The following is a 57,224-nucleotide window of genomic DNA, read 5'->3' as shown; positions in this document are numbered from 1 at the left end:
TGGTATTTCCTCTAACTTTTTGTTGTGTCTGTCTTTTTTATCTTGGTTGTGCGACGTTGGCAGGCGATGTTGCATCAACGCTATTTAATCGGGTGTCGCGATTTTGCGTACCAGCAGAGCGGCACGGGCACCGATTTCGACATGGGCGTTGGGAAAAACCACTGCCAATGGCGCATCATCGACGATGAAATCGCCGGCCACGGCGTCGCTCGCCAAGCGCGTGCCAACATCGAACTCGCTGAAATTCGGTGTGTCGTCGGCGAAGTGCAGGGCGAATTGCTCGGATTCACGTATCAACTCATGCTCGACGCGAAAGAACGCCATGCTTGCCGGGTCGCCGCCCTGTGGCTCGCGGCCTTCGATAAGGGCTTCGAGCAGGGCGCGCATCGGGCGCAGCACGGCCAGGTCGTTGTCGCCGAACGGTCGCACCTTGCCCAGTTCCAGGGTGAACGCCTGGGCCTGATGGTAGTGTTTCGAGTAGTGCGAGAAGGTCCAGCTATGCTGGTGTTGATGCAAGACGGCCTGCAACCCGGCGGCCGCCAGCCAGCGCCACTGCTCGGCGTGGATGGCGGTGTCGGCGAATGGCTCGACGGCAAAGCGTGGATAGCGGCTATCGCGGATCGCGGTATGCAGGTCGTAATGGATACGCTCGGCGTCTTCATGACGCGCATAGAAAGCATCCACGGCGTCCATCAGTTCGCGGGCACGCTTTGGTTCATAGCCCGGTGGTTCATCGCCGTGATCCGCCAGATCGCGCCGGAACAGCCGATTGAGATTGGTGACGCAAAAACGCTGGCTGGCGCGCATCGCCGGCAGGTTGCCGAGCAGAATCAAGGTCGGTGCGCCCAAGCGAATCAACCCGGCTTCGAGTCGCGACAGCAGCTCGCCGACGAGTTCGATGGGTGCCGTCTCGTTGCCGTGAATGCCGGCCGAGATCACACAGGCCCTGGCCTGCGTCTGGCGCGCGCTGGGCAACAGTTCGAGAATGCCGGGGCCATGCAGCACATAGCGACCGAACGGCAGGCGCCCTTCACGGGCATCCGGCGTTTCATCGTCCAGCGTCAGGCCGAGCCACTCACTCAGCATGCGCGACGCCACGAATGTCAGTCGATTCGAATATCTTGTCGGCACTGGCGGCGACGAAGCCCTGATAGAGCTTGCCGTTGGCGTCGTCGTAGCGCTTGGCGAACTCGTAGTAGCAGGTGGGGATCTCTTCGACCTGGCCGCCGGCGAAGGTGAAAGGCGCGCGATCGGCGAGTGTAGAGCCCTGCTCCAGCAGGACTTCGGGCGTGCCCTTGATGCGCCCGCCGGAGGCATTGATGCCCAGGCCCAGCGATTCGACCTTGGTCAGCACCTGCTCGACACTGTCATAGGTCTTGAACTGGTTGACGCTGATGGTGAAGTGATTGGCGCGCAGGCCGATGATCGACAGCCAGGCGGCGTATTCGCTCTCTTCCATCAGCGCCTGGTAATCCTCGAAGCTGGGCGCTTGCCACAGCCGACCGGCCCACATCACCTCGGGCGTTTTTACCTCGTCAGCATCGATCTGCGCGACGAGGCCATCGATGATGCGCTGCGCGGCATCGGAGAGGCGGTCGCACATCAGTTCGGAGAGAAACACCCGAGGCTGGTCGTCGGATGGCGGCAAATAGCCGTAGGCGCGCAGTTTCTTGGCCTCGAACTCGTAGGGCTCGAAGCGCGTGTAGCCCAGCGCCAGCAGGTGCGGCTCGAGATCGGAGAGGGTGATCGGGCCGCGATCGAAGGTGCGAAAGGCAACGTGATCGTTGACGATGGCTTCGCCCTCGGCGACGAAGGCATCATGAATTCGCTGGGCCTGCGGGGTCATGGCGATGTAATCGTCCCACAGCTTGGCGAAGAACTGATCGATTGTCATTGGGCGCCTGCCTGTCGTTGAGTCCGGGAAAGTTCGGTAACGAGTCGCGCGGCCGGGTAGCAGCAATAGGAATACTCGATTAGCAACCGCGATAGGTAGCAACCTTCCAGCGACATTCGATCAACGACAAGGGCCCACGTCGGGCTGATGAAAATGGCGGGTGCGATAATGAAAACCGCTCCGCCACCTTAACCGACGGCGCGTTTCGGGCAGACGGCCACGTCCTGTTCCACGCGGATCAACTCATCGACGGGGAAATCCAGCTCGCCGGCGCGCCGGACCAGCGAGCGATAGGTCGTTTCGTCGATGCGCGGCTCGCGGGCAAGAATCCACAGATAGTCGCGATCCGGGCCAGCGACCAGCGCATGGCGATAGTCGTCATCCAGTTCGAGGATGTTGTAGCCACCGTAGAACGGCCCGAAAAAGCTGACCTTGAGCCTGCCGACACTGGGTTCTTCGATGAAGTAGGCCTTGCCCTCGGCGACGTCCCATTCGCCTTCGGACAGGTTGTAGCCGCGATTGACGACTCGCACGCCGCCATCTTCACGCCGGGTATAGGTGGCGGTGACGCACGACAGCCCCTCTTCGAAGCCATGTGGCAGACGCGCGATTTCATACCACTGCCCGAGGTAGGGGTCGAGTTTGAAACCGGTGACCGGTTTGGTGCCCTCGGGGATGCCGGTGCAGCCGGCCAGCAGCGAAAAAGGTGCGAGCCAGGTGAGGCGGGGAAATGTGGGCAGACGCGTGGCGATGATCATTGAGATGTCCTTATCGGGATGACGTACCCTATTTGTGATAGGAGCATCGGAAGAAAGTTGCAAGAAGAAATCGGGATAAAACGAATCACGGAATAAGTGAACGCTGTGCTAAAACATCATCAGAGCATCCTAGGATGCTCTGATGATGTTTTTGAGGCAAAAGACTGTCAGAAAAATGACAATCCAGGGTGGCGATTAGCCGGCGCTGAGCGCTTCGGCAATCGCCTTGCCCAACGCTTGCGTGTCACCCTTGCCTTTTAAATCCGGCGTCAAGGGTGCCTGCTCGGGGCCCTCCTTGAGCACGTTCTCGATCGCTTCGACGATGGCCTTGCCGGCATCCTCGAAGCCGAGATGTTCCAGCATCATCGCGCCGCTCCAGATCTGACCGATCGGATTGGCGATGCCCTTGCCGGCGATGTCCGGGGCGCTGCCATGGACCGGCTCGAACATGCTGGGGAAGCGGCCCTCGGGATTGATATTGGCCGATGGCGCCACGCCGATGGTGCCGGTACACGCCGGCCCCAGGTCGGAAAGAATGTCGCCGAACAGGTTGCTCGCCACCACCACGTCGAACCAGTCGGGGTGCATGACGAAATTGGCGGTCAGGATATCGATATGGTACTGATCGACGGTAACGTCGGGGTAGTTCGTCGCCATCGCCTTCACTCGCTCGTCCCAGTACGGCATGGTGATGGAGATGCCGTTGGACTTGGTGGCCGAGGTTAGCTTGCGACGCGGGCGCTTGGCGGCCAGTTCGAAGGCGTACTTGAGTACCCGGTCGATGCCGGTGCGGGTCATCACGGTATCCTGGATGACCACCTCGCGCTCGGTGCCTTCGAACATCCTGCCGCCGACGCTCGAATACTCGCCCTCGGTATTCTCGCGCACCACGTAGAAATCGATATCGCCGGGCTCGCGGTCGGCCAGTGGGCTCTTGATGCCGGGAATCAGCCGGCACGGGCGCAGATTGATGTACTGGTCGAAGGCCCGCCGGAACTGCAGGATCGAGCCCCACAGCGAGATATGATCCGGCACCTTGTCCGGCCAGCCCACCGCACCGTAATAGATGGCGTCGAACTTCGACAGGATATCGAACCAGTCGTCCGGCAGCATCTGGCCGTGCTCGAGATAGTAATCGCAGCTGGCGAAATCGAAGTGCTCGAAGGACAGCGCGATGTTAAAACGCTCGGCGGCGGCTTCGAGTACGCGCAACCCTTCGGGCATGACTTCCGTGCCGATGCCGTCACCGGCGATGACGGCGATCTTGTGACTCATAAGATTCTCCTGTCGAGAGTGGTTACCTTACCTGCAGTCTAGCCCCTGGGTTGCGTGAGATAATCAGGCTAGAGTGCAAGTTACTATTGCGCATAAGTGGAGAATCGAGTGGCGCAACTTGACGATCTCGCCTTCTTTCAGCGTCTGGCCCAGTGCGGCAACCTGACCGCGACGGCCCGCGAGCTGGGGCTGTCACTGTCGGCAGTGAGCAAGCGGCTGAGCCAGCTCGAGGCGCGCCTGGGCGTGCAACTGGCCAGCCGTACCACGCGGCGGCTGACCCTGACTCCTGAAGGCGAGCTGTATAGTGCGCGTGGCGCGGCGATTCTCGATGAGCTAGGCGATCTCGAAGGCGCATTGGGCGATCGCCAGAGCGAGTTGACCGGGCGACTGCGAATCAACGCCACCTTCGGTTTTGGGCGGCGCCATGTCGCACCACTGATTTCACGCTTCACCGCCGAGCACCCACGTCTCGAACTGCTGCTGGAGTTGACCAACTTCCCTCTCAATCTGGCCGATCATGGCTTTGATGTTGGCATCCGTGTCGGTCGTCCGCCCGATTCACGCCTGGTGGCGCGGCGCATATTGCGCAACCGGCGCGTGCTGTGTGCCGCGCCGGATTACGTAGCAAACATGCCGGCGCTGAAGACGCCTCAGGAACTCGGCGCTTGCCAATGTCTGGTGGTGCGCGAGAATGACAGTGACTACGCTCTATGGCGCTTCGTCAGCGGCTCACGTGAAGTGGCGGTCAAGGTGGGCGGGCGTCTGGCCAGCAATGACGGTGAAGTGATCACCCGCCTGGCGCTGGATGGGCATGGCGTGATGTTACGCTCGTGGTGGGATGTGTACCGTCATCTTCAAAGCGGTGAACTTGTCGCCTTGCTGCCAGAATGGCAAGGCGTGGAAGCGGATTTTTATGCCGTGTATGAGCAGCGCCGACACGTACCGACGCGCCTGCGCGCCTTCATTGCCTATCTTGAGGAGTCATTGCCGGGACGGATATCGCAACCACCGGTATAGTTAGCGATAACCATGGCAGACGCTAGCACGGCTGCTATGATGTGCGGCTTCGAGGGTGGGGTGTTTGATTGCCAAGGGAGGCGATGGCTTGAATATACTCATGTTTACCAATACCTATCGCCCGATAGTCGGCGGGGTCAGCGAATCCGTGCAGCGGCTCAAGTCGCGCCTGCAGGCGGAGGGGCACCGGGTATTGGTCGTGGCGCCAAAGATGAAAGGGCAGCCGCGTCATGAGCCCGATGTGGTTCGCGTGGCCGCGATGCAGCGTTTCAATGGCAGCGATTTCTCCTTGCCGGTGCCGATTCCCGGTCGGCTCTATGAGGTCATCGAGGAGTTCGATCCCGATATCATCCATTCTCACCATCCATTTCTGCTTGGCGACACCGCCGCGCGTGCCGCCGAGACCTACGGTTTGCCGCTGATATTCACGCATCACACGCTGTACGAGCACTATACTCATTACGTGCCTGGCGACTCGCCGCGCATGCAGCGCTTCGCCGTGGCGTTGCCCACCGAATACACCCGCCTTTGCGACGCGGTGATCGCGCCGAGTGAAAGCATTCGCGACCTGATGCGTCAGCGTGGGGCCAACGACTCGGTTCATGTGGTCCCCAGCGGAGTCGATACCCGACGTTTTTCCCGAGGCGATGGCACGCGGCTGCGCGCGCAGTTGGGGATCGCGCGCGGGGACTATGTGGTTGGACATGTCGGACGCTTGGCGCTCGAGAAGAATTTACCGTTTCTGGCCGAGGCGGTGACACGCCTGTTACGCAGGCAGCCCGATGCGCATTTTCTGGTGGTCGGCGATGGCGGTGCCCGTGACGCCATGCAGGCGGTAGCGATACATGCCGGCGTCGCGGAGCGGGTTCACTTCACTGGCAAGCTTCATGAGCAGGCGTTGATCGATGCCTATCACGCCATGGACGTGTTTGCCTTCGCCTCGCATAGCGAGACTCAGGGCATGGTACTGGTCGAAGCGATGGCCACTGGGTTGCCCGTCGTGGCAGTCAATGCCAGCGGGGTGCGCGAAGTGTTGGCGAATGGCAATAACGGCTTGCTGCTGCCCAATGACGACGCCGAGACCTTCGCCGATATGCTGGCTAGTTTGAACGATGCCCAGCGTCGCGCAGTGCTGCGCGATGGGGCGCTGGCCACGGCGGCCAATTTCGATGAAACTCGCTGCACGGCCCGTTGCATAGCGGTTTACCGTCGGGCGATTGCCGCCGGTGGGCCGTTCAGCCACGCCGATGATGGCGCCTGGGAGCGCGTGCGCAGTCGATTGGGAGCGGAGTGGCAGTTATTGCGCCACCGCGGACGTATACTGCGTTGGGTGTTTCAGGACGAGCCAGTGATCAGCTTCGAAACCAACGAGTCCAAGGCTCCCCAGAAGTAGTCGGACCGGTTGAGTACAGCCGGAATCAATGCCGCGAGCGTTGCCGTTGGCGGTGCGTGGCATAGCGCTTTAGCCCCAGCAATATCAGCAAGCCTAGTGCGATCCCGCCCAGCGATACCAGTAGCTCGGTGCGATTCTCGGCGGTCAGCAGTTCCCTGACTTGGCTGCTCAGTAGCGTCAAGCCCATGACCCAGGGGACGATACCCACCAATGATCCTGCCAGATAATCGCGAAAGCGTAGATGAAAGGCGCCGGCCAGCATGTTGGTCAACGTGAAAGGCGCCAGCGGCAGCAGGTTGATGACCGCCATGGTACGAATGCCACGTCCGGCGAGACGCCTTGCCAGGCCGTTCAGGCGCCGCCCCCCGTGGCTCAGTAGTGCCTCACGACCCAGCCGACGGCCAATCCAGTAGGTGATGACCGAAACCAGCAAGGTTCCGGCCATGGCGTAGACGAATCCCCATAGCGGACCGAACACCAGTCCAGTCGCCATGCCCAGAATGCTCATTGGGAAGACCACTAGCGAGGCGCCGGCGTAGATCGCCATGACCGCCACGATCGCCCACGGCGAATTGCGCCAGGCCAGCGTGTACTGAAGCAGATGCCCCGGCGTTAGCGCATCGCTCATGGCCAGCCACTGCCATAGCAGACCGAGCGAAACCAGGGAGACCGCCAGGATGATGACAATACCCAGAGAGCGAGACATACCGTATGTACATCCGGTGACGTGGTAAGTTCGCCATTAGGATACGCGCCCGCCGGGCGGCGGCCAATCTTGAATGCTACCGCCCGATAGCATTGTTCACCGCGGGCGCCTCGCTGCTTACAGTGCCAGTGCTTCGCTTTTTACAGCGCCAGGAATTCGCTAACGACCGGCCACGCAGGTTGACCGCTTTTGGTGGTCACGCCTTCGAGCATGCTCTTGATACGTTCGGGATTGCGTTCGATCCACTCTTTGGCGACGTCGGGGGCCGGGCGCTCATCCAGGGCAAAGCCCTGAATCATCCAACTCTGCTCCTCGGCGCTGAAAATGAATTGCTCGAAGAACGTCACCAGATTGGGGTGTGTCTCGGCATAGTCGCCGCGAATCAGCGTCAGCACTTCGCTCTGGCCGTTATTGTCGCCGAACAGGTTCTTGGGATCTTCCAGATAGCGCATCGGCAGCTCGAGGTTCATCCAATGCGGCGTCCAGCCGACCCAGATGATCGGTTCCTTGCGCTCGATGGCACTCTCAGCGGCGCCGAGCATGCCGACGATGCTGGTGTCGACGATGCTCCAGTCGGCGAGGCCCCAGGCATCCTCTTCCATCGCCTTGATAAGAATCTCACTGGCTGCCGAACCGGCGCCGAAGCCATAGATCTCGCCATTGAACAACCCGCGATTGGGATCCAGGTCGGCAAAGCTCTGTATGCCATTCTCATAAACGTATTCGGGCACCGCCAGGGTCATTTGCGCGCCGTCGACGTTGTTGGCGACGCGCACGACTTCTCCGCTTTCCTCGAGTGGCTCGAGCATCGCCTGCTGAGCCGGCAGCCAGCCACCGAGGAAAACATCGAGATCGTTCGCGCCCAGCGCCTGGTAGATCACCTGCAAGCCAAGTTCGTGGCTTTGCGTCGCATAGCCGAGCGGCTCGAGCAATTGCACGGCGATCTCGTTCTTCACGGTGATGCCCGGCCAGGCGGGGACACCGAAATCGAGCGTGGCATCGTCGGCCTGGGCGGGTAGCACGGCGGCAATGGCCAGCGGCAGGGCGAGGAACGTTCTAGGCAGCGAGTGGGGCATGGGTTGCTTCCTTCTCATGAATAAAGACAAGACGGTACCGGTATTGGTTTTGTCGTTATGGGCACGGGTCGCGTCACCCATACCGCATCCGGCAGGCGTAGCGCGAGCGCGGGTAGGATATCGAGAATGACGCCTGGTCCTCGTCCCGACAAACGATTAATCTGAGGCCTATGGCCAAGTTTAACTTATACCTCGCTTACTCATGACGCCGCTGCCGCCGATTCTCTGGCTGCAGGCCTTCGAAGCCGCGGCCCGCACATTGAGCTTCACCGCAGCCGGCCACGAGCTGGGCGTGACCCAATCGGCGGTCAGTCAGCGCATTCGCCTGCTCGAAGATCGCCTGGGTCAGAAGCTATTCGTGCGTCATCCGCGTAGCCTGACGCTGACACCCGCCGGGCAGGCTTGGTTGCCCAGCATTCGGGAAGCATTCACACGGCTGGCCGAGGGTACTGCCGAGGTGTTCGGCCCGCGCCCGGAGGCACCGGTGACATTGCGTGCCACGCCGGTCATGCAGCAAAGCTGGCTAGCGCCACGCCTGTTGCTCTTCCATCGTACTTACCCGCATGTCGCGGTGCGCCTGGTCAGTGCCATATGGGCGGCGGATTTCGGTCCTGAGGGTGCCGATCTGGAGATACGCTACGGGCGTGGCGACTGGGTGGATGTCGAAGCACTCTCGCTGGGTGACGAAGCGATGCTGCCAGCCTGCACCCCTGAACTGGCCGGCAGGCTGAATCGACCGGCGGACCTGACCGGCGAGACGCTGCTGCATGCGGTGGGGTTTGCCGTTGGCTGGCCAGCCTGGCTGGAGCATGCCGGCGTGGTGGGGCTGGATCGACAGTGCCGAACGCTGTCCTGCGATAACCAGGTGATGACATTGGACCTGGCGGCGCTTGGCTGCGGCGTGGCCTTGACCCATCATGGGCTGCTGGCCCAGCGTGAGGATCTGGTCGCGCCCTTCGCATTGGCGCTGCCCAGCGACGAGGGTTTCTGGCTGGTGCGTCCGGCGCGGCGCCAGCTCCGTGAGCAGGCGGCATTGCTATGGGACTGGCTGGCGCGCGGCCTGGATGCGACGGGCGGTGGCCGTTTCGACTAGGCTGGTGACATAGCGCATTCTAAAGCACGCAGAAAAAGTGAACGTGATGAAAACGATGGTCTGGGTTGGCATGCTGCTAGGATCGGTTGCGATGGGTATCTCGCTGGGCGCCTTGGCCGACGATTACGACTGGCAGGATCAGCACCAACCTTGGCAGGAGCGCCATTGGCCCTCGCCGCAAATCGAAGTGATTGTCGACGGCCTGCATATCGATGAACGGGAACAGTCTGTCGAAAGCGCCGATGATCGCGAGTCGGGCGCGACTATTTGTCATCAGGCCGGCGGCACGACCTGGTCGACGCGTGAGCTACCCTGCGAGGAGCGCATGCCTCCGGAACGCTCCAAGGTCTGGTCAACATCCCCCGATAACTGAGCCGGTCTCCTCACTTTGCCATGACGCCAACTGCCGCGGGCATGCGTTCCAGCGGTGCCTGACGAAAATAGCGACCGAGCAGTGCGTAGAGCTCAGGGTAGGCCGCGTCGAGCACATGGGGTGCGGCGAAAAAGTATTCACAACACACCGCAAAACACTCACCGGGATGGCTGGCTGCATAGTCGTCGATTGGCGTGTCTTCGCCGCGCGTCAGGCGCGCTTGCAGGTCGTCCCATACCGCAGTGAAGATGCGATGCCATTCGCCGGCGGCGATACCGCGCGGCAGCGGCGGGAAGCCGTCGACATCCTGCGAGTTGCCCATGTCGATCTTGTGGGCGAGTTCGTGAATGATCACGTTGAAGCCGGTCCAGTCGCCACTGGCCATGACATCGGTCAGCGACACCACCACCGGCCCCTGGTACCAGGTCTCGCCGGCGCGTTCGTCATGGTATTCATGCACTACGCCGGCCTCGTCCATCTCTTCCACCTTGCGCCGGAAGCTATCCGGCAGCAGCAGGATTTCATGGACGTTGGCGAAAGCATCGCTGGCATCGCCGTCGCTCCAGCCCAGCGTCAGCAGCCCGGCCTGGCCCATCAGGCCCAGCCGCGCGGCAAGATCGAAATCCAGTCCTTCGGGAATCGTCAGCCGCTTGCGGTGGAGTAGTCGCCAGGCGCGCCGGCCGAGACGCTGCGCGTCGTCGTCGCTCAGGGCGGCGAGTAGCGGCACCCGTTTGCGCGCCTCATGCCAGTCATCCTCGGGAAACGGGTGATTCGCGTCGAAGCGTTCGGCCCGCCAGGCGCGCCACCATTTCATCGTCGGCTCCTCTACGTTGGCGTCCGCTCAGCTTTCGCCGGGATGCCGGCCGCCGGCCTTCCACGACCAGTCGCGCAGGCGCAGGTCGAACAGATCCTTGCGGCGATCCTTGAGGTTGGTCACCGAACCCTCGGAGCGCAGCACCTTGAGCCGCGTCAGGTCAAGATCCGAGAACATCACCATCTCGGTATTCGGCGTGGTTTCGGAGAGCACCGCGTCGTGGGGAAAGGCGAAATCCGACGGCGAGAATACCGACGACTGGGCATACTGGATATCCAGATTCTCGATCGACGGCACGTTGCCCACGCTGCCGCACAGCACCACGTAGCACTCGTTCTCGATGGCCCGTGCCTGGGAACAATGGCGCACGCGCAGGTAGCTGTTCTTGGTGTCGGTCCAGAACGGCACGAACAGGATGTCCATGTCCTGATCGGCGAGCAGGCGTGGCAACTCGGGAAACTCGACGTCGTAGCAGACCAGTATGCCGATGCGCCCGGCGTCGGTGTCGAACACGTGCAGTTCGTCACCACCCTCCACGACCCAATCGCGACGCTCCTGGGGTGTGACGTGCAGCTTGGCCTGGCTTTCGATGGAGCCGTCGCGGTGGCACAGATAAGCGACGTTGTAGAGCTTGCCGTCGTCGCCTTCCTCGACCATCGAACCGGCGATGATGTTGATATTGTAGGACACTGCCATGCGTGAAATTTCGGTCTTGAAACGCTCGGTGAAGCCGGCCAGAAAGCGAATCGCCTGTATCTGGTCGGATTGATCGGTCAGACCCATCAGTGGAGTATTGAACAGCTCGGGGAGCACCGCGAAATCGCTCTGGTAATCGGATAGCGCATCGACGAAATACTCGACTTGCTGCAGCACGGCCTCCACTGAGGCGAATTCACGCATCTGCCACTGCACGGCGCCGACGCGCACTTGCGTCTTGCGCGTTTCGATCACCCGCTCCGCGGGCTCGAAGAGAATATTGTTCCACTCCAGCAGCGTCGCGTAGCCCTGCGACTTCTCGTCCTCCGGCAGGTACTTGCGCAGCAGGCGCTTGACCAGGAAGTCGTTGGCCAACTGGAACGACAGGATCGGGTCGTGAACTTCCTTGCGCGCCACTGCGTCGAGATACTCGCTGGGCGACATGTCGTCGGCGTGCTGGTGGTAATTGGGGATACGCCCACCGGCGAGAATCGCCCGCAGGTTCATCGAACGGCACAGCTCCTTGCGCGCCTCGTAAAGGCGGCGCCCCAGGCGGTAGCCACGATAGGCAGGATTGATAAGCACATCCAGTCCGTAAAGCGCATCGCCATTGGCGTCGTTGAGGATGATCTCGCGATGGCCGATCAGGTCGTCGTACTTATGCGGGTTGGAGAACGTGTCGTAATCGACCAGCGCGGAGAGGGCCATGCCAACGATGTGCTCGTCGTCCTCGATGATTATCTGGCCATCGGGAAACTCGTCGATCAGCTTGTCGATGGTTGGCTTGGGCCAGGCGCCGCCGAGGTCGTCGTAGACCGCGTCCATCAGCGTCTTGAGCTGCGGATAATCGTCCGGCGTCAGGTTGCGCAGGTTGAGATGAAGATCGTCGAGGGACATGAGCGTCTCGGATACAAAGCGGTGAACGATGCGCCAATGGTATCATGCGCCATGGCGAGCGCCCGCCCAGCCGGAACGGCCCACCGGCATCGGTCGTGGGTTGCTACCTCGATTCGGCCAGAGCCCTGTGCAAGGCAACGCCTGCTTCAACCGCGCTGTCATTGGTGAGAGTTTTCACCCCGTCTGACCGTCCTAAGTAGACTCCTCCGGCAGCAAAACCGATGTAGACACGGCCAACGACCACCGCCGGCCCGATGATACTCAGTGGCTCGGCCAGGTCGAGCTCTCCCCCCGGGACGACCAGGAGGCCGTTGATATCCGCTGCCCGTTGGTCTTCCACAATCATCCCCAGTTGGCGATAGTCTGCCTCGGTGAGGGGATCTTCTTCCACGATGATTTGCACCGCAACACCGCTGGCCTTGATGGCTTCGAAGGGATTACCGCTGAGCGCCTCTTCGGTCACCCAGGCGCAGGATACGCCGTATTTGAGCGGGCCCTCCCACGGTCCGTCATTTTCATCGTCTCCACCCGGAACTAGCCCAACGGTGAAGTCGCCAAGAATGCTGTAAATCCTCTCGCACGACGGCAGATCTTCCAGCAAGGGTGGCACGTAACCGCCCTCGGATAGCGCCTCTTCACTGTCCTGGTCATCACAGGCGCTCACCGTGAGCATGACGAACAGCGAAAGTGTTAGTGAAAGCCAGCGGTGGGCGGGATGGTGCTTCATCGGCGGGTTCGCTCCAATGCGTTGAGACTAGTCGGGTTGTCGCAAGCATCTCGGCGACCAGCGGTGGGAAAATTCATCATATCCTAAAATAGGCCGGTGCTACTCGCCCACCCATTCCCGGGTCAGGGTTTGCGCCTCAGGGTCGTAGCGATAAACCGTGATGCCGCCATCGTCGCGATGCCCGGTGACCAGCACATTGGCCTGGGGCGCGGTGGCGATACTTAGGCTGCGCAGGTAAGACGAGGTCGATGGCCAGGGATCGTCGCCGAGATCGAAGTATTTCTGCGGCCAGGGATTGCCGGCCTCGAACAGCGCGACCCAGTGGCTATAGGTGCCGAAGCGCAGGAATTCTTCGCTGTCGTTGATAAAGGCCAAGGCGACGGTGGTGTTGGTGACCACGCTGCGATCACCCCAGCGGTCTGGCTCATTGGCTAGAGGTAAAGGGATTAGCTGGCTTTTGTCCCATTGCTGACTGCTATCGGCCCCGGAAGGAGCATCATCCAAAAAAATACCATGGTAGTAACTGGCCATGCGATAACGATCATTGAGGTGGTCGGTATTCCAATACAAGCCGATGGTATTCTCATCGCCACTAACGACCCATTGGCCGTTGGGGCTAATAGCCGCGTCGACTTTGACGTTATTGCCGGGCAATTTGGCAACAGGTTCTAGTGTATTAACATCCCAAAGCACCACGCCGGCATAGTTCGATGAAAAACGCAGATCATCCAGCGGCCTGACTGTTGGGTGACTCGCTATTGGCCGCTGATCGACTTCTCTAAAGCCAGACCCTGCGGAAACAAAGTAGCCGTTCTCGGCCAAGCTGAGTTTGAGCACTTTGCCGCTGCCGATAACGCTGGGGCTATCGCTGTCACGCAACACGGGTTGCATCTCATCGCCGTGCCCATAATAGATATTCCAGGTCGCATTCGCGGAAAGGTAGTGATCCAGGTTTTCACCAACGACATGACCATACGTCGGAAAGTGCGAAAACTGCCTGAGCACCTCGCCATCGACTGTTTGTACTCGCACGGTATCGTTCAGGTCTTGCCATAGAAACGCATTGCGATTACGAATGAAATAAGCGCTGTAGATATTGGCATTGGTGGAGAGAATGTCTCGGCTATGCTCTTGCAGATTCCAGAGCACGAGATGCTTGGATTGATGCGTGCTGATGGCATAGCGACCGTCACTGGAAACGCCGAGTGCCATTACCGGTCCAAGTTGCCCCCCTGGTTGATGGCGACTAACTGCGCAGCCTGTCAGTAACACGATGACGAAAAGCGCCAAACCAAGCTGCACCCAGCGCCCCGAGGCGCGATGCTTGTCACTGTTTCTAATAGCGTCCAAAGCGCGATCTCTCCTTTATTTGGTTGATGATGCCTTCCTTGTAGCTCTTGATAAAGGTTTCCTCGGTGGGGTACTTCATCGCCGAATGGGCGAGTAGCCAGGTCGATTGGTCTACGAAGCCAAAAGTATCTTTAGTTAGTTTTTTGGCAAAAAACTCTACATCCTCCACCTTCTTAAACCCCACCAGTCCCAATGCCGGTCTTACCTGCCGATCGCGGGGCTGCCAGTTGTCGCGCTGGCCGAGCCGGCGCAGACGTTCGGCGAAGCGTTCCGCCATCAACTCACTGATCCGGCCATGATGCGCCAGCGGTTTGAGCAGATCGTACTCTGGCAAGGGAACGTTGGGGTCGAGCGGGCCAGCGGGGGTTGCCGCCGCCGCCCGACGCGCTTCGTCGATGATCGCTTGGGTGAGGGCGTCCCAGGCGCGATCGATAAGGTGCTGGATGTGGGGTTCATGCTGGGCGCGCTGTTGCAGGTGCACCAACATCGCCGCTTCCCAGTCGCCGCCCAGCGCCCGGGCGCGTTCGAAGTAATAGTCGCGGAAATAGCCCAGGCCGCCGGCGACCAGCGGCGGGAAGGTCCACCACTTCTTGGGGTAGGCGCCGCCGAGCTCGCCCAGGCGGTCGTCCTGGGGCGCGTCGACGAAGGCCGCGACGTCGTCCAGCCAGTCGCGGGGATCGTACCACGCGCTGGCGTCCGGCTCGCCGCTGGGGCCGAGGATGCCGTCCTCGCGCGAGTGCAGCACCACGGTATTCTTTATTGAGCGATGCGCTAGCGGGAAGGTGCCCATGCCCAGCGGGTGCGTCTCGCGGCCCGGCGAATTCTGGCCGAAGCTCTCATCGTAGCCGCCCTTCAGCGCGGCCGTGGTAAACGGGCTGTCCGGCGACAGGGCGTTGTCGGCCACCGCCGGTTCCCACAGGAACAGGTTGTCGATGCACGGGCCCGTGATACGCTCGCCGAGGATGTTCAGCGCCGTTAACACCACCCGCGCGCCCAGCGAGTGACTGACGATGTTGATCGACAGTTTGGCGTCGATCAGTTGCCCGAGCACCGTGACCAACCGCCGGCCGCTTTGCATGGCGCTGAACTCGGCCTCGACGAAGGCGGTTGAACCGGTGTCACCGGGCCAGGCGATACCCACCACTCGGCTGTAGGGTCGCCAGTCGGCGTCCGCCATCCCGGCGGCGCGATTGAACTGGTACTCCATGCTGGCCAGCCAACTACAGGCGCCGCTGCCGTTCAGGCCGCGTGCGTCGGCCTCCAAAGCCTGGCTCTGACACAGCGTCGATACCGTGGCCGCGCCACTGGGCCGCAGCAGCGGGGCGCCCAAGCGAAACGGTCCACCGGCGTCGGCAGCCTCGGCCTCGACACTGAAGCGCCCCCAGTCGCCGCGGGCGACGTTGTAGCCGTGCACGAACAGCGTGGCGCTATCGCCATCCCGGCGCAATTGCTCGAGTTGGTCGTCGCTCAAGCGATCCGCGCCGCTACCCGGTGAGGTATGCAGATCGATGAGGATCGGTGGCGGCAGATAGGTCGCGGTCACGGTCGTCTCGTGCATCACCGCGTTGGCTTCCGGCGCACCCAGCCCCGCCGCGACGGGGTGCACCGGCTGGCCATCGACGGCCACCAGATGGCGCCCCGGCGCGGCCAGCAGTTGCCAGGAAAACAGCCCGGCGATCACGCCGGGATGCTGGCTGACGCCCTCGGTATCGGTAACGCCCAGGTAACTTCTCCGACGGCTATCGCGCACCTCGACGCGAATGCCCTCGGGCAGTGGCTGCCCCAGGGTGTCCTTGTGTTCGAGAACCACCAATACCTTGGCGGCGCAATCGGGCAACTGCACCGTACCATCGGTGGACTGGCAACTGGGCAGCGGGGGTGGCACGGCGCTAGTCATGATGGGCCTCCTGAACGGTGCCTCGAGCGTGGATAAGCCGGGCTTCCAGCGCAGCCAGCTTGGTCTGCCAGGGCGCAGCGCCCAGGGCCTGGATAGCCGCACAATGCGAGTCGAGGGGTTGATCGAAACCCAGCGAGGCCAGGCGTTGGCAGCCCTCAAAGCAGGTCTGTTCGTTGTCAAACCCCATGGCTATCATCTGTTGGAACCAGCCCACTAGCCGTTCGATAGGGATGGTGTGTTGGTCCACCAGGGGTTGTAGCAATGCACGTTCACGCCACGTCTGCAGCCCCTGCAAATGCGGCTGAGTCAGCCGGAATGGCGCGTCAGTCAGCACATAACGTTCCGCAGCCAACGGCGGCTGGCGTAGCGTCCACGCCTCGTTGCCCGCCATGCCCGTCATCGCCTCGTTCGGTCCCAACAGGCGGGCGCGCTCATGCTCATCGAGTACCGATTGCAGCCCGGCATACAGTCGCGAGTCCGCGTAACGAAACAGCGCCGGTGGCAATGATTCACGCTCCGTCATCGTCAGGGTGCGCAGATGCGTAGCGGTATCATCAAAGCGCCGCGTGCCCTGCAACTCGATGGCCAGCCCTTGTTCGAGCCATTGCCGACAGGTGGCGCAGGCGCCGGATGAGACGGGTTCGACCAATAGCGGCCCGGCATCGGCCATGCCCTTGTGATCGGTCTGCCAATACAGCAATTCATGGCGAGCGTCCGGCTCGGCCTTGCGCATCTCACGCAACCCATCGCGATGCATGGCCAGGTCGATCAGGAAGCGTGATTTCAAGGGCCGCTGGGGCGGCTCTGGTGTGTTTATCCGCATCGGCATTGTGCTCCCAGGCCACAGTTCTCAGGCCCGGAGGCCCTGGTCGCATCCTGAATCTGGCAGACCTCAATGGTGGTCGCGCCATTCAACGGCGCCGTCAGTAACTGCTCATAGGAAACCGGCGTGATCGTTTGGTGGGTTACGGCTTTGACGTGGCCTGGTAACAGCGGTGTCTGGGCGCCTTGGCCACTGCCCGAGCCTGGGCTGCCACCCGCGTTGACCTTGACGCTGGGGCCGACGAGGGTGACGCCACTCGGGTCGAGCTTGAGGAAGCTGCCGCCGGCTTTCAGGGTGATCTCGGCCCCCGCCTCCAGGGTAGTGCGTTGCCCCGCGCGGTAATGAACCTCGCGCCCGGCCTCGATAAGCGTGGCCCGGCCGATTTTCTCGTGGCGGGTCTGGCCGACGATCAGGCTGTCGTCGCCGTCGATCTTCTCGCGGCGCTCGCCGTGTACGCTGAGGTGTTCGTCGCGGTCGAGCTCGCTGATGCGGTCGCGCTGGATCGCGAGGTGACTGTCGCGACGGATCTCTTCCGTGCGGTCGTTGCGGGTCAGCAGTTCCAAATCCTTCTGCGCATACAGCCAGATCTGTTCGCGGGCGTGCTGGTCCTCGAAGCGCAGTTCGTTGAAGCCCTCGCCCTGATGGGTCTGGGTGCGGATCACGGTGCGTGTCTTGTGCTCGGGTAGCGCATAGGGCGGGGTATTCACCGCGTGATAGGTGCGCCCGGTGATCAGCGGCTGGTCGGGGTCGCCTTCGAGGAAACTGACGATCACCTCGTGACCGATGCGCGGGATCGCCATCGCGCCGTAGCCACCGCCGGCCCAGCCCTGGGATACACGCAGCCAGGCGCTGCTGGTGTCATTGCCTTCGGCATAACGATCCCAGGGGAACAGCACCTTGACCCGGCCGTAGGCGTCGCAGTGGATCTCTTCGCCCTCGGGGCCGACCACCACGGCGACCTGCGGACCGTCGACGCGGGGATGGGGGTTGGGCTTGGGGCGCCAGGTCTGGTCGGCGGGAGTCAGTGTCAGCGTATTGCCGTAGCGGGTCATGTCCTGACTCGAGTCGGCGCCGGCGCGATCGCTGGCGGTAACGCCCACGGCGTCTTCTTCCAGCGCCTGGGGTTGCTGGCCGTCATGCACCACCGTGACCGTCTGCCAGTCGCGATTGAGCGCGGTGTTGTCGTGCCCGGTGAGGCTGAAGCGCGCCCCGGGCAGCAGTTCGGGCAGGTCGCTTTGGGCCGTCACGCCAAGGGCGTCACTTCTCAGATGCTCGAGGCGGGCCTGGGTGAAGGCGCGGCCCGAGGCATCGGCCTTGTATCGCCCGGGATAGTCGTAGTGTTCGTAATGTTGGGGAGAGCCGGGGTGCTGGGCGTGGGCGTCGAGCCCCTCGGCCGGGTGTTCGTGTAGCTGGGCCTGATGTAACTGTGAATAGCCCGGCTGCTTGAAGGAATCGTCCTTGAGGGTCACCGACGCGGAGCGCACCCGCGCGGTCTGGCTCAGGCGGCGGACATGCCGCTTGGGGGCCGTGCCTCCGGCACGGCCGTGATAGGGCCGGGCGCCGAGGCTGGCAAAGGTCCGTGGATCGTCGGCGAACACCAGGCGCTGAGTATCTGTGTCGTTCCCGTCACTCGACGAAGCGCCATCAGCGGCTTCACCCGCTGGCGCGACGCGCTCGTGAAAGTAGCACCAGCCTTCCTCGGCGGCGAGGCGCTCGATAAAGGCCAGGTCGGTCTCGCGGTACTGCACGCAGTACTCGCGCTCGGCCGGCTCGCGGCTGAGCGCAAAGGCCACCTCGCGGATGCCGCGCTCGGCGAGCAGGGTAGCGATGATGGTCTGTGGCGAGACGCGCTGGAAGATGCGTGAGTTGTGCCGCAACGACAGCCGCCACAGCGCCGGGCGCACGAGGATCGAGTAATGCGTGCGGCGATGGCCACGGTCGCCCTGGGCGAACTCGGCGACGATGCCGTGAAAGCGGCGCAGCGCCATGCCGTCCTGCCACACCGTCAGGCCCACCTCGCGGTCGAGCCAGTCGCCCGGCGACAGGTCATGGCGACGGCTGGCGAAGGCCACGCGCAGCTTGAACGGCGCCGACAGGCTCTCCGTGCCCTCGAAGTCGACCACCGCCAGGTCGGCCGCGTCATCGTTGGCTAGTGTTAGCGTGAACTGCAGTCCGGTTGAGTGGGCCAAGGCGGTCTCTCTTGATCATAAAGACAAACCCACCACAACGGGTGTCTTGGCGCCCGTTGTGGTGAGCAGGAAAAGGCGAGTATGGGAAAGCCGCCGTAACAACCCTTGTGATGCTAGGGCTTAGGCTTCGATCGGCGCGCGCCAGTCGTCGGAGCCGGAAGTGCCGGCGACGGTGTGCTCCCAATCGATCTTGCGGTAAGCCAGCGAAACGTCCATGAGCTGGGTGAACTCGGCGCGCGTGGCGTCCTGGGCATGCGGCATGCGCAGGTTGATATCGACGATGGTGGCATCGGTCAGCGAGGTGGTGAAGAAGTGCTCCTGCTTGCCTTCGATGGAGGTGCGGTACCACTTGAGCTCGACGTTGGGCAGCATTTCGCCGGTAGCCAGGGCGTTGTACATCAGCGGCACGGCCTTGTTCAGCGCCACGGTGAAGATGAACGGCTTATGGGCACGCTGGCCGCTGGGCTGGCCGGATTGCGGATCGGTCGGCACGGTGACGACGTGCTTGAATTCCTGAACCAGCATCTGGTCTTCGTGGCCTTCGACATAGATGTTGCCCACGGAATCCGGAGTAAAGGCGCCGGCGGTGATGTTGCCCTGGGTCTGGCCTTCGATACTGATATAGCAAGGTGTTGGCATGATCTGCTCCTGGATGAATAAAGATGCCTCGAGTGCCTCTGAGGACAAGTGTCATAGAGCAGATTTCAGGCCGAGAATCAGTTACTCCTTTAAAAATAGATAGTTATATTTTTCATCATCAAAATTAAAGTTGAATTAGGCAATAAGTTGCCTGAATCGAGCAACTTCTCGCCCGCACGAGCAAGAAGTTGCCGCGCGGGCGAGGTACGGCTCGATTTAGCGAACGAATAGTCTCTGTCGGGTCAGTCAGCCGGCGTGGCGACGCTTCCGACGGCATGGCCGGGTATGGTCTCCAGGCTGCCGTTCTCGCTGGCCTGGGCCAGAAAACGCAGATGCCGTTGGTATTCGTTGAGCACGTCATGAATGACCTGTAGGCGGGTATAGCCGTTGAGGTCCTGGCCCAGCCCGCCCTCGGTCAGGTGCACGTCGAGTCGCAGGTAGTAGTCATCATCGGCGGGCAGGAAGCTGGGTGTTTGCATGCGGTGCGGACGTATCTGGTAAATGAAGCTGGGCGCGCCATCGAAGTCCACCCGTAGCGACGGGCAAAGCATCTCGGAGCCGGTCATTTTCTGCTCGGTAACCGTGGCATGCTGGCCGCGCTGGGCGAGCTCCTCGGCGAGTTGGACCAGTGCGGGTCGAATGGCATGACGCAGCGTCGCCTGCGCGCCGTCGTGTGTCGAACCGTCAAGGGTGCGGTCGAGTCGTTCGCGCCAGTCACTGCCGGCGGCGCCACTGGAGGCCACTTGCCGACGCGCATCGGCCTTGCCGACTTCAACCTTCAGCGAGCGGTACATGCCGATCATGGTCAGGAAAATCACTACCGAGAACGGCAAGGCGGTGATCACCACGGCGCTCTGTAGGGTCTTCAGGCCACCGGCCATTAGCAGGGCGACGGTGATCAGGCCGATGATCGTGGACCAGAACACGCGCAGTCGCACCGGCGCGTCGTGATTTACGTCGCGCAGGATATAAGTGAAGTTGGACAGCACCAGCGCGCCGGAATCGGCCGAGGTAACGAAGAAGACGATACTCAGCAGCGTGACGATGCCGGCCGTCACCCCGACCCAGGGCAACTGCTCGAGAAAGGTGTAGATGGTGGCCTGCGGCATGTCGATGGCCTGCTCGCCCAGCACGACCAGACCCTGGTCGACCATGTCGATGCCGCTGTTGCCGAACACGGACATCATCACCATCACGAAAACCAGCGGGATGAACAGCGCGCCGGCGACGAACTCGCGGATCGTGCGGCCGCGCGAGATGCGCGCCAGGAACAGGCCAACGAACGGCGCCCAGGCGATCCACCAACCCCAGAAGAACACCGTCCAGCCATTGAACCAACTCTGGGCCTGTGGCGCATAGGCGTAGGTATCGAAGCTTTTGCCGATGAGCGCGACCAGGTAGTCGCCGGTGTTCAGTACCAGCGCGTTGAGCAAATGCAGCGTGTCGCCCTGGAAGAGCACGAACAGCACCACGCCCACTACCAGCAATAGGTTGAATTCCGACAGTCGACGGATGCCCTTGTCGACTCCCGTCACCACCGAGAGGGTGGCCATGGTCACTACCAGGACGATCAGCAGAATCTGCGCGGTTAGCCCCTCCGGTACGCCGAACAGATAGGTCAGCCCATAGTTCATCTGGATCACGCCGATGCCGAGTGCGGTGGCGATGCCAAACACGATGGCCAGCACGGCGGTGATGTCGACGACGTCGCCGATCGGCCCGTAGATGCGCTTGCCCAGCAGCGGGTAGAGCGTCGAGCGAATCGCCAGCGGCAGGCGGTGGCGGTAGCTGAAATAGGCCAGTGCCATGCCCATCAGCACATACAGCCCCCACCCCGAAATGCCCCAGTGCATGAAAGTCTGCACGATGGCGCGACGTTGCGCCTGTGGTGCGCCGCCGTCGCCGATAGGTGGGTTGAGGTAGTGCGTCAGCGGTTCGGAGACCACGAAGAACAGGATGGCGCCGCCGAGTCCAGCGGCGAACAGCATAGCCGTCCACGACAGCAGTGAGAATTCCGGTCGCGAATGGTCGGGGCCCAGGCGAATCCTGCCGAATCGCGATACCCCGATCAGCACCACGAATACCAGATAGGCGACGATCGCCAGCATGTAATACCAGCCGAAGGTGCTGCCGACCCAGCTCAGCCCGGCGTTGAAGAACGCCGTGGCATGCTCGGTGAAGACGGTCGCGTAGACCAGAAAGATCACGATACCTGCCACGGAACCGTGAAAAACGGCTGGATTCAGGCGATTGCTCCGCTCGTTCTCGGATGGCTTGTCGGTCATGGGATACCTCTCATATTGTTATTGCCGTGGGCTTGTCCGGGTCATTGCCGAATACGCCGGCTCGCTTCAGGCGGGCGCTGACGTCGGGTTTGGCCCAGGCCAGGTACAGCGTTCCGCCTCGGGCGTGGCAGAGGCGTGCCTGTCGCTTGAGTAGGTGAATACCGCTCAGGTCGATGAAATTGATGCCCGCCGCCAGTACCACCAAGTTCTCCCGCTCGAAGCGGTCGAGGCGCTGGCCGACCGACTCGCAGGCGCCGAAGAACAGCGAGCCGTCGATTCTGACTACCGTGCAGGCGTGTTCCTTCACCACCTGCCGGATCTCTTCGGGGGCCTCCACCAGTGCGCATTCCACCACCGGTGGGCGAGTGGTGCGGCGCAGGTAGAGCACCAGTGAAGCCAGCACGCCGAGATAGATGGCGAATTCCAGCTGTAGCAGTAGCGTGCCGACGAAGGTGAGCAGCATCACCGCCGTTTCCGAGCGGCTGGTGGCCAGTACTTCGTGAATGGCGTGACGGTCGACCAGGTTGAAGGCGACCAGTAGCAGCATGCCGGCCATGGCCGGCATCGGGACGTAGTGCAGCAGCGGCGCCGCCAGCATCAGCATCGGTATCAAAAACAGCGCGGACAGCGCGGCGGCCAGCGGGGAACGAGCCCCGGCGCCGACATTGAGGCCGGAACGCGTGAACGACCCCGACGACAGATAGCCGGAGAAGAAGGCGCCACCGATATTGGAGAGCCCCTGGCCGATGAATTCCTGGTTGCTATCCAGGCGTTGCCCGGCACGTGCCGCGAAGGCACGGGCAATCGCCAGCGCCTCGACCAGCCCCAGCAGCCCCAGGGCGATGGCGCCGGGTGTCAGCATGCGCAGGGTCTCGAGGGAAAAATCCGGCGCCGACAAGGGTGGCAACTGCGTCGGTATCGCTGCGATGCGCAGGATTTCGACATGCCGTGGGTCGAGCAGGTGTGCCAGCAAGGAGGCGGCCACCAGCGTTATCAGCATACCCGGCCAACGTGGCAGCCAGCGCTTGAACGCCAGGCATGACGCGCAAGTGCCTGCGGCGATCAGCAGGGCACTCAGTTGGGTTTCATCGAGATGGGCGAGCAACTGCGAACCGGTAGCGAGAAAGCCGTCGGCCTGTAGCGATTCGAGGCCCAGCGCATACGCCAACTGACTGGTAGCGATGATCAATGCCGCGCCGGCGGTGAATCCCGTTACCACCGAATGCGAGACGAGGTCGATCAGCGCGCCCATCCTGACCAGGCCCAGCAGTAGCTGGAAACAGCCGGCGAGAAAGGTCAGGGTCAGCGCCAGGGAGATGAACTCGCTGGTGCCGGCCCCGGCGAACGGCTGTAGCGTGGCGAACAAGGCGATCGACAGCGCCGCCGTCGGTCCGCTGACCATCTGCCTTGATGAGCCGAACAACGCGGCCAGCATGGCGGGAACGATGGCGGTATAGAGTCCGTACTCGGGCGGTAGCCCGGCGAGCAGCGCATAGGCGACACCCTGCGGCACGACCAGCACCGCGCCGGTCAATGCCGCGACGGCATCGGCTCGCAGCGAGCGCGGCGTCTGGACCGGTAGCCAGCGCAGAAACGGCAGCCAGCGCCGCAGCCCGCCGATATCCGGCCCGGATGCCATCATGGCTGAACGACGGGTACCGCCGGGAAGCGCGAGCGTCGCTCGAGGTCATCGAGATCGACGTTATTGCGCATGTACTGGGTGCTGGCATCGAACGTCGGCTGGTGATCCCAGGGCGTCACCTTGCCCTGCTTGAGCGCCCGCGACACCAGCTTGCGACGGCGCTGGCTGGCGATCACCTCACCGTGCAGCTTGTCGTTGTCCCAACGCCGGGCGGCCTCGTCGCGAAACTGCTTGCGCAGGTCCTGGTGCGCCGGGTCCTCGGCCAGGTTGGTCAGTTCCAGCGGGTCGGCTTCCAGGTCGAACAACTGGTCCGGGTCGGGCGCCGAGCAGACGAACTTGTAGCACCCGCGGCGGATCATCAGCAGCGGCGCGATGGCGCCCTCGCCAAGATACTCGCCGATCACTTCATCGTGACCGCCGCGTCCGGTCAGGTGAGGCAGCAGGCTGCGCCCGTCGATGGGCACGGCGTATTCCGGCGGCGTACCGCCGTGGGCGATTTCGGCGAAGGTCGGCAGCAGATCCATGGTCGACACCGATTCGCTGACTCGTGCCGGCGCGAAGCGGCCGGGGGCGTGGACGATCATCGGCACCCGCGCCGAGCCCTCGAACCAGCTCATCTTGTACCACAGGCCACGCTCGCCGAGCATGTCGCCGTGATCGCCGGAGAACACGATGATGGTGTCCTCCTCCAGCCCGGTCTCTCTGAGCGCCTCGAGCACCGCGCCGATCTGATCGTCGACGTAGCTGATCGCACCGTAGTAGGCGTGGCGCGCGTTGCGGATCTGGGCGTCGCTGAGCGTGTCCTCGTCGAGTTGGTAGACGTGACGCAACCGCTGGGAGTGGGGGTCCAGCAACTCGCGTGAGTAGGGCACGCGAGGCATGTCGATGTCGTCGTGCGCATAACGATCCCAGTACTGCTGGGGAATGGTATAGGGGTCGTGCGGGTGGGTCATCGACACCGTCAGACAGAACGGCCGCTGCTCGCCGTTGCGTGCATAGTCGTAGAGGAAACGCCGGGCGCGGAAGGCGACTTCGTCGTCGAAGTCGAGCTGGTTGGAACGCACGCAAGGCCCGGCCTGGGTCACCGATGACATGTTGTGGTAATAGCTCGGCCGAGACTCGAAGTTTTCCCAGTCGACGAACCAGCCATAATCGGCGGGATAAATATCGGTGGTCAGGCGCTCTTCGAACCCGTGCAACTGATCCGGGCCGCAGAAATGCATCTTGCCGGACAGCGCAGTGTAGTAACCCTCGTCGCGCAGGTAATGGGCGAAGGTCGGCGTGTCCGCCGGAAAGTCGGCGGCGTTGTCGTAGCCGCCGACACGCGACGGCAACTGGCCGGCCATCAAGGTGAAGCGCGAGGGCGCGCATAGCGGGCTATTGCAGTAGGCCGAATCGAACACCACGCCCTCGGCCGCCAGTCGAGAAAGGTGGGGTGTCTTGACCAGTGGATGGCCATGGAAAGGCAGTGATTGCACGGCCATCTGGTCGGCCATCAAGAATAGAATATTGGGCCGCTTGGCGGTCATCTTCGGTTCTCCCATCGTTGCCGGGGTGAGTCGACTATCTGTCATGACAGTCTCCCTGCTAATATCAAAGCCTGTAAACTCGTTAAATTTTTATGTAAGACATTAGGTGAGTTAATGTCATTGACAGGCAGGGTGGTGTCGCCCAATAGTCTGCGAATCTTCGAGGCAGCCGCCCGGCACCTGAGCTTCACCGCTGCGGCGCGGGAGCTGCGTTCGACCCAGTCGGCGGTCAGCCAGCAAATTCGTGGGCTGGAAGAACAACTCGATCTGCGCTTGTTCGAGCGCATTTACCGCGGGGTGAAACTGACCGAGGCGGGCCATGCGCTATTCGGCAGCGTGCAGGAAGGGTTCGCGACCATCGATCGGACAATCGATCAGTTGCAGCGCAAACACCGCCAACCGCGCTTGAATATCCTTACCGACTTCTCGTTCGCCGCTTATTGGCTGCTGCCACGGTTGCCGTTGTTTCGCCGCCAGCACCCGCATATCGACGTGCGCATCATCACCAATCAGGGCGTGCTTGACTGGCGGGATCAGGAAGTCGATGTCGCCATCGTGTTTTGTGACGAGCGCACGCTCGAAGACACGCCGCGGTTGTTCACCGAAGACGTCTTCCCGGTTTGCAGTCCCGGCTTTCTCGCTCAGTACGGGCCGATCGAGGATGTCGTGACATTGAGCGAGATGCCGCTACTGACACTGATGGCGGATCAAGGTCAAAGCTGGCTGGATTGGCCGCGCTATTTCCAGCAACAGGCCGGAATCCGCTATCCGACATCGTCGGAACTGACCTTCAACAACTACACCCTGCTGATCCAGGCGGCGATTGCTGGGCAGGGGATCGGTATGGGCTGGCGCGGGCTGGTCGACGACCTGATCGACAGCGGCATGCTGGTCGGTCTGGATGACCTGCGGCTGAGTTCACGACGAGGCTACGGCCTGATCGACGCCCAGCCGGAATTGCCCAGCGAGGCGAAAGCCGCGCTTCAGGAATGGATTATCGACTGCGCCGGCCAAGCATAGAAAAACACCCCCGCCGCTAAACTGCGCGACGAGGGTGTGGTCCACTCAGCCTTTGGGAAGTGCTGGATAAATCGCCGAGCGAGATGAAGGACAAGGCGCACGGAACACAGAGCACGAGACATAACAAGTCGTTAGTCGAGTGATCGAGTACCGCGCAACGCCGTGATTCGCTCGCGCAGGCATTTAAACAGTGCTCCCCTTCGCCTTGTGTACCGCGCGCCAGTGATGCAACAGCGGCTCGGTATAGCCCGAGGGCTGCTCGATCCCCTTGAAGATCAGGTCGCTGGCGGCCTGGAAGGCGCTCGACTCATCGAGGTGCGGGGTCATCGGCACATAGTTCGGGTCATTCGCGTTCTGCTGGTCGACCACCCCGGCCATGCGTTCCAGCGTCTCGCGCACCTGTGCCTCGCTGACGATGCCATGATACAGCCAGTTGGCGATGTGCTGGCTGGAGATGCGCAGCGTGGCGCGGTCCTCCATCAGTCCGACGTCGTGGATGTCGGGGACCTTGGAGGTGCCCACGCCCTGCTCGACCCAGCGCACCACGTAGCCGAGGATGCCCTGGCAATTGTTGTCGAGCTCTTCCTGGATGGCCTCACGCGGCCAGTCGGCGGCCTCGTCCACCGGCACGCTGAGCAGGTCGTCGAGCAGGTCGGTCTCGCCCTCACGCTCCATGTCTTGTTGCAGCGCGGCGACGTCGACTTGGTGGTAGTGCAGGGCATGCAGCACCGCGGCGGTGGGCGAGGGCACCCAGGCGGTGTTGGCGCCGGCCTGGGGGTGACCGATCTTCTGTTCGAGCATCGCCGCCATCAGGTCGGGCATCGCCCACATGCCCTTGCCGATCTGGGCGCGCCCGCGCAGCCCGCAGGCCAGGCCGGCCTGGACGTTGTTCTTCTCGTAGGCGCCGATCCAGGCTGAACCCTTCATGTCACCCTTGCGCAGCATCGGGCCGGCCTGCATGGCGCTGTGCATCTCGTCGCCGGTGCGGTCGAGGAAGCCGGTGTTGATGAACGCCACCCGCGAGGCGGCCTCATGGATGCATGCCTTGAGGTTGACCGAGGTACGCCGTTCCTCGTCCATGATGCCCATCTTGAGGGTGTCGCGCTTAAGGCTGAGCAGGTCCTCGACGCGCCCGAACAGTTCGTTGGCGAAGGCGACTTCCTTCGGCCCGTGCATCTTGGGCTTGACGATGTAGATCGAGCCGGTGCGGCTGTTGGTCTTCTGGCTGCCGGTCGCGCCGCCCTTGTTGAGGTCGTGCAGGGCGATCAGGCTGGTGACGATGCCGTCGAGGATGCCTTCGGGGATCTCGTCACCGTGCTCGTCGAGGATCGCCGGGGTGGTCATCAGGTGGCCGACGTTGCGCACGAACATCAGCGAGCGCCCTGGCAGGGTGTGCGTGCCGCCGTCGGGCGTGGTGTAGCTGCGGTCGGCGTGGAGGCGACGCATGAAGGTCTCGCCGCCCTTGCTCACCTCCTCCTCGAGGGAGCCCTGCATCAAGCCCAGCCAGTTGCGGTAGACGTGGACCTTGTCCTCGGCATCCACCGCGGCGATCGAGTCCTCGCAGTCCATGATGGTGGAAATCGCGGCCTCGACCACCAGGTCCTTGACGCCGGCGGGGTCGGTCTTGCCGATCGGGTGGGTGGCGTCGAACTGCAGTTCGAGATGCAAGCCGTGGTTGGCCAGCAAGATCGCTTCGGGCGTGCCGGCGTCGCCGCGGTAGCCGACCAATTGGGCGGGATCCTGGAGGCCGGTCTGGTTGCCGCCCTCCAGGGTCACGATGAGTTTGCCGTCACGCAGGACGTAGCCGATGGCATCCTTGTGCGAGCCCTCGGTCAGCGGGGCGGCGGTGTCGAGCACGCCGCGGGCGTAGGCGATGACCTTCTCGCCGCGCTTGGGGTTGTAGTCGCGGTCCTTCTCGGCGCCGTCGCTCTCGGGGATCGCGTCAGTGCCGTAGAGCGCGTCGTAGAGGCTGCCCCAGCGCGCGTTGGCGGCGTTGAGCGCGTAGCGCGCGTTGCTCACCGGCACCACCAGTTGCGGGCCGGCCTGCACACGGACCTCGGGATCGACGTTGGCGGTGGTGGCCTGGACGCTCGTCGGCGCCTCGACCAGATAGCCGATCTCGCGCAGGAAGCTGCGGTAGGCGGCGAGATCGCGCACCGGGCCGGGGTTTTCGCGGTGCCAGGCGTCGAGTTCCTGTTGTAGCCGCTCGCGCTCGGCAAGCAGTTCGCGGTTTTTCGGGGCCAAATCGTGGATCAGTGCGTCGACGCCGGCCCAGAAGGCCTTGGCGTCGATGCCGCTGCCGGGCAGGGCCTCGTCGGTGAGGAAGCGGTCGAGTTCGGGCGCCACCTGAAGGCGGTGGCGGGTGACACGCTCGGACATGGGAAAACCTCCTGGTGCGCTGTTATCTGTCGTCGCGGGTTGCCGCGAACGTAAACGGCACTATTCACGAATCAATCGACATCTCGCCGACGTTCGCCAGCTCTCGTGATGACAGATTTATATTATGAACCGGCCTGCGACAGCCTTTTTGGGCAGGCCGGCTCTTTTCATCGATAATGCTCAGTGATGCGTTGTGGTGCCTGGTCTAGCTGGAGATGGCCTGGATACCTGCCTTGGCGACCTGGGCATCCTGATCGGGTTTGACGCCGGAGACGCCCACGCTGCCGGTGACGTATCCCTCGGCCAGAACCGGCACGCCGCCGGTCAGCATGCCCTGCAGTGCCGGTGCCGACAGAAAGGCGGTGCGGCCGCCGTTGATCATATCCTCGAATACCTGGGTCTCCTTGCGCCCGAGCGCGGCGCTGCGCGCCTTTTCGGTGGCGACATAACTCGACATGGGCGCGGCGCCATCGAGGCGACGCAGGCCCAGCAGATGCCCGCCGTCATCGGCAACGGCGATGGTCACGGCCCAGCCGTTGTCTTCGGCTTCCTGCTGGGCGGCGTCGAGGATGGCATTGACGTCGTCGAGGGTCAGAACGCTACGTTGCTGCATTGAATCTCTCCTTGATGGGAAAACCTGAAAAGGATTTCCAGTAAAACGTTTCCGGCGGCGAAAAGAAACGTCGAACGCCGCCAAGATCGCTACGCGGGCCGCAGCGCCTCGTCGACGATCTCGATCCAGTGCCGCACCGGCGTGCGCCCGGCGCCGTCGAGATGGGTCTGGCAGCCAATGTTGGCGGTGACGATCAACTCCGGGTCGCCGGCCTCCAGCGCATCGAGTTTGTCGTCGCGCAACTGCTTGGCCAGCACCGGCTGAGTCACCGAGTAGGTACCCGCCGAGCCGCAGCACAGATGGGCATCACGCACCGGCGTCAGGCCGAAGCCAAGCCGGGTGAGCACGCCTTCCACCGCGCCGCTGAGCCGCTGTGCGTGTTGCAGGGTGCAAGGGCAGTGAAACGCCAGCTTGCGCGACTGCTTGACCGCCAGTGCATCGAGATCCTCCTCGCGCAGTATCTCGACCAGATCTTTGGCCATGGCGCTGATACGCTCGGCCTTTTCAGCGTAGTCGGGATCGTCGGCGAGCATCTCGGCATATTCCTTGACGAAGGCGCCGCAGCCGCTGGCGGTCTGGACTATTGCTTCGACCCCGGCTTCGCCCGCTTTTTCGATCGCCGGCCACCAGGCGTCGATATTGGAGCGCATACGCTCGCGACCGGCCTCTTGGGCGCTCAAGTGAAAATCGATGGCGCCGCAGCAGCCGGCCTGCGGCGCGGGCGTCAGGCCGATGCCGAGCCTGTCGAGCACGCGCGCGGTGGCGGCGTTGGTATTGGGTGACAGCCCCGGTTGCACGCAGCCTTCGAGTATCAGCATTTGCCGTGCGTGGCGTTTGCCGTCGGGACGCACGCCGGCATCCACCGGTTTGGCCGGCATCTTGTCCTTGAGCGTGCCGGGTACCAGCGGGCGAAAGGTCTGGCCCAACTTGAGCAGCGCCGCAAAGCGCCTAGGCTCGACCAGCGCCTTGCGCAGCCCAAGGTGCAGCACGCGCTCCCTGGGCGTGCGACCGACACGACGGTCGACCTCGGCGCGACCGATGTCGAGCAGCTTGTGATACTCGACGCCGGACGGGCAGGTGGTCTCGCAATTGCGGCAGGTCAGGCAACGATCCAGGTGGAGCTGGGTCTCCTTGGTGACTTGGTCGTCGTCGTCGCGGCTTTCCAGCAGTTCCTTCATCAGGTAGATGCGGCCGCGCGGGCCATCGCGCTCGTCGCCTAGCAATTGGTAGGTGGGGCAGGTGGCGTTGCAGAAGCCGCAATGTACGCAGGTGCGCAGCACGCGATCGGCCTCGCGGATATGCGGCTTTTGCAGATCGGCGTCGGTGAATTGTGTCTGCATGGCTATAACTCCGGATAGAGCCGGCCGGGATTGAAGATGCCGTTGGGGTCGAGCTGGGCCTTGAGCTGGCGATGGTACTTGGCCACCACCGGCGCCAGCGGGGTGAACGGCTCGGCAGCTCCTCCCTTGTCGTGGGGCGTGTAGCAGGTGGCATGGCCGCCGGCGCGTGCCACGCTTTCGCGCAGCTTGTCCGCATCCATATCGCTGCGCAGCCAGCGCTGGGCACCGGCCCAGTCGTAGAGCACATCGCCACTCACCGCCAGCGGCGGGGTATTGGTCGGCAGCGACAGCCGCCACAGCGGGCGCGGGTCGGTGTCGTCGAAGAACGCCAGGCGCTGCTCGCGTAGCTTGTGCCAGAAGCCGGCGTCGAGGGCGTCGCCGCCGAGGCGCTCGACGGTGGCCGCAACCGAACTGGCGCCGCCTTCCAGACGCAGGTGCAGCGCGCCGTCATGATAGGCGGCGGCGGTGATCGGCATCGGTCGGCGGCCCCACTCGGCGAACCGATGCAGGGCGTCGTCGAGCGGCATGTCGAGACGCAGGCCGTGGCTGGCGGTGGGCTTGGGCAGCACCTTGAGCGAGACTTCGGTGACTACGCCGAGGGTGCCCTGGGCGCCAACCATCAGCCGCGACAGATCGTAGCCGGCGACGTTCTTCATCACCTCGCCACCGAAACGCAATTGCTTGCCTTCATGGCTGATCACCCGCGTGCCGAGCACGAAATCGCGCACGCTGCCGGCCCAGGGGCGACGCGGGCCGGACAGGCCGGTGGCGAGCATGCCGCCGACGCTGGCGGCGTCGCCGAAATGCGGCGGCTCGCAACCGAGCTGCTGACCCTCGGCGTCGAGCGCGACCTCGAGTTCGGCCAGCGGCGTGCCGCTGCGCACCGAGATCACCAACTCGACCGGGTCGTAGTGGGTGATGCCGCGATGCTCGGCAAGGCTGAGTGTCTCGCCTGCGACGTTACGACCGTAGAATGCCTTGGTGTCGCCGCCGACGATCCTCAGCGGCGTCTTGTCGGCATCGGCCCGGCGCACGCGCTCGCAGAGCGCCTCGGCTATATCCCGGTCGAGGTCGCGGCCATGCTCGGCATGGCTGGGATGCTTGTCCTGTTCGTGGTGTTCCATCATGAACCTCAAAAACGCGGCAGTTCGGGATGCGGCAACTCGCCCTTGTGCACGTGCATGGCACCGAACTCGGCGCAGCGCTGCAGGGTCGGAATGTTCTTGCCCGGGTTGAGCAGCCGCCGCGCATCGAAGGCGGCCTTCACCGCATGGAAGGCGGTCAGCTCGTCGGGCTGGAACTGGGCGCACATCTGGTTGATCTTCTCGCGGCCGACCCCGTGCTCGCCGGTGATGCTGCCACCGGCCTCGACGCACAGTTCGAGAATCTTGCCGCCGACCGTCTCGGCTTTCTCCAACTCGCCTGGCCGGTTGGCATCGAACAGAATCAGTGGGTGCATGTTGCCGTCGCCGGCGTGAAAGACGTTGGCCACGCGCAGGCCGTGCTGCTCCGATAACTCGGCGATGCCCTTGAGCACACGCGGCAATTCGCGGCGCGGAATGGTGCCGTCCATGCAGTAGTAGTCGGGCGACATGCGGCCCACCGCGGGAAAGGCGTTCTTGCGCCCGGCCCAGAACAGCGCGCGTTCGGCGTCGTCGCGGGCCTGGGCGATATTCGTCGCGCCGGCATTTTCGAGCACCTCGCGCACGGTTGCGCAGTCGTCATCGACGTCGGCCTCCGCGCCGTCGAGCTCGCAGAGCAGGATCGCCTCGGCCTCGACCGGATAGCCGGCGCGAATGAAGTCCTCGGCGGCGCGAATCGCCAGGTTATCCATCATCTCCAGGCCACCGGGGATGATACCGGCGGCGATGATGTCGCCCACCGCCTTACCGGCCTTCTCGACGTCATCGAAGCTAGCCATCAGCACCTTGGCGCTCTCTGGCTTGGGCAGCAGCTTGACGGTGATCTCGGTGATCACGCCGAGCATGCCCTCGGAGCCGGTGAACAGCGCCAGCAGATCGAAGCCCGGCGCGTCGAATGCATCCGAACCCAGCGTCATGCGCTCGCCTTCGATGGTGATCACCTCGATCTTGAGCACGTTATGCACGGTCAAGCCGTACTTCAGGCAATGCACGCCGCCGGCGTTCTCGGCGACGTTGCCGCCGATCGAACAGGCGATCTGCGATGACGGGTCCGGCGCGTAGTAGAGCCCGAACGGCGCGGCGGCTTCGGAGATCGCCAGGTTGCGCACGCCGGGCTGTACCCGTGCGATGCGCGCATCCGGGTCGACATCGAGAATCTGCGCGAAACGTGACATCACCAGCAGCACGCCTTGCTCGAGCGGCAGCGCGCCGCCCGACAAGCCGGTGCCGGCGCCACGGGTAACCACCGGCACGCCCAGCTCAAAGCAGCAGCGCATCAGCGCCTCGACCTGCTCGAGGGTGTGCGGCATGGCGACCAGCATCGGCAGCACGCGATAGGCAGACAGGCCGTCGCATTCGAACGGACGCAGGTCTTCCTCGCGGTGCAGCAGGGTCATGTCGGGCAGCGCCTGCTGCAAATGCGTGAGCACGCTCGATTTGTCCGTCGGCGCCAGGGCGCCGTCGAGGCGCTCGTCGTAGAGGATGTTCATGCTGATTCCTCAATCTTGGATGGCGTCATGATGATTACCCTTAGTCTAGGTACTTGGCGCAAGCCTGCCTAGGCCTGGGTAACTGGTCAGACCACTATGGATTATAATTTATGGAAATTGATTCCATAATTCAAGTGGAAAAGTAAAAAGCGCTTCATGACAAAGCGCCTGGTGTCCATGATGCGGGTAGTCGCCCCGGCAATCGCCGGGGCGGTTCCTTCAAGGCTTATTGCAACCTCAACCGCCCATCAGGTTATCGCTCACTCCGATGCCATAGAACGCGATCAGCGCGATGATGCCGGTGAAGATCACGTAGTACAGCGTCGGCAGTATCGTCTTGCGCAGGGTGGTGCCCTCGCGACCCAGCAGGCCGACCGTGGCCGAGGCCGCGACCACGTTGTGAATGGCGATCATGTTGCCGGCGGCGGCACCCACGGCCTGTACCGCGACCATCATCGCGGTCGATAGCCCGAGTGCCTCGGCGACGCTGAACTGGAAGTCGGCCAGCATCAGGTTGGAGACGGTGTTGGAGCCGGCGATGAAGGCGCCCAGTGCACCCACGGCAGGAGCGAAGAATGGGTAGACGCCGCCTACGCTATCGGCGACGAACTGCGCCATGGCCACCGGCATGGAAACCAGGTCGGCCTGGTTGACGCCGGAGTTGATCAGGATGCGCACCATCGGGATGGTGAACAGCAGCACGAAGCCTGCGCCCAGCAGTGTGCGAGTCGATTCGGAGAATGCCGCCTTGACGTCCTGGCCACGCATGCGATGCAGGCCGATGGTAATCAGCACCACCAGAACCAGGATCCCGCCGGGCAGGTAGAGCGGTTCGAGACTGCCCGAGATGTCGCTCTCACCGAGGATACTGCTCCAACCGAAGCTGATGGAAAGCAGTGCTTCCTTGAGCGGTTCGATGACACGCGAGATCACCAGCAGCGCGGCCAGCAGCACGTACGGTAGCCAACCCATGAAGACCGAGATTTTCGTGCGTCCGACAACGTCTTCGAGATCGATCTTCAGGCTGCCGATCCATTCCGAGGGCCAGGAGGACGATTCGGGGAAATCCCAAGTCTTCTTGGGCAACAAGAAGCCACGACGCGCGGCGGGCACGACGATCGCCAGGCCGACCATGGCACCGATCATCGATGGGAACTCCGGCCCCAGCAGAACCCCTGCCAGCGCATAAGGCACCACGAAGCTGATACCGGCGAATAGCGCAAACGGCGCGACTTCCAGGCCGTCGCGCCAGGAGCGCCTGGCGCCGAAGAAACGCGCCATCACGCTGACCATGATCAGCGGCATGAACACGCCGACGATGGCATGGGTAATCGCCACCTCGGAAGTGATCAACTGGAAATACGCCTCCCAACTGGAGCCGCCGGCGGCCAATGTCTCGCTGATGGTGACCTGATCGAGGCCACCGCTGACACCGACCACGATCGGTGTGCCCACGGCGCCGAACGATACCGGTGTCGACTGGATCATCATGCCGACCACCACGGCGGCGAGTGCCGGGAAGCCGAGTGCGACCATTAGCGGCGCGGCGACCGCGGCGGGTGTGCCGAAACCCGATGCCCCCTCGATGAAGCAGCCGAACAGCCAGGCGACGATGATCGCCTGTATCCGGCGGTCGGGGCTGATACCCGAGAAGCCATTGCGGATCGCGGCGATGCCCCCTGAGTGCTTCAGGGTATTGAGCAGTAAAATGGCGCCGAAGATGATCCACAGGATCGCCACGGTCAGTATCAGACCCTGGAATGTCGATGCCAGTACTCGGGTAAAGGTCATGTCCCAGGCCAGCAGGCCGATCAGTGCGGTGGCAATGAAGACGATGGGCATGGCGGTTCGTGCCGCGATGCGAAAACCGATCAATAGCACTCCCGCCAGTACCAACGGCAGGAAGGCCAATAAAGCGAGCAATGTCTGATCCATGAGGCTTATCCCTCTTTGTTGTGGTCCGGTATGGCATTTGCGCATGTGATGACGATGGCTGATTTTCAGCCGTCACTACTGCCGTTGCCTCGGCAAGTTCGGGCACGATAATCGCAAAAACGAGATTGTGCCATCTTTGGGGAATTGGTATTACCAATCATCACCAATAAGTATTTATACAATTAAACGATTGAATTTATTGTATTAATCGTATTTTTCGTGAAGTGTTTGGTGGGCAGTTTGGTATGACAATGGTCAAATTATTAGACTAATAGATAAGATGTTGTGAGTGTCGTGGTAGTTACTGGTGGCATGTTTTGCTGGATGCTGGCGTCATGACACCCGACCATGGTGACGTTGAGGCCGAGCGTTATTGCTACGAGGAGGAAACATGGCACGACTGCTTTATGACCTATGCGGTATCGACGAAGACCTGCGCTTTTCGCCCTATTGCTGGCGCGTCAAGTACGCCTTGGCGCACAAGGGGCTCGAGGCCGAGACCCGTCCCTGGCATTTCACTGACAAGGAGGCGATTGCGTTCTCCGGCCAGGACAAGGTGCCGGTGCTCGTCGATGGCGACGTGACCGTGAGCGATAGTTACGAAATCTTTCGCCACCTCGATCGCGCGTATCCGGACAAGCCGCTATTGGGCGACGGCGCAGCCGAGGCCCGTGCCCGCTTTTTCAAGTTCTATGCCGAGCGCAGCCTGGCGCCGGGCATGATGCGTAGCATCATCATGGATCTGCACAATGCCATTCACCCCCGGGATCGCGACTATTTTCGCGAAACCCGCGAGAAGCGTTTCGGGCGTAGCCTCGAGGAGTTTCATGCGCCAAACAAGGGGCTGAGCATGCTCGATCAAGCTCTTGAACCGTTGCGGGGACGGCTCGATGAAGCCGACTTCATCGACGGCGATACGCCGGCAGGGGCCGACTACCTATTATTTGGCAATTTCATGTGGGCGCGCTGCGTTTCCTGTGCCGACCTGGTTTCCAACGCCGACCCGGTTTATTCCTGGATCGAACGCATGCTGGATCTCTACGGTGGCCTGGGGCGCAATGCCCTGCGTATCGTCGATATCGAAGGAGCCTATGAGTGAGCGGCTCATGAAAACCGCGAAGACGGTCGCGCCGTGAGGGTGTGGAGCGTTCGGCGTGCCGCGATGTCAGGATGAGGTGGGTGAGTCTCTAGCGCAACGCATGCAACAGGAGGTTTCATGATCGATCTTTATTATTGGACGACTCCGAACGGCCACAAGATTTCCGTCTTTCTCGAGGAGGCGGGCCTCGATTATCAAATTCATCCGATCAATATCGGCAAGGGCGAGCAGTTCTCTTCCGAGTTCCTGGACATCGCGCCCAACAATCGCATTCCGGCGATCGTCGATCGCACGCCGGTCGATGGCGGCCAGCCATTGGCACTGTTCGAATCAGGCGCGATTCTCGAATACCTGGCCGACAAGAGCGGGCAGTTCCTGCCCAAGTCCGGGCGCGAGCGTTATGTGGTATTGCAGTGGTTGTACTGGCAGATGGGTGGGCTCGGTCCGATGGCGGGGCAGAACCATCACTTTCGCAACTATGCGCCGGAGAAGATCGAGTACGCCATAGAGCGCTACATCAGGGAGACCGCGCGGCTTTATGGCGTGCTCGACCAGCGGCTCGACGACCACGACTACGTCGCCGGCAATGAATACAGCATTGCCGACATGGCGATCTGGCCGTGGGTCAGATCGTATGCCAACCAGGGCCAGGACATTGAGGACTTCCCCAACGTCAAGCGCTGGTTCGAGACCATTGCCGCGCGCGGCGCGGTGAAGCGCGCCTACGCCCTCGCCGAGGAAATCAACCCGAGCGATGGCGTGGAGATGGACGACGAAGCCCGCAGGCATCTCTTTGGACAAAAGTGATCTTCTTAAGCACCAGGCGTGATCCCACAACGATGCCGGCCTAGGCCGGCATCGTTGTGAAGCGTATTCCTCAAGCATCGGCGCCTGGTCATGTTGTGCGAAAGGCGCGATAGCGCGGAAACGACGCGCTGACTCGGCGAGCATATCCTCAAGGCTCGCGAAGAACTGCCGGAGTTTATTGCGACGCGTCATGCGTGGGGTTAGTAAAACCTAGGGTGATCTCAGCGTTTAAAAGCACCCATCGTTAAGCTGGCACCAATTTTGTATAAAATATAAATAATGGTCAGGGTTAATTAGCGATTTCTCTTCTTCGCTATAACGATAATCAAAAAGAAAGGGACGTAAACCATGAGAAACATCATCACTACCGTAGCTTCCGCCGTTGCGTTGAACGTTGCCATTGGCAGCGTCGCCATGGCGCAGTCGGATGCCATCACCATTGGTGTTCAGCTACCGACTACCGGCTCGGAAGCGACCTATGGCATCGACATGCTCAACGCGATTCAATTGGCGGCCGATGAAATCAACGCATCAGGTGGCGTGCTGGGTAAGCAGATCGAGTTGAGCCCCGCCGATGCGGCTTGCGACCCGCAGCAATCGGTCAACGCCGCCAGCATGTTGGCCTCGCAAAACGTGGTGGGCGTCGTCGGCGGCTACTGTTCAGGCGCTACCCAGCCGACCTTGAATACATACGGCGATGCCAACATTCCCTTCGTCATCATTGCGGCGAACTCCACCAAGCTGATTCCCGCCAATCCGGGCAACGCCTTCATGATCAACTCGACCGGGGACTATCAGGCCGAGACGGCAGTGGATTTCTTCGAGAGTCAAGGGGTCGAGAGTCTGGCTATCATCAACCAGGGCGATGCCTACTCACAGGATCTGGCCAGTTTGACCCGCGATGAGTGGAAAGCGGCCGGTCATGAAATCGCCTCCTTCGATGTCGTCAACAAGGGCGAGCAGGACTTCTCGGCGGTAGTCTCGAAAATCAAGAACTCCAATGCCGATGCGGTGTTCTGGACCGCCTACTATGCCGATGGCGCGCTGCTGATTCGTCAGCTTCGCCAGCGCGGTTACCAGGGCGTGATCGCCGTCGGTGATGGCTCCACGTCATCGAAACTCTTCGAGATCGCTGGGCGCGCTGCTGAAGGTGTCTATGCCTTCGCTAATCCGATTCCCGCGTTTCTGCCGGGTGCTCAGGATTTCAACATCCAGTATGAAAGTGAGTACGGCCGTGCGCCTGGTCCCTACGCGCCGCTCTCCTACGACGGCCTGCAGCTGATGGCATGGGCGATCGAGAAGGCCGGTTCCACCGATTCCGACGCAATCCAACAGGCGCTGTCTTCGGCCGGTGGCATGGAGTGGCTGACCGGTCCGATCAGCTTCACCGAGGACAATACCCTGGCACGCAGCAACTTCATCGTGCTCGAAGGCAAGGGTGGCGAGTGGACTCGGCACGAGCAGTAATGCCACGTCGGCCGGGGGCATGCTCCCGGCCGGTTTTTCTGTTCATGCCGTCGTAGAGAATCGCACCCATGTCCTTTTTCGACTCCTTTTTCCAGCAGCTCATCAATGGGCTGGTGCTGGGATCCTTTTATGCGCTGGTCGCTCTCGGATACACCATGGTGTTCGGGGTCATCAAGCTGCTTAACTTCGCCCATGGCGATTTCTACATGGCTGGCGCCTTCGTGGGTTTTGGCGCCTTGTCGCTGGTATCTGGCGCGCTGGGCGCTGGCTGGATGGGCATCTTCGTCGCCATGCTATTGGCGATGATGGCCATCGGTTGCCTCGGGGTGGTCATCGAACGTATCGCCTACCATCCGATGCTGAATGCCCCACGGCTATCGATCCTGATCACGGCACTGGCCGTATCGCTGGTATTGCAAAATGCCGCGCTCGCCCTGACCGGCGGACAGTACACCGCATTCAGCACCGATATCGGTTTTGGCGGGTTCGAGGTAGGTAACCTGTTTATCTCACACAACCAGATAATACTGGTGGCCACCGCCGCCGTCTTGATGATCGCTCTCGAGCTTGGCGTTTCGCGCACCATGTACGGGCGCGCCATGCGTGCCGTGTCCATCGACAAGGACATGTGTCGAATGATGGGCATCAATGTGGCCGGTGTCATCGCGGTGACATTCTTCATCGGCTCATCCTTGGCTGCGGCGGCGGGGACCATGGCGGGGGCCTACTACGGTAGCATCTGGTACTTCATGGGCTTTCTGATCGGCTTGAAGGCCTTCACAGCAGCGGTAATCGGCGGGATCGGCAGCATACCCGGCGCCATGCTGGGCGGCTTGATCCTAGGGTTGCTGGAGTCTTTCGGTACCAACATCGAGTTCATCGGCTCCGAATGGAAGGATGTCTTCACCTTCGCGATTCTGATCCTGGTGCTGGTTTTCAAACCCACGGGCCTGCTTGGCAAGTCCGAAGTGGAGAGAATGTGATATGGCTACCGATGAAGCTCGCCGTCCCACGCCTTTCGAGCGCCTTTACGCGTATCTCGATGCGCCGAATCGACGCCATACCGTGCATGTCATCATTATCCTGCTATTGATCGTCACGCCGTTCATCGCCAACCAGTACACCACGGTCATTCTGACCAATGCGTTGCTTTATGTGGTGCTGTGTCTCGGGCTCAATATCGTGGTCGGCTACGCAGGCCTGCTCGATCTGGGCTATGCCGCGTTCTTCGCGGTGGGCGCCTATACGATCGGCATCCTTACCCAACAGTTTGGCGTCAATTTCTGGTTGGCGATTCCTTTTGCGATAGTCGCGGCGGCCGTCGCCGGGGTGGTTATCGGGGCGCCGACATTGCGCCTGCGAAGCGATTATCTGGCCATCGTCACCCTGGGCTTCGGGGAGATCGTACGCTTTACCGCGCGCAATCTGGAGATCACCGGAGGAGCCAGTGGCTTGTTCGCCATTCCCGAGCCGTCGTTGTTCGGCTGGCGGATCGATAGCGCCAGCGATTTCTTCTATGTGTTCGCGGTGCTGGCGGTGTTGGCGTATATCGCCAGCCAGCGGCTCTATCATTCGCGACTGGGCCGCGCTTGGCTGTATGTGCGTCATGACGAGGACGCCGCCGAGGCGATGGGTATCGATCGGGTCAGGACCAAGCTGTCAGCCTATATCATCGGTGCCATCTTCGGTGCGATGGGTGGCATTTTCTTCAGTGTCAATTTGGGCGCAATCTCGCCGGAGAGTTTCAGCTTCGAGCAGTCGGTGATGATCCTGCTGGCGGTGGTGCTGGGCGGCATGGGCAAGATACCCGGCGTCATTCTCGGCGCTTTCATCATCGTGCTGGGCCCGGAGTTGCTGCGCGATCTCGACTCGCTGCGCCTGCTGGTCTTCGCGGTACTCCTTCTGCTGATCATGCTCTTTCGGCCAAGCGGCATCTGGCCCGACAAACGTTCCTGACGCGAGGGGATCACCATGTTGTTACAGCTAGAGCGGATCACCCTGAGCTTCGCTGGCAATACCGTGCTGGACGCTGTCGACTTCGGCGTGGCCGAGGGCAGTATCGCCACGCTCATCGGGCCCAACGGGGCCGGCAAGACCTCGTTGTTCAATACCATCACCGGTTTCTATCGTCCCCAGCAGGGCAGTATCCATTTCGATGGAGCACCGATCGTCAAGCAGAAGCCCCATCGGGTCACTCGGATGGGCATCGCGAGAACGTTCCAGAACGTGCGCCTGTTCCGCGAGATGTCGGTGCTCGAAAACGTCATGGCGGGCATGCATTGTCGCACGCGCTCTGGGGCCATCGGCGCGATCCTGCGCCTGCCCAGCCAACGTGCGGAGGAACGCGAGATTCTCGAAACCAGCGAGGAGTGCCTGCGCTTCGTCGGTATTCACGACGAGCGCGAACGTCTCGCCACCAACCTGGCGTATGGCCACCAGCGCCGTGTCGAAATCGCCCGCGCCTTGGCGACCCGGCCCAAACTCTTGCTGCTCGATGAACCGGCGGCGGGCCTCAACGCCAGCGAGAAAATCGCGCTGATCGAGTTGATTCGGCGCATTCGCGACGAACGCGGTGTCTCGGTGCTGTTGATAGAGCACGACATGAGTCTGGTGATGAAAGTCTCCGAGCGGATCAGCGTGCTCGATCACGGCAGCATGATCACCGAGGGTTCCCCTCACGACATTCAGAATGACCCGAGGGTCATCGAGGCCTATCTCGGCCAGGACGACGAGGAGTTGGCCCTATCATGAGCGAGACGATACTCACCGTCGATCGGGTGACGGCCTTCTATGGCCAGATCCAGGCCCTGCGAGGCGTCAGCCTCGAGGTGCGCAAGGGCCAGATCGTGACACTGCTGGGCAGCAACGGGGCGGGTAAATCCACGACCTTGAAGACCATTTCCGGGCTGGTGCGCGCCCAGAGTGGCGACGTCAGCCTGGCAGGCGATTCGATCAAGAGCCTGCCGGCGCACGATATCGCGCGACTGGGCGTCGTGCACGTACCGGAGGGGCGGTGTATCCTGCGCGGCCTCAGCGTCAAGGAGAACCTGGAACTCGGCGCCTTCACCGTCAAGGATGCCGCTACGCGGCGCCGGCGCATCGAGGAGGTCTACGCGCTATTCCCGATTCTCGCCGAGCGCCGCCATCAGGATGCCTCGCTGCTCTCCGGCGGCCAGCAGCAAATGCTGGCCATGGGCCGGGGGTTGATGCACGGTCCGCGCGTGATGTTGCTTGACGAACCATCGATGGGCTTGGCGCCCAAGCTGGTCACCGAGATCATGCGCATTATCAAGCGTCTCAACGAGGCCGGAACCACGATTCTGCTGGTCGAGCAGAACGCGCGACTGGCCCTGCGCCTGGCGCACTACGCTTACGTGATCGAAAACGGCGAGATTTGCAGCCAGGGCGACGCCGCTACGTTACGTGAGGACGAGTCGATCGTTCAGGCCTATCTTGGCGTCGCCTGAAGCCATGATGCCGGCCTTGCCGGCTAGCTGAACTTACGGGATAGCGCGGGTTGGAGCGAAGCGATCCGCGCGCATTCGTCCTGGTAGCTGTGGCTGCCGCTCTGCGAACAGGCCCCGCCCGGTCTATGTGCCGTGGTGGGGTGTTTAAAAAGGACGTTAAAAAGTCGAGTAAGAGGTGCATGGTTTACCCTCACCGAGGCTGTCCTTACAACATAGGCAGCGGCAGGGCGGACTTCAAAGCCGCCAATAGACATGGCCAATAAAATCACGTTGCCTCGTTTGGGGTAGGGGGCTCAGTCTCGGCCCTGGCCGGCGAAGGCGCCAATGCGCCGGCCATCATCCGCGCCTGGCGCTGCAAAGTCAGGTCGAGGCGCTCGATCAGGCCATCGAGCAGGGCTCGACGTTCGGCCGATATCTCGGTCGTTTGCGCTGCGGCATCGCGGAGTGCTGTTCCCGCCGCTTGCATGCCCTGGGGCGGGTGCCCATGTGCGCTGTCGGCATAAGCTTGAGCGAGAGTGGCGAGCATGTGCCGATGCGCTTGGCGCACCTCGCTCGAGGCGACATCATCGAGGCGGTGACGCAAACGCAGGCAGGCGCGTCCGACGTCGAGACCCGTCAGGCCGAGGCTGAACAGGTGGCGTTGTTCTTCGGGTAGCATCTGATCGTGGCGGGCGAGTTGCAGCAGGCGATCGGCCATGCGCCCACTGAACCAGGTGTCCGTCTCGCGCGGTGGTCGGCGTGCCAGTTGTTTCAGGTCGCGCGTGGTGGCGTTGATGAGTCGTCGGCGCAGCACTCGCGGGCCGATTTCGGGCATCAAGCGGAACCCCAACACCACCACACTGACGCCGACGATCACCGCCAGTGTGCGGTTGAGAAAGCCGTCGATACTGAAATCCATGCCATTGCCGGGCATGGTCAGCAGAATATTGAAGATGGTGAAGGCCAGGCTATAGCCCATCGTCGCCGGATGCCCGGCGCCGAGCAGACCCAAAAACAACGGCGTGCCGAACAGCATGGCGAGCATGACGAAGCCGCTGGCCTGCGACAGCAGCACATGGCCGAACAGGAAGGCACTGGGAATCGCCAGGAGCATGCCCTTGAAGAACATCACGCTAATGCGCGCAGGGTTGTCGCGACTGGCGAAGAATGCCGAGAACAGTGTCGCCAGTAGCATGGCGACCGGGCCATTGCTCCAGGCGGTAGACAGCCATAACAGCGCCATGAGCGTGAAAACTACTCCGGCGCGACCGGCATTGGCGGCGGCCACCAGATGATCGCGATGCCACGACAGCGACGGGCTGCGTAGCCGACGATGCCCCGGCCGGGTAATGGCCTCGCGGGCATCGAGCATGATCATGGCATGGCCGAGCGCCTCGCGCAGCCCCAGCAGCACGCGTAGCGACAGCGGTGAGAGAGCTTCGCTATCCTGTCGATACGCCGCGTGGCGGCACTCTTGCAAGAGTTCACGCGCCTCACCAACACCCTGCGCCCGTTCGGCCCGGCGGAAACCCTCGGCGGTAGCATTGGCCAGGCAGCGGATATCGGCGTCTAGCGGCCCAGGATACTCATGCAGTAACTGACCGAGCGCGGCGACTGTCGCGCACAGGCGTAGCGTACGCCGAGTCAACAGGTGGCTGGCACGTACGCGGCCGGGCCCCGCCGGTCCCTCGTAACGAGCGGCCTGGCTATCCATTTCCAGCGTCATCAACGGGCCGAGGCTGGCGGTCAGCGACTGTTGCAGAGTGCCGGGTTCGCTACCGCCCTCGAGGCGCTGGGCCGCGTGTATGAAGGCGTGGTTGACCGCACCATCGGCCTGTTCGGCGAGGTGGTGTCGAACTCGCGTCGGCCACAGCAGCGCGCTGACCAAGGTGGCGCAGATGGCTCCGAGGCCGAGCTCGGAAAGCCGCGCCACGGCGATACTGAACACCCGCGAGGCATCGCTGCCGGAAATGACCACAATCAGGAGTGCGGTCACCGCCGCCATGATGCAGCCGTAAGAGAGGTTATTGCGGGTCAGCGCGGAGCCGTAGACGCAGAGCATGATCCATAGCGTCAGCGATACCAGCGCCGGCACGCGAGCCTGGGCGAACAGCGCCATGACTATGATGCCGGCGACAGCGCCGACCAGCGTGCCGCCGAGTTGGCAAAGCCCTTTCTCGATGACCATGCCGCTCATCGGGCGGATCTGCAGGAAAGCCGCGGAAATCAAGGCCCAATAGGGGCGCTCCAGGTCCGCCCATAACGCGATATACAGCGCCAGAAACATCGCCAGGGTGCCCTTGATGGCGAACTTCACCGCGCTGGAAGAGGGCGTCAGGTAGGCTTGGAGATAGGGCGACATGAGCGTGGTGTCAGTCCGCCGCCTGGGCGTCGTCGAGAATGCGCACTGTGGCGCTCATGCCCGCGCTGAGCAGGGTGCCTTCGGGTATCTCGTCGAGCGCAATCCGTACGGGAATGCGTTGGGCCAGGCGTACCCAACTGAAGGTCGGCTCGACTTGAGGCAGCAATTGCTCATTGAGGCGGGTATTGGTGTTGGCGATAGCCCGGGCGATGCCAGTCACGTGGCCGGCCAGGCGAGTATCGCCGCTCATCAGCCAGATCACCGCGCGATCGCCGACCTGAATATGCGGCATCTTGGTTTCCTCGAAGTAGCCGGTGACGTAGAACGAACCCGCCTTGACTAGTGCCATCACGGCTTCGCCTCTGTCGACATAGTTGCCCTCGGCGAGTTGCAGGTTGAGCACCGTCCCCGCCGCTGGCGCGGTCACCACGCTGCGTTCGAGGTCCAGTTGCGCGCTGTGCAGTTCGGCCTGGGCCTGGGCCAGATTGGCCTCGGCGACGCGGGTTTCGATGCGCGCGATTTCGCGATTCTCGCTACTGATGGCCTGATTGCTCAGGCGGCTGCGACGGCTTTCCTCATGGCGCTTGAGTTCGAGCATGGCCTGGTGCTTGGCGACCACGGCCCTGGCCTTGGCCACGGCGGTGCGGTAGCGGGCCGCATCGAGGCGAAACAGCACCTGGTCTTGTTCGACGTGCTCGGTATTCGCTACCGCCAGGGTTTCGACCCGGCCGGCGACATCCGGCGCGATGGTGACGATCTCGGCGCGCACCCGGCCATCGCGGGTCCAGGGTGTGTAAAGGTAGTAATGCCATAGCCACATTCCCGCGGCGATGGCGATGGCAACGACCAGCAGGGTAATCAGAAGGCGTAACGACGTGCGCATTGCAGTGGTACTCAATCGGCGGCGGAGAACAGGAAGGCGATGCCGGCGACGGCGGTTACGAACAGCGAAACATCGAACCACGCCCCAAACAATAAGTCGCGATGGCCAACCAGACGATGCAAGAAGGTGCGTAGCAGCATGGCCAGTAGCAAGCCGAATAGCGCATAGAACAGCAGTGGACTGAAATAGATGCCACCAATGGCGATTTCCTTGAGTCCCATCTTCTTCGAACCTTTCTGGTCAGATTGTCGAAACGGCTGTGCCTGGCATGGTCGGGGCAATGATATTAGCACGCTAATTTATTGCTGCCGACCACTGGCTCATGGCAAGAACGTGGCGAGCTCCTCCCAACCCATATTGCCGCCAGTGATCACCACCACGATATCGCCTTGGTCGGGCAAATCGGGCACCTTGCCCTCGAGCAGCGCGGCGACGCCAACGGCGGCCCCCGGCTCGACGAACAGTTTGCTCTCGCTGAGCAGATAGCGCAGCGCATCGGCGATGCCTGCCTCGCTGACCGTGACCAGCTCGTCGACGTAGTGCCGGCAAAGGGGGTAGGTGTATTCGCCGACAATGGCTGCGCCAAGGCTATTGGCGCAGGTATTCACCGCTGCCAAGCGGCATGGCCCACCCTGTGTCCAGGCGTGACGCATGCTCGCCGCACCTTGCGGCTCGACGCCGATCAAGCGAATATCCGGGCGCAACTCGCGGGCGGCAATGGCAATGCCGGAAAGCAGGCCGCCGCCACCGACCGGGCAGAGGATCACCGCGGCATCCGGGGCCTGCTCGATGATTTCCAGGCCCACCGTGCCCTGGCCGGCGATGATGCGGGGGTCGTCGTAAGGATGCACCAGCGTCAGGCCGCGTTCGTCCACCAGCCGATGCATGTGCTCCCAGGCGGCGTTGATATCGCCATGTAGAACCACCTCGGCGCCGAGCGCGCGGGTCCCCGCGACCTTGAACGGGCTGGCATTGTCGGGCATGACGACCGTCAACTCGGCACCGGCGGTGCGTGCCGCCCACGCAAGACCCAATGCATGATTGCCCGCCGATACCGCGCCCAGGCCCTTGTTCAATTCATCGGCGCTGGCGGTGCGTATCCAATTCAATCCACCGCGCGCCTTGAACGATCCGGTGCGCTGGAAAAGCTCGCCCTTGAGCAGTACGCGCCGTTCCAGGCGCTCGCACAGCCCGAGATCGCTGAGCATCGGCGTCGCCTCAAGAGTAGCGCCGATGGTATCGCGTGCCTGCAAAATGGCCTCGAGAGTGATCATGACACGGCTTCCTTGGGTCGCTTGTTCGAGTACCGGCACGGCTCGAGAATAAAGCCAAGGCTCTCGAACCCCTGCTCTCAGCGTAGCCAGTCACGCTGGACTCCGTCGTCACAAAGAAAATGCGAACTGCATGTTGCAGCGCAACAAAGGCTCTGCTATTGTGCAGTGCAGCAGAGGGCGAAAGGCCCTCCATCACCGCAACACCACGGAGGTAATCCATGCGCAACGCAAATTTTGACCAGGCTACCCAGCAGTTCGAAAACCTGTTCTTCGGTCCGGCTCGCGCCTATGCTGCGCTGAGCGTGGACTACACCGAAAAACTGTTCACCACCCAGTTCGAGTTTGCCAAGGCCTACGCCGATGCAACGCTGAGCCAGACTCGCGCCATGCTCGACGTGAAAGACGCCGAAAGCCTGCGCAGCTACGTCGAAGACCAGCAGCAGGTCGCCAAGGACTTGGGCGAGCGTTTCAAGGGCGACGCCGAGAAAGTCGTCGCTATGAATCAGGAATTCGCGCAGAAGAGCCAGCAACTGGTCGAAAGCAACGTCAAGGCGGCTTCCAAGCAGGCGACCAGCCAGGCCAAATCCGCCAAGTAAGATGCTTCATGCCGCGCGTTGAACGGCGCGCGTCAGCAAAGCGGCCCACCGGCCATGACCGGTGGGCCGCTTTTTATTTGAACCGATGACAAACGCCAGCGTGTTCCCATGGCCAGTGCCTGCCTCCAGTAGGCTTCGAGTCCTGGTCACCTTCGTCGAGCCGATTTCAGCCTTTGCCAAGCCGCTTCGCTAGTCGACAATCGGATCCAACTAGAGAGTTGACCGGGTGGTCAATTTATTGTGTTGATGGCAATCGAAACCGTCGGCGGTGGATGTTTGATCTAACAAGTATTGTATACAATTAATCACTATTATCAGTTGCAATCAATGTCGTGTTGTTTCAGTCTATTTTGTATACATAAAAACAGACAACGTTGAATCCCATGACCATAACCAACAACAGTCAATCCGTCTTCGATTTCCACGGCAAGCCGCCGTTAGGCAAGGCGCTGCCGCTCTCGCTACAGCACATTCTGGCTATGATCATGGGCACTGTGACCGTGCCGATCATCGTGGTTGGCGCGGTAGGCGCCTCCCCGGCGGAGCAGATGCTGCTGATCCAGATAGCGCTGATCGCCTCCGGTCTCTCTACCCTGCTGCAGCTTTACGGTGTGGGCAAGGTGGGCGCCAGACTGCCGACGATCTTCGGCGTGGGCTTCGCGTACGTGCCGACGCTCACCGCCGTGGGCGCACAGTACGGTATCGGTGGCATCCTTGGCGCCCAGGTCATCGGTGGCGTCGCCATGCTGTTGGTCGGGCTCTTCATCAAGCGCATACGCCACCTCTTTCCGCCGGTGGTAGCCGGCACGGTCGTGCTGGTGATCGGCCTCTCGCTGTACGACATCGCCATCAACTACATGGCCGGCGGCGTGGGGCGTGCCGATTATGGCGATCCACGCTACTGGTTCGTAGCCATCGTCACCCTGGGGGTGGTACTGATCGTGTCGCAGTTTGCGCGTGGCTTTCTCAAGCTGGCCGCAATCATCTGCGGTATCGTGGCGGGTTATCTGCTGTCGCTTTACCTGGGCATGGTGGACTTCAGTCCGGTGCGCGAGGCCCAGTGGTTCAGCCTGCCGCGCGTCATGCCCTTCGAGCTGGAGTTTCACACCGCAGCGATCATTTCCATGGTGATCATTTGCGTGATCAACTCGGTACAGACGATCGGCGATCTCTCCGCCACCACGGTGGGGGGAATGAACCGCGAACTGGGTACCCGTGAGTTGAGCGGCGGGCTGTTGGCTAACGGCCTTGGCACTACCGTCGGCTCGTTTTTCGGGGCCTTGCCGACGTCTTCCTTTAGCCAGAACGTCGGCATCGTCGCCATGACCAAGGTGATTAGCCGCTTCGTGCTGGCGCTGGCGGCCATCTTCATGTTGATTGCCGGCCTGATTCCCAAGTTCGGCGCGGTAATGACCACCATTCCCTATCCGGTGCTGGGTGGCGCCACGATCATCGTATTCGGCATGATCACCATGACCGGCATCCAACTGCTCACCCGGGACGAGATGTCGGCGCGCAATATGACCATTGCCAGCCTGTCCCTGGCGCTGAGTCTGGGCATCTACGCCGCCCCCGAATCCATCGCGCTATTTCCCGACCTGGTGCGTCTGGTCGTGGGCGGCTCGCCGATCGTCGTCGCCGCTATCACGGCCTTCACTCTCAACCTGCTGCTGCCGCGCAAGACCCTGGCCGACGAAGCGCAGGAGCGCGAGCAGATGGCCGAAAGAATGCGTGACGACGCGCCACGCGCCACGGCCGAGCAGCGCCTTACCTGATAGGCTAGTGACTTCACGACAAGGGTGAGGCGGGTACCGATGCATAGAGGCAACACACGACGGGCATGGCGCAGGCCATTGCTGGCTGGAGTGATCGGCGTCGGCGGGTTGATAGGGATGGCATGGGCGCTCGAGCGCACTACGGTGGCGGTTATCGGTGCCGAAACGACGCACTGGCTCCAGGTCGAAATCGCCGACGACGCCGGCGAGCGGGCATATGGTCTGATGGAGCGAGATAGCCTTCCCGCCGATGCCGGCATGCTGTTCGTCTACCAGCGTGAGCAATCCCCGCAGGCCAGCTTCTGGATGTACCAAACACGCATCCCGCTGGATATCGCCTTTCTCGGCGGCGATGGCGAAATCCGCGCCATTCGCACGATGCCGCCTTGCACCAGCGAAGACGCGGCCGAGTGCCCGAGCTACCCGGCCGGCGTGCCTTATCGTGTCGCGCTGGAGGTCAACGCCGATTACTTCGCCGAGCACGACATCGACGTCGGCGATTGCATTACCCTGCCCGGCGCACGCGGGACCTGTAGCCGATAACCGCTCAAGTCGGCGACGTACCAACCGACTCCTTGGCCGGTCGTTTGCCCTTGAACGTCAGCAGGAACAGCACGAATACTCCCAGTGCGAACAGGGCCGGGAACAACCAGATGCTTTGCCAGGCATGGCCGTCGGCGCGCGCGAAGTACTCGGTGATGTGGCCCGCCACCCAGAAACCGATGAGCATACCCACACCGTAGGTGGCCAGGGTGATCATGCCCTGCGCGGAGCTTTTGAATCGCTCGCCGGCCTTGGCATCGGTATAGATTTGCCCCGAAACGAAGAAGAAGTCGTAGCAGATGCCATGCAGGGCAATGCCCGTGAGTAGCATGAATACCAGATCCCCGCTATTGCCATAGGCGAACAGGACGTACCTCAGGGCCCAGGCGAACATGCCCACCAACAGCGTCTTCTTGATTCCGAAGCGGTGGATGAATACCGGCAACAGCAGCATGAACAGGACCTCCGAGACCTGGCCCAGGGTCATCTTGCCGGTTGGGTTGGCCACGCCGATTTCTACCAGAAAGGGGTTTGCGTTCTGATAGTAGAAGGCTAGGGGAATGCAGATCAGAATGGAGGCGATGAAGAAGATCGCGTAGTTCCTGTCCTTGAGCAGCGTCAGGGCATCGAATCCCACGAGGCTTTTCAGCGTCGATGAGCCGCCTGTGCCGGCCTTTGGCGGCGTGCCGGGCAGCGTGAAGCTATAGATGCCGAGAATCAGCGAGGCGAACGCACACATCAGGAAGGTGTTGCGCAGCAGCCCGGCGCCGATGGCCTGCGGCGAATCCCACGAGAAGGCGAAGCTGATGGCAAGCCCAGCGACGATCCAGCCGATGGTGCCCCACACGCGTATCCTGGCGAACTCCCGCGAAGGATCGGCCATCTGCCGAAACGAGACGGAATTGACCAGCGCCAATGTCGGCATGTACAGGATCATGTAGAGCAGCACGAGAGGGTAGAAGGTCGCGAAATCGCCCGCCAAATAGAGACCGTACATCAAGGCCGCCCCGACGAGATGCAACACGCCGAGAATGCGCTCGGCATTGAAATAGCGATCGGCAATCAGTCCGACGATGAACGGCGCGATGATGGCGCCCCAGGATTGTGTCGAGAACGCCATGCCGATCTGGCTGCCCGTGGCGTCAAGGTTCTGGGCAAGGAAGGTGCCCAGCGTGACGAACCAGCCTCCCCAGATGAAGAACTGCAGGAACATCATGATGCTGAGCCGCATGCGGATCGTATGCATGGCAAACCTCTTTCGGTGTTGTCGTGTTCTGAGCGAACGTCGTCAGTGATTCCCGTCCAGCCCCAGAATCCTGCGATTACGCTGCGGGCTGGGGGCGACGCCGGCAAAATCGTCGAAGGCACTTTGCGCCGGCGAAATGAAGTGATCCGCGATGAAGGGGGCGCCTTCCTCGGCCCCTTGGCGTGAGTCCTTCAGGCAACACTCCCACTCGAGCACCGCCCAGCCGTCATAGCCGTACTGCGTCAGCTTGCTGAAAATGCCCTTGAAATCGACCTGACCGTCACCCAGCGAGCGAAACCGCCCGGGGCGCTCCCGCCAGTCCTGATAGCCGCCGTAGACTCCGCTGCGGCCATTGGGCAGAAACTCGGCATCCTTGACGTGAAACATGCGGATGCGCTCGTGATAGCGGTCGATGAAGTCCAGATAGTCGAGTTGTTGCAGCAGCAAGTGGCTGGGGTCGTAGAGAATCCGGGCGCGCGGATGATGATCCACCGCTTCCAGAAAGCGCTCGAAGGTGGCGCCATCGTGAAGATCCTCGCCGGGATGGATCTCGAAGCACAGATCGACGCCGGCCTCCTCGAAGGCATCGAGGATCGGACGCCAGCGCCGGGCGAGTTCGGCGAAGCCTGCCTCGACCAGCCCGGCGGGGCGCTGCGGCCAGGGGTAGACGAACGGCCACAGCAGCGCCCCGGAGAACGTCGCATGAGCCGTCAGACCCAGGCGCTGACTGGCTTTCGCGGCCAACTGCAACTGCTCGACGGCCCATGCTCTGCGGGCCTCTGGATTACCGCGCACCTCGGCTGGGGCGAAGCCATCGAAGAGTTCGTCGCAAGACGGATGCACCGCGATGAGTTGCCCTTGCAGGTGAGTGGAGAGCTCGCTGATCTCCACACCGGCCTCCCCGCAGCGGCCCTTGAGTTCATCGCAGTAGGTCTGGCTCTCGGCGGCCAGGGCGAGATCCAGGCAGCGGGGGTCGCCGCTGGGAATTTGGATACCCTTGTAGCCGAGCGTCGCCGCCCAGCGGGCGATAGCGTCGAGACTATCGAAGGGCGAAGTATCGCCCATGAATTGGGCGAGGAAGATGCCAGGTCCGCGAATCTCGCTGGTGTGTCCCGCTTCCATCACATATCCCCATTGGCCGATGCATAAACCGATGAAATTGGCTGTTTGCGGCTATTTGCGATTTGAATGTAACCGGTTACATTTGTATTCAAACTAGGCAGCGGTCTGCAAGCCGTCAATCAGACGAAGGTCTAGCGCCTGATGGTCAGCGCGCTGAGGTGCGATGGCGGTTGGGGTAAGCTGGGTGCGTCGGGTCGCCGCACGACCACTCGAAGATAGGGGTAACATGTCGAACATACGCAAGGTCGCCGAACTGGCGGGGGTCTCCGTGGCGACGGTGTCGCGCACGTTGAAGTCGCCGGATATCGTCTCGCCGCGGACCAGGGCCAGAGTGCTTGCAGCGGTCAGCGAGGCCGATTACAAGCCCAATCTCATGGCGGTGCAATTCCGCTCGCGGCGTACGCGCAACCTGGTCGTGCTGGTGCCGACCATCTCCAACACCTTTTTCGCGCGAGTCATCGGCGGCATTCAGCAAGCGGCACAGCAACAGGGCTACAGCGTGCTGCTGTGCAACACGCTGGGCCGAGAAGACGCGGAGCGCGGGTATGCCAGCATGGTGACGACCCGCCAGGCCGACGGCGTCATTCAACTGCGTGCCTACAATCCGTTCGCTGCCGACGCCTATGCAGACACGGCCTTGCCGATGGTCAATGCTTGCGAAGTGCTCGATTCGCCACCGTGCCCGACCGTGAAACTCGACAACCGTGCGGCGGCTCGCACCCTCACCGAACACCTGATCGATCTGGGCCATCGCCGCATCGGCATGATCAAGGGGCCGCGACGCAGCCCGCTGACACGAGACCGCGTGGCGGGATACTGCGATGCCCTAGAAGCCGCTGGCATCGCCCTGGACGAACGCCTGCTGTGCCCGGGGGATTTCACGCCGCATTCGGGCTTCAATGCCGCGGGTATGCTACTGGCGTGCGATGGGCGGCCTTCGGCGATCTTCTGCGAAAGCGACGAGATGGCGATTGGCGCCATTAAACGGGTCAAGCAGGCAGGGTTATCGGTGCCCGGCGATATCTCCGTGGCGGGGTTCGACGACATTACCTTCGCCTCGTTCAGCGACCCGCCCCTGACCACCATCGCCCAGCCGGCCGAGGCGTTCGGCAGGCAGGCCGTGAGCCTGCTGATCGACACACTGGAAGGTCGTTGTGAATCGCCACGCCATGTCATCCTGCCGTTCGAACTGGTCGTCCGGGGCAGTACGGGTTCCAAACCTTAGTGGCGCTGGTCGTATCGAGCCGTCATGAAAGACGCTTGACGCTTCGCTTCGATTAGTCTTTTCATTCAGTCGCAATCTCTTTACAACTAAAGGGGCCATGGCGACTGCATGGCAATACCAATAACGATATCCGGCTGGTGCCATCCGGCCGCAAGCAAGGATTCACGATCATGCTGACACGCCGCTTTACCTCGTTCTCCGCCATCGTGGCGGGGGCTGCTTTGCTGTGTACCGCGATGACCGCCCAGGCCCGCGAGTATTCCGTTTCCACCGTGCTTTCCGATGCCTTCCCCTGGGGGCAGGCGGCGCAGAAATGGGCCGAGCTGGTCGAGGAGCGCTCGGACGGTCGAATTACCCTGCGCGTCTATCCCAACTCGCAACTGGTCGCCGGCGATCAGACCCGCGAGTTCTCGGCGATGCGCTCGGGACTCATCGACATGGCGCTGGGCTCGACCATCAATTGGTCGCCACAGGTGCCGCAACTCAACCTGTTCTCGCTGCCGTTCCTGATGCCCGACGACGCGGCGGTGGATGCCATCACCGGCGGCAAGGCCGGCGAGATGATTTTCGAGGCGATCGAAGCGCGTGGCGTGGTGCCGCTGGCCTGGGGCGAGAACGGTTTTCGCGAACTGTCGAACTCCAAGCTGCCGGTCGACTCGCCCGAGGATCTGGCCGGCCTGAAGATCCGTGTGGTCGGCTCGCCATTGTTCAACGACACCTTCACCGCGCTCGGCGCCAACCCGACCCAGATGAGCTGGGCCGATGCCAAGCCGGCGCTGACCACCGGCGCCGTCGATGGCCAGGAGAACCCCATCGCGATATTCGATGTGGCGCGCATTGATCAGGTCGGCCAGAAATACCTGACGCTGTGGCACTACATGAATGACCCGCTGATTTTCGCCGTGAACCAGCAGGTGTGGCAGACATTGCCCCAAGAGGACCGGGAGCTGCTGCGCGAGACGGCCATCGAGGCCGGCCAGTGGGAAATCGAGATGTCGCGTGCCCAGGAGGACGAGCGTCTGGCGGCGATTCGCGAGCGTGGCGTCGAGGTCATCGAGCTGACCGACGAGCAGCGCCAGGCCTTTGTCGAAGCCACCCAGAGCGTCTACGACACATGGACGCCGCAAATCGGCGAAGAGTTGGTCGAGGTGGCTCGGCAGGCCGTCGAGAACCGCTAGAAAACGTTTCTTGTGTTCTGATTCTGATCGGCCCCGTTGCGCGGGGCCGGTAGCGTTTCGAGAGGCCCCTGATGAAACCGCAACCGGATGCGCGCCTCGAGCGTGTGCTGGCCACGCTGGCGCTGATATTGATTGCCGTGATCAGTCTGGCCAATGTCGTGGTGCGTTACGTGACCAATATCTCCTTCGCCTTTACCGAGGAGATTTCGGTCTTTCTGCTGGTGGTGCTGACCTTTGCCGGCGCCGCCATGGCGCTGCGCCGCAATGGGCACATTCGCATTGGCCTGCTGGAGCGGGCGTTACCGCGTGGGCCACGGCGCGTGCTGATCGTGGTCCAGAGTCTGGCGGTGGCCATCGTGCTCGGGTTGATCGTCTGGTACGGCGCCAAACTGGCTTGGAACGAATACCACTGGCAATCGTTGTCGCCGGGGCTGGGTGTGCCGGAGTGGTGGTATCTGGTCTGGCTGCCGGTGCTGACCGCATTGATGCTATGGCGATTGATCCAGCAGACCCGCGACCGTCTGGCCGGGAGGCTCGACGATGAGTCCTGATCTGTGGATGCTGCTGAGCTTCCTGGCGCTGCTGGCCATCGGCGTGCCGGTGGCGTTCTCGTTGGGATTGGCCGGTGCGGTAGGTATCGTCACCGGCTTGTCGCCGACGATGCTGGCCACGCTGGGCACCAATACCTACAACAGCATCGCCAAGTATCCGCTGATTGCGATTCCACTGTTCATCCTTACCGGCCTGGTCTTCGAGCGTGCCGGTGTCGCGGCGCGCCTGGTGCATTTCGCCCAGGCACTGATCGGCCCGCGCCACGGTGGCCTGGCGCTTGTCGCGGTATTGGTGTGCATGATCATGGGCGGCATGAGCGGCTCGGGACCGGCGGACGCCGCCGCGGTGGCGGTGGTCATGCTGCCGAGCATGACTCGCGCCGGCTATCCCAAACCCTTCTCGGCGACGCTGATTGCCGCTTCGGCCTCGACGGCGATTCTGATTCCGCCGTCGGTGGCGCTGATTCTGTACTCCATCGTGGTGCCGGGTGTCGACCTGCGCGCGCTGTTCGCTGCCGGGCTGTTCCCGGGCATTCTCGCCGGGCTGTCGTTGCTGGTGCCCGCCTTCTATCTGGCGCGTCGTTACGGCTGGGAGTCGCCCGAAACGGTCGAGCGCCCGCCGCTGGGGGAAAGCTTCCGCCAGGCACTGCCGGCATTGTTCGCCCCGGTGATCATCCTCGGTGGACTACGCTCGGGCCTGTTTACTCCCACCGAGGCGGCGGTAGTGGCGGTTGCTTACGGCGTTGTGGTGGGGCTGTTCCTGACCCGCGAGCTCAAGCTGCGCGATTTATGGCAACTCTTCGGTGAAGCCGCGGCGATCACCGGGGTGGTCATGCTGATCATAGCGCTGGCAGGTATTTTTGCCTGGGCAGGCACCATGCTGGGGACCTTCCGCCACCTGGCCGAGTGGCTGATCGGCCTGTCCGACAGCGGCGCGGTGATGCTGCTGCTGATCATGCTCGGCGTGCTGCTCGCCGGCATGCTGCTGGATGCGATCTCGATTTACCTGATCCTGATGCCGATAATGATCCCGGTCATGCAGCACTTCGATTGGAACCCGGTGTGGTTCGGCATCCTGATGGCGATGAATATCGCCATCGGCCAGTTTACGCCCCCCGTCGCGGTCAATCTGATGGTGACCACCGAGGTGGCGAAGATTCGCCTCGAGCAGACGGTGGGTTGGGCGCTGGTGTTCGTTGCCGCCATGGCATGCGCGCTGACGCTGGTCGCGGTATTTCCCGAGATCGCGTTATGGCTGCCGCGGGTGCTGGGCTATGCGGTGTAATGCGTAGAATAGGGTAGCGCCAAGGAGGCACTACCATTCGCGCTGACTTACTGCGCCGAACGACTCATTCATCATTGCTCACCGCCGCGTAGGCGACCATTTCCACCCGCATCTCCTCGCGCGCGAAGCCGGAGACGACGATCGCCGCGCGATTGGGGTAGGGCGGCGTCACGTAGTCGGCATAGATCCGGTTGACCGTGGCCAGGTCGTCGCGGTCGGTGACGTAGATCAGCACCTGGGTCAGCGAGTCCAGGCCGGCGCCGGCGCATTCGAGTGTGTGCTCGAGGTTGTCGAGGGTCTGGCGCGTCTGGGCTTCGATGCCGCCTTCGACCACCTGGCCATCGGCGCCGATGGGAATCTGCGCGGTGAACAGCAGGCCGTTGCCGATGACGGCCCATTCCAGCGGGGCCTTCGAGGCGAAGAGGTCGGTCTTGACGGGCGTGATCATGATAAGCGTCTCGTTGAAACGATGGATGTTGCGGCATGCGAATGCCGGCAGGAATAAAGGCGACGACCAGGGATGGAAGTGCGGCGACGCGGGCGCTGGCTAGTCGTTGTCGCTGCTGCCCGCGCCGGCGCCGCTGCGCGAGGCCTCGCTGGATTCGACCAGCAGGCGCCCGGCGAGAAGCTTTAAGCGTGACCAGACCGCCTCGTCCACCGTGATGCCCTCGGACAGCGCCTGGGCGCGGCAGGCCAGCAGGTCGGATTCCTCGTGGCGCGCCAGCAGGTCGAAGCGGTAGCCCGAGCGCATCGACGGCAGCAGGTCGACGTGGTTGGCCATGACCAGGGTGATGCCGTCGTTGGGTTCGTTCTCCTCGGGTACGTCGTGCACGGCGTAGACGCGGATCTCCGGCACCGGGCTGGCGGCGCGGAAGCCCACCACCTGCTCGGTCAGCGGCGCCTGGGCGTTGCGCCAGAAGGCGGTCACGTTCATGCCGCGCCCGGCCAGGCGCGCCAGGTAACCCATGATCAGCTGGCGATTGTGGCAATGGCGAATCTTGATCACCGCGAGGCCGCGTGCGCGGGCCTTGGCGAAGCCCAGTTCCATGGCCAGGCTGGAGCTTCTCAGCACGCTATGGCCATGGCCGTCGAGCACCGCCAGGTCGCCGTCCTGGTAGAGCACGCTGGGCAGCTCGTCGGGGTCCTCGTCGAGCAGAAAATCCAGCCCACGGTTGAGCGCCTCGAGCCCGTCCAGGCCATAGCATTGCATCCAGGCCACCATGTCGGCGGCATCGCCTTCCTCGAAGCCCATGCCGCTGAAGGCCTTGCGGCACAGGCCCTGGAGTTCGTTGTAGGACACTTTCATCGCGATCCTCCTAGCGGATCGAGCTGTGTGGTTCGCTCACCTCACGGGGCTCGAGCGGGAAGCTCCA

51 protein-coding genes (1 of these 51 running past the window's edge) are annotated in these 57,224 nt (G+C 62.3%); 19 read left to right on the top strand and 32 right to left on the bottom strand.

The window, feature by feature from the left end; translation table 11 throughout:
* Positions 1–84: 84 nt before the first annotated feature.
* From astE to BLR92_RS14780, 4 genes are all read right to left on the bottom strand, one after another.
* A complete protein-coding gene (gene astE, locus BLR92_RS14795) occupies positions 85–1,086 on the bottom strand; it encodes a succinylglutamate desuccinylase (RefSeq protein ID WP_089730095.1) in 1,002 nt (333 codons plus the stop codon).
* A complete protein-coding gene (locus tag BLR92_RS14790; RefSeq protein ID WP_089729943.1) occupies positions 1,076–1,894 on the bottom strand; it encodes a DUF1338 domain-containing protein in 819 nt (272 codons plus the stop codon). The genes astE and BLR92_RS14790 overlap by 11 nt, the downstream gene beginning before the upstream one ends.
* 188 nt (positions 1,895–2,082) lie before the next feature.
* Positions 2,083–2,652, bottom strand: a complete 570-nt coding sequence (locus tag BLR92_RS14785) for a lipocalin family protein (RefSeq protein WP_089729941.1) — start codon at positions 2,650–2,652, stop codon at positions 2,083–2,085.
* A gap of 195 nt (positions 2,653–2,847) precedes the next feature.
* Positions 2,848–3,927, bottom strand: coding sequence for a tartrate dehydrogenase (locus BLR92_RS14780; protein WP_089729939.1), 1,080 nt, complete (start codon positions 3,925–3,927; stop codon positions 2,848–2,850).
* 108 nt (positions 3,928–4,035) lie between these two features.
* Between BLR92_RS14780 and BLR92_RS14775 the strand changes: the two genes are divergently transcribed.
* Both BLR92_RS14775 and BLR92_RS14770 read left to right on the top strand, forming a co-directional pair.
* Positions 4,036–4,944: a LysR family transcriptional regulator gene (locus BLR92_RS14775; protein WP_089729937.1), complete on the top strand. Its 909-nt coding sequence runs from the start codon at positions 4,036–4,038 to the stop codon at positions 4,942–4,944.
* 88 nt (positions 4,945–5,032) lie between these two features.
* Entirely contained in the window at positions 5,033–6,337 is a 1,305-nt protein-coding gene (locus BLR92_RS14770; protein WP_245704225.1) for a glycosyltransferase, read from the top strand.
* A gap of 25 nt (positions 6,338–6,362) precedes the next feature.
* Here the strand turns inward: BLR92_RS14770 and BLR92_RS14765 are convergent, their stop codons facing one another.
* Together BLR92_RS14765 and BLR92_RS14760 are read right to left on the bottom strand one after the other, a co-directional pair.
* On the bottom strand, positions 6,363–7,043 hold the full coding sequence (locus BLR92_RS14765) for a TVP38/TMEM64 family protein (protein ID WP_089729935.1): 681 nt from the start codon (positions 7,041–7,043) through the stop codon (positions 6,363–6,365).
* Positions 7,044–7,183: 140 nt separating this feature from the next.
* The gene (locus tag BLR92_RS14760) at positions 7,184–8,119 is read right to left on the bottom strand and encodes an ABC transporter substrate-binding protein (protein WP_089729933.1); all 936 of its coding nucleotides are present in this window, start codon (positions 8,117–8,119) and stop codon (positions 7,184–7,186) included.
* Between the two features lie 202 nt (positions 8,120–8,321).
* Between BLR92_RS14760 and BLR92_RS14755 the strand changes: the two genes are divergently transcribed.
* Positions 8,322–9,212 (top strand): LysR family transcriptional regulator, encoded by an 891-nt coding sequence (locus BLR92_RS14755; protein WP_089729930.1) that lies wholly within the window; start codon positions 8,322–8,324, stop codon positions 9,210–9,212.
* Between the two features lie 46 nt (positions 9,213–9,258).
* Complete coding sequence (locus BLR92_RS14750; RefSeq protein WP_139171606.1) at positions 9,259–9,585, top strand: hypothetical protein; 327 nt, start codon at positions 9,259–9,261, stop codon at positions 9,583–9,585.
* Between the two features lie 10 nt (positions 9,586–9,595).
* Here the strand turns inward: BLR92_RS14750 and BLR92_RS14745 are convergent, their stop codons facing one another.
* The 11 genes from BLR92_RS14745 to betC form a co-directional block, all read right to left on the bottom strand.
* Entirely contained in the window at positions 9,596–10,399 is an 804-nt protein-coding gene (locus BLR92_RS14745; protein WP_089729926.1) for a M90 family metallopeptidase, read from the bottom strand.
* A gap of 27 nt (positions 10,400–10,426) precedes the next feature.
* Positions 10,427–11,992: a bifunctional GNAT family N-acetyltransferase/carbon-nitrogen hydrolase family protein gene (locus BLR92_RS14740; RefSeq protein WP_089729924.1), complete on the bottom strand. Its 1,566-nt coding sequence runs from the start codon at positions 11,990–11,992 to the stop codon at positions 10,427–10,429.
* A 103-nt stretch (positions 11,993–12,095) separates the two neighbouring features.
* Entirely contained in the window at positions 12,096–12,719 is a 624-nt protein-coding gene (locus BLR92_RS14735) for a hypothetical protein (RefSeq protein WP_089729923.1), read from the bottom strand.
* A 99-nt stretch (positions 12,720–12,818) separates the two neighbouring features.
* The gene (locus tag BLR92_RS14730; RefSeq protein ID WP_245704224.1) at positions 12,819–14,069 is read right to left on the bottom strand and encodes a WD40 repeat domain-containing protein; all 1,251 of its coding nucleotides are present in this window, start codon (positions 14,067–14,069) and stop codon (positions 12,819–12,821) included.
* Positions 14,056–15,966: an alpha/beta hydrolase gene (locus BLR92_RS14725; protein WP_089729922.1), complete on the bottom strand. Its 1,911-nt coding sequence runs from the start codon at positions 15,964–15,966 to the stop codon at positions 14,056–14,058. The genes BLR92_RS14730 and BLR92_RS14725 overlap by 14 nt, the downstream gene beginning before the upstream one ends.
* Positions 15,959–16,795, bottom strand: coding sequence for a DUF4123 domain-containing protein (locus BLR92_RS14720; protein ID WP_089729920.1), 837 nt, complete (start codon positions 16,793–16,795; stop codon positions 15,959–15,961). The genes BLR92_RS14725 and BLR92_RS14720 overlap by 8 nt, the downstream gene beginning before the upstream one ends.
* Positions 16,780–18,978, bottom strand: a complete 2,199-nt coding sequence (locus BLR92_RS14715) for a type VI secretion system Vgr family protein (protein WP_089729918.1) — start codon at positions 18,976–18,978, stop codon at positions 16,780–16,782. The genes BLR92_RS14720 and BLR92_RS14715 overlap by 16 nt, the downstream gene beginning before the upstream one ends.
* A gap of 120 nt (positions 18,979–19,098) precedes the next feature.
* Entirely contained in the window at positions 19,099–19,617 is a 519-nt protein-coding gene (locus tag BLR92_RS14710; protein ID WP_089729916.1) for an Hcp family type VI secretion system effector, read from the bottom strand.
* A 242-nt stretch (positions 19,618–19,859) separates the two neighbouring features.
* Entirely contained in the window at positions 19,860–21,902 is a 2,043-nt protein-coding gene (gene betT, locus BLR92_RS14705) for a choline BCCT transporter BetT (RefSeq protein ID WP_089729914.1), read from the bottom strand.
* Positions 21,903–21,912: 10 nt separating this feature from the next.
* A complete protein-coding gene (locus tag BLR92_RS14700) occupies positions 21,913–23,544 on the bottom strand; it encodes a SulP family inorganic anion transporter (protein ID WP_089729912.1) in 1,632 nt (543 codons plus the stop codon).
* Complete coding sequence (gene betC, locus BLR92_RS14695; protein WP_089729910.1) at positions 23,541–25,073, bottom strand: choline-sulfatase; 1,533 nt, start codon at positions 25,071–25,073, stop codon at positions 23,541–23,543. The genes BLR92_RS14700 and betC overlap by 4 nt, the downstream gene beginning before the upstream one ends.
* Positions 25,074–25,187: 114 nt before the next feature.
* On the opposite strand from betC, the gene BLR92_RS14690 reads away from it, so the two are divergent.
* On the top strand, positions 25,188–26,093 hold the full coding sequence (locus BLR92_RS14690) for a LysR substrate-binding domain-containing protein (RefSeq protein WP_089729908.1): 906 nt from the start codon (positions 25,188–25,190) through the stop codon (positions 26,091–26,093).
* 183 nt (positions 26,094–26,276) lie between these two features.
* On the opposite strand, the gene BLR92_RS14685 is transcribed toward BLR92_RS14690, so the two are convergent.
* The 6 genes from BLR92_RS14685 to BLR92_RS14660 all read right to left on the bottom strand — a co-directional run bounded on the left by BLR92_RS14685 (position 26,277) and on the right by BLR92_RS14660 (position 34,992).
* Positions 26,277–28,472: a malate synthase G gene (locus tag BLR92_RS14685; RefSeq protein ID WP_089729907.1), complete on the bottom strand. Its 2,196-nt coding sequence runs from the start codon at positions 28,470–28,472 to the stop codon at positions 26,277–26,279.
* A gap of 205 nt (positions 28,473–28,677) precedes the next feature.
* Positions 28,678–29,085, bottom strand: a complete 408-nt coding sequence (locus tag BLR92_RS14680; protein WP_089729905.1) for a GlcG/HbpS family heme-binding protein — start codon at positions 29,083–29,085, stop codon at positions 28,678–28,680.
* A gap of 89 nt (positions 29,086–29,174) precedes the next feature.
* On the bottom strand, positions 29,175–30,425 hold the full coding sequence (glcF, locus tag BLR92_RS14675; protein ID WP_089729903.1) for a glycolate oxidase subunit GlcF: 1,251 nt from the start codon (positions 30,423–30,425) through the stop codon (positions 29,175–29,177).
* 2 nt (positions 30,426–30,427) lie between these two features.
* Positions 30,428–31,549 (bottom strand): glycolate oxidase subunit GlcE, encoded by a 1,122-nt coding sequence (gene glcE / locus BLR92_RS14670; protein ID WP_089729901.1) that lies wholly within the window; start codon positions 31,547–31,549, stop codon positions 30,428–30,430.
* An 8-nt stretch (positions 31,550–31,557) separates the two neighbouring features.
* The gene (gene glcD, locus BLR92_RS14665) at positions 31,558–33,057 is read right to left on the bottom strand and encodes a glycolate oxidase subunit GlcD (protein ID WP_089729899.1); all 1,500 of its coding nucleotides are present in this window, start codon (positions 33,055–33,057) and stop codon (positions 31,558–31,560) included.
* A gap of 237 nt (positions 33,058–33,294) precedes the next feature.
* Positions 33,295–34,992 carry an L-lactate permease gene (locus tag BLR92_RS14660; protein ID WP_089729897.1) on the bottom strand — a complete coding sequence of 566 codons (1,698 nt, stop codon included), beginning with the start codon at positions 34,990–34,992 and terminating at the stop codon, positions 33,295–33,297.
* Between the two features lie 391 nt (positions 34,993–35,383).
* On the opposite strand from BLR92_RS14660, the gene BLR92_RS14655 reads away from it, so the two are divergent.
* The 7 genes from BLR92_RS14655 (at position 35,384) to BLR92_RS14625 (ending at position 41,832) form a co-directional block, all read left to right on the top strand.
* The gene (locus tag BLR92_RS14655; protein WP_089729895.1) at positions 35,384–36,091 is read left to right on the top strand and encodes a glutathione S-transferase N-terminal domain-containing protein; all 708 of its coding nucleotides are present in this window, start codon (positions 35,384–35,386) and stop codon (positions 36,089–36,091) included.
* Between the two features lie 117 nt (positions 36,092–36,208).
* A complete protein-coding gene (locus tag BLR92_RS14650; RefSeq protein WP_089729893.1) occupies positions 36,209–36,898 on the top strand; it encodes a glutathione binding-like protein in 690 nt (229 codons plus the stop codon).
* Positions 36,899–37,246: 348 nt separating this feature from the next.
* Positions 37,247–38,365 carry a branched-chain amino acid ABC transporter substrate-binding protein gene (locus tag BLR92_RS14645; RefSeq protein ID WP_089729891.1) on the top strand — a complete coding sequence of 373 codons (1,119 nt, stop codon included), beginning with the start codon at positions 37,247–37,249 and terminating at the stop codon, positions 38,363–38,365.
* 68 nt (positions 38,366–38,433) lie between these two features.
* Positions 38,434–39,348, top strand: a complete 915-nt coding sequence (locus BLR92_RS14640) for a branched-chain amino acid ABC transporter permease (protein ID WP_089729889.1) — start codon at positions 38,434–38,436, stop codon at positions 39,346–39,348.
* 1 nt (position 39,349) lies between these two features.
* Positions 39,350–40,321, top strand: a complete 972-nt coding sequence (locus tag BLR92_RS14635) for a branched-chain amino acid ABC transporter permease (protein ID WP_089729887.1) — start codon at positions 39,350–39,352, stop codon at positions 40,319–40,321.
* Positions 40,322–40,336: 15 nt separating this feature from the next.
* A complete protein-coding gene (locus BLR92_RS14630) occupies positions 40,337–41,116 on the top strand; it encodes an ABC transporter ATP-binding protein (protein ID WP_089729885.1) in 780 nt (259 codons plus the stop codon).
* Positions 41,113–41,832 carry an ABC transporter ATP-binding protein gene (locus BLR92_RS14625; RefSeq protein ID WP_089729883.1) on the top strand — a complete coding sequence of 240 codons (720 nt, stop codon included), beginning with the start codon at positions 41,113–41,115 and terminating at the stop codon, positions 41,830–41,832. Before BLR92_RS14630 ends, BLR92_RS14625 begins: the two co-directional genes overlap by 4 nt.
* A gap of 265 nt (positions 41,833–42,097) precedes the next feature.
* On the opposite strand, the gene BLR92_RS14620 is transcribed toward BLR92_RS14625, so the two are convergent.
* From BLR92_RS14620 to BLR92_RS14605, 4 genes are all read right to left on the bottom strand, one after another.
* Positions 42,098–44,173 carry an FUSC family protein gene (locus BLR92_RS14620; protein ID WP_089729881.1) on the bottom strand — a complete coding sequence of 692 codons (2,076 nt, stop codon included), beginning with the start codon at positions 44,171–44,173 and terminating at the stop codon, positions 42,098–42,100.
* Positions 44,174–44,183: 10 nt separating this feature from the next.
* Positions 44,184–45,056, bottom strand: coding sequence for an efflux RND transporter periplasmic adaptor subunit (locus tag BLR92_RS14615; RefSeq protein ID WP_089729878.1), 873 nt, complete (start codon positions 45,054–45,056; stop codon positions 44,184–44,186).
* 11 nt (positions 45,057–45,067) lie between these two features.
* A complete protein-coding gene (locus BLR92_RS14610; protein ID WP_089729877.1) occupies positions 45,068–45,277 on the bottom strand; it encodes a DUF1656 domain-containing protein in 210 nt (69 codons plus the stop codon).
* A gap of 99 nt (positions 45,278–45,376) precedes the next feature.
* Entirely contained in the window at positions 45,377–46,330 is a 954-nt protein-coding gene (locus BLR92_RS14605; RefSeq protein ID WP_089729875.1) for a threonine ammonia-lyase, read from the bottom strand.
* A gap of 218 nt (positions 46,331–46,548) precedes the next feature.
* On the opposite strand from BLR92_RS14605, the gene BLR92_RS14600 reads away from it, so the two are divergent.
* From BLR92_RS14600 to BLR92_RS14590, 3 genes are all read left to right on the top strand, one after another.
* Positions 46,549–46,926, top strand: coding sequence for a phasin family protein (locus BLR92_RS14600; RefSeq protein WP_089729872.1), 378 nt, complete (start codon positions 46,549–46,551; stop codon positions 46,924–46,926).
* Positions 46,927–47,309: 383 nt separating this feature from the next.
* Positions 47,310–48,701: a uracil-xanthine permease family protein gene (locus BLR92_RS14595; RefSeq protein WP_089729870.1), complete on the top strand. Its 1,392-nt coding sequence runs from the start codon at positions 47,310–47,312 to the stop codon at positions 48,699–48,701.
* Positions 48,702–48,740: 39 nt separating this feature from the next.
* Entirely contained in the window at positions 48,741–49,244 is a 504-nt protein-coding gene (locus tag BLR92_RS14590; RefSeq protein WP_089729868.1) for a DUF192 domain-containing protein, read from the top strand.
* A 4-nt stretch (positions 49,245–49,248) separates the two neighbouring features.
* Here the strand turns inward: BLR92_RS14590 and BLR92_RS14585 are convergent, their stop codons facing one another.
* Together BLR92_RS14585 and BLR92_RS14580 are read right to left on the bottom strand one after the other, a co-directional pair.
* A complete protein-coding gene (locus BLR92_RS14585) occupies positions 49,249–50,490 on the bottom strand; it encodes a nucleoside permease (protein ID WP_089729866.1) in 1,242 nt (413 codons plus the stop codon).
* Positions 50,491–50,532: 42 nt separating this feature from the next.
* The gene (locus BLR92_RS14580) at positions 50,533–51,612 is read right to left on the bottom strand and encodes a sugar phosphate isomerase/epimerase family protein (protein WP_089729863.1); all 1,080 of its coding nucleotides are present in this window, start codon (positions 51,610–51,612) and stop codon (positions 50,533–50,535) included.
* A 226-nt stretch (positions 51,613–51,838) separates the two neighbouring features.
* Between BLR92_RS14580 and BLR92_RS14575 the strand changes: the two genes are divergently transcribed.
* The 4 genes from BLR92_RS14575 (at position 51,839) to BLR92_RS14560 (ending at position 55,851) form a co-directional block, all read left to right on the top strand.
* Entirely contained in the window at positions 51,839–52,837 is a 999-nt protein-coding gene (locus tag BLR92_RS14575; RefSeq protein WP_089729861.1) for a LacI family DNA-binding transcriptional regulator, read from the top strand.
* Positions 52,838–53,007: 170 nt separating this feature from the next.
* Positions 53,008–54,015: a DctP family TRAP transporter solute-binding subunit gene (locus tag BLR92_RS14570; RefSeq protein WP_089729859.1), complete on the top strand. Its 1,008-nt coding sequence runs from the start codon at positions 53,008–53,010 to the stop codon at positions 54,013–54,015.
* Positions 54,016–54,086: 71 nt separating this feature from the next.
* A complete protein-coding gene (locus BLR92_RS14565) occupies positions 54,087–54,566 on the top strand; it encodes a TRAP transporter small permease (protein WP_089729857.1) in 480 nt (159 codons plus the stop codon).
* On the top strand, positions 54,556–55,851 hold the full coding sequence (locus tag BLR92_RS14560) for a TRAP transporter large permease (RefSeq protein ID WP_089729855.1): 1,296 nt from the start codon (positions 54,556–54,558) through the stop codon (positions 55,849–55,851). The genes BLR92_RS14565 and BLR92_RS14560 overlap by 11 nt, the downstream gene beginning before the upstream one ends.
* Positions 55,852–55,915: 64 nt before the next feature.
* Here the strand turns inward: BLR92_RS14560 and BLR92_RS14555 are convergent, their stop codons facing one another.
* The 3 genes from BLR92_RS14555 to BLR92_RS14545 form a co-directional block, all read right to left on the bottom strand.
* Entirely contained in the window at positions 55,916–56,299 is a 384-nt protein-coding gene (locus BLR92_RS14555) for a RidA family protein (protein ID WP_089729853.1), read from the bottom strand.
* A 99-nt stretch (positions 56,300–56,398) separates the two neighbouring features.
* A complete protein-coding gene (locus BLR92_RS14550) occupies positions 56,399–57,157 on the bottom strand; it encodes a DUF3726 domain-containing protein (RefSeq protein WP_089729851.1) in 759 nt (252 codons plus the stop codon).
* 10 nt (positions 57,158–57,167) lie between these two features.
* Positions 57,168–57,224, bottom strand: the final stretch of a protein-coding gene (locus tag BLR92_RS14545; RefSeq protein WP_089729848.1) for a hypothetical protein. 1,677 nt of this gene lie beyond the right edge of the window; the window shows 57 of its 1,734 coding nt (coding positions 1,678–1,734); the start codon falls outside the window, past its right edge — the gene reads right to left on this strand; the stop codon is at positions 57,168–57,170.

The sequence above is a fragment of the Modicisalibacter muralis genome (assembly GCF_900102945.1).
Lineage (GTDB): Bacteria > Pseudomonadota > Gammaproteobacteria > Pseudomonadales > Halomonadaceae > Modicisalibacter > Modicisalibacter muralis.
This window is presented reverse-complemented; position numbering and strand designations above follow the sequence as displayed.

Excerpts from the sequence above, each read along its gene's own strand:
- BLR92_RS14640 (WP_089729889.1), top strand. The coding sequence starts at position 38,434 with ATGTCCTTTTTCGACTCCTTTTTCCAGCAGCTCATCAATGGGCTGGTG.
- BLR92_RS14785 (WP_089729941.1), bottom strand. The coding sequence starts at position 2,652 with ATGATCATCGCCACGCGTCTGCCCACATTTCCCCGCCTCACCTGGCTC.
- BLR92_RS14690 (WP_089729908.1), top strand. The coding sequence starts at position 25,188 with ATGTCATTGACAGGCAGGGTGGTGTCGCCCAATAGTCTGCGAATCTTC.
- BLR92_RS14555 (WP_089729853.1), bottom strand. The coding sequence starts at position 56,299 with ATGATCACGCCCGTCAAGACCGACCTCTTCGCCTCGAAGGCCCCGCTG.
- BLR92_RS14585 (WP_089729866.1), bottom strand. The coding sequence starts at position 50,490 with ATGCATACGATCCGCATGCGGCTCAGCATCATGATGTTCCTGCAGTTC.
- BLR92_RS14575 (WP_089729861.1), top strand. The coding sequence starts at position 51,839 with ATGTCGAACATACGCAAGGTCGCCGAACTGGCGGGGGTCTCCGTGGCG.
- BLR92_RS14735 (WP_089729923.1), bottom strand. The coding sequence starts at position 12,719 with ATGAAGCACCATCCCGCCCACCGCTGGCTTTCACTAACACTTTCGCTG.
- BLR92_RS14755 (WP_089729930.1), top strand. The coding sequence starts at position 8,322 with ATGACGCCGCTGCCGCCGATTCTCTGGCTGCAGGCCTTCGAAGCCGCG.
- BLR92_RS14630 (WP_089729885.1), top strand. The coding sequence starts at position 40,337 with ATGTTGTTACAGCTAGAGCGGATCACCCTGAGCTTCGCTGGCAATACC.
- BLR92_RS14660 (WP_089729897.1), bottom strand. The coding sequence starts at position 34,992 with ATGGATCAGACATTGCTCGCTTTATTGGCCTTCCTGCCGTTGGTACTG.
- BLR92_RS14780 (WP_089729939.1), bottom strand. The coding sequence starts at position 3,927 with ATGAGTCACAAGATCGCCGTCATCGCCGGTGACGGCATCGGCACGGAA.
- BLR92_RS14720 (WP_089729920.1), bottom strand. The coding sequence starts at position 16,795 with ATGCCGATGCGGATAAACACACCAGAGCCGCCCCAGCGGCCCTTGAAA.
- BLR92_RS14725 (WP_089729922.1), bottom strand. The coding sequence starts at position 15,966 with ATGACTAGCGCCGTGCCACCCCCGCTGCCCAGTTGCCAGTCCACCGAT.
- BLR92_RS14655 (WP_089729895.1), top strand. The coding sequence starts at position 35,384 with ATGGCACGACTGCTTTATGACCTATGCGGTATCGACGAAGACCTGCGC.
- BLR92_RS14750 (WP_139171606.1), top strand. The coding sequence starts at position 9,259 with ATGAAAACGATGGTCTGGGTTGGCATGCTGCTAGGATCGGTTGCGATG.
- BLR92_RS14570 (WP_089729859.1), top strand. The coding sequence starts at position 53,008 with ATGCTGACACGCCGCTTTACCTCGTTCTCCGCCATCGTGGCGGGGGCT.
- BLR92_RS14710 (WP_089729916.1), bottom strand. The coding sequence starts at position 19,617 with ATGCCAACACCTTGCTATATCAGTATCGAAGGCCAGACCCAGGGCAAC.
- BLR92_RS14595 (WP_089729870.1), top strand. The coding sequence starts at position 47,310 with ATGACCATAACCAACAACAGTCAATCCGTCTTCGATTTCCACGGCAAG.
- BLR92_RS14610 (WP_089729877.1), bottom strand. The coding sequence starts at position 45,277 with ATGGGACTCAAGGAAATCGCCATTGGTGGCATCTATTTCAGTCCACTG.
- BLR92_RS14615 (WP_089729878.1), bottom strand. The coding sequence starts at position 45,056 with ATGCGCACGTCGTTACGCCTTCTGATTACCCTGCTGGTCGTTGCCATC.
- betT (WP_089729914.1), bottom strand. The coding sequence starts at position 21,902 with ATGACCGACAAGCCATCCGAGAACGAGCGGAGCAATCGCCTGAATCCA.
- BLR92_RS14605 (WP_089729875.1), bottom strand. The coding sequence starts at position 46,330 with ATGATCACTCTCGAGGCCATTTTGCAGGCACGCGATACCATCGGCGCT.
- BLR92_RS14560 (WP_089729855.1), top strand. The coding sequence starts at position 54,556 with ATGAGTCCTGATCTGTGGATGCTGCTGAGCTTCCTGGCGCTGCTGGCC.
- BLR92_RS14790 (WP_089729943.1), bottom strand. The coding sequence starts at position 1,894 with ATGACAATCGATCAGTTCTTCGCCAAGCTGTGGGACGATTACATCGCC.
- BLR92_RS14580 (WP_089729863.1), bottom strand. The coding sequence starts at position 51,612 with ATGGAAGCGGGACACACCAGCGAGATTCGCGGACCTGGCATCTTCCTC.
- glcD (WP_089729899.1), bottom strand. The coding sequence starts at position 33,057 with ATGAACATCCTCTACGACGAGCGCCTCGACGGCGCCCTGGCGCCGACG.
- BLR92_RS14685 (WP_089729907.1), bottom strand. The coding sequence starts at position 28,472 with ATGTCCGAGCGTGTCACCCGCCACCGCCTTCAGGTGGCGCCCGAACTC.
- BLR92_RS14590 (WP_089729868.1), top strand. The coding sequence starts at position 48,741 with ATGCATAGAGGCAACACACGACGGGCATGGCGCAGGCCATTGCTGGCT.
- BLR92_RS14645 (WP_089729891.1), top strand. The coding sequence starts at position 37,247 with ATGAGAAACATCATCACTACCGTAGCTTCCGCCGTTGCGTTGAACGTT.
- astE (WP_089730095.1), bottom strand. The coding sequence starts at position 1,086 with ATGCTGAGTGAGTGGCTCGGCCTGACGCTGGACGATGAAACGCCGGAT.
- betC (WP_089729910.1), bottom strand. The coding sequence starts at position 25,073 with ATGACCGCCAAGCGGCCCAATATTCTATTCTTGATGGCCGACCAGATG.
- BLR92_RS14700 (WP_089729912.1), bottom strand. The coding sequence starts at position 23,544 with ATGATGGCATCCGGGCCGGATATCGGCGGGCTGCGGCGCTGGCTGCCG.
- BLR92_RS14745 (WP_089729926.1), bottom strand. The coding sequence starts at position 10,399 with ATGAAATGGTGGCGCGCCTGGCGGGCCGAACGCTTCGACGCGAATCAC.
- BLR92_RS14680 (WP_089729905.1), bottom strand. The coding sequence starts at position 29,085 with ATGCAGCAACGTAGCGTTCTGACCCTCGACGACGTCAATGCCATCCTC.
- BLR92_RS14600 (WP_089729872.1), top strand. The coding sequence starts at position 46,549 with ATGCGCAACGCAAATTTTGACCAGGCTACCCAGCAGTTCGAAAACCTG.
- BLR92_RS14760 (WP_089729933.1), bottom strand. The coding sequence starts at position 8,119 with ATGCCCCACTCGCTGCCTAGAACGTTCCTCGCCCTGCCGCTGGCCATT.
- BLR92_RS14625 (WP_089729883.1), top strand. The coding sequence starts at position 41,113 with ATGAGCGAGACGATACTCACCGTCGATCGGGTGACGGCCTTCTATGGC.
- BLR92_RS14765 (WP_089729935.1), bottom strand. The coding sequence starts at position 7,043 with ATGTCTCGCTCTCTGGGTATTGTCATCATCCTGGCGGTCTCCCTGGTT.
- BLR92_RS14650 (WP_089729893.1), top strand. The coding sequence starts at position 36,209 with ATGATCGATCTTTATTATTGGACGACTCCGAACGGCCACAAGATTTCC.
- BLR92_RS14550 (WP_089729851.1), bottom strand. The coding sequence starts at position 57,157 with ATGAAAGTGTCCTACAACGAACTCCAGGGCCTGTGCCGCAAGGCCTTC.
- BLR92_RS14740 (WP_089729924.1), bottom strand. The coding sequence starts at position 11,992 with ATGTCCCTCGACGATCTTCATCTCAACCTGCGCAACCTGACGCCGGAC.
- glcF (WP_089729903.1), bottom strand. The coding sequence starts at position 30,425 with ATGCAGACACAATTCACCGACGCCGATCTGCAAAAGCCGCATATCCGC.
- BLR92_RS14565 (WP_089729857.1), top strand. The coding sequence starts at position 54,087 with ATGAAACCGCAACCGGATGCGCGCCTCGAGCGTGTGCTGGCCACGCTG.
- BLR92_RS14635 (WP_089729887.1), top strand. The coding sequence starts at position 39,350 with ATGGCTACCGATGAAGCTCGCCGTCCCACGCCTTTCGAGCGCCTTTAC.
- BLR92_RS14620 (WP_089729881.1), bottom strand. The coding sequence starts at position 44,173 with ATGTCGCCCTATCTCCAAGCCTACCTGACGCCCTCTTCCAGCGCGGTG.
- glcE (WP_089729901.1), bottom strand. The coding sequence starts at position 31,549 with ATGGAACACCACGAACAGGACAAGCATCCCAGCCATGCCGAGCATGGC.